The sequence below is a fragment of the Streptomyces monticola genome (assembly GCF_042665355.1).
Classification (GTDB): Bacteria; Actinomycetota; Actinomycetes; order Streptomycetales; family Streptomycetaceae; genus Streptomyces; species Streptomyces monticola.
On sequence record NZ_JBHTCF010000016.1, the window covers coordinates 170,228 to 212,676 of the forward strand.

Here is a 42,449-nt window from a genome sequence, read left to right on the forward strand (position 1 = left end):
CGCCGCGCTGCTCACCGCACCCGTCGTGCCGGTGGGGATGCGGGCCGCGCTGACCCGTGGCCTGCGCCGGGCCGCCGCGCCCTGGACGTCGACCACCCTGCTCAGCAACATCGGCCGGGTGCCGTACGCCCTGGACTTCGGGGACGCGGGCCGCGCACACGCCGTGTGGTTCTCGGCGCCCGCCAGGATTCCGCGCGGCCTGACCGTGACCACGGCGTCCACGGCGGGCCGGCTGCATCTCGCCCTGCGCTGGTCGCGGACGCTGCTCAGCCAGGGCGACGGGGCGCATCTGCGGGACCTGTTCGAGCACTACATGCACGCGACCGAGGGGGCCGGATGAGGCACGTGGTGGAGGAGGACGGGCACGCCACGGAGGGGGGCGGCACGTGACCAGTACGCTGCCCGCCGGCCTGCGCGACTTCTACGAGGACCCCGCCGTGCCGGTCGCCTCGGGGGACGCCCGCAGCCTGCGCCAGGCCCGGATGCTCGCCGACGCCCTGGGCCCCGCAGGCGCCACTCCCGCGGTGGTCCTCGACATCGGCTGCGGCGACGGCTCCGCGGCCCGTGCGGCGGCGCCGCTGCTCGCCGGGCACCGGGTGATCGGCGTCGACTGGTCACAGGACGCGCTGCGCCGGGCCCAGAGCCATATGTCGTACGTCGTACGCGGCGAACTCACCGACGGCGGACTGCCGTTGGCGGCCGGCAGCGCGGACGCCGTGCTCTTCAGCGAGGTCATCGAGCATCTCGTCGACCCGGACAGCGCCCTCGACGAGCTGCGCCGGATCCTGAGGCCGGGAGGTCATCTGATGCTCTCCACCCCCAATCTCGCCGCCTGGTACAACCGCGCCCTGCTGCTCGCCGGGGTGCAGCCGGTGTTCTCGGAGGTCAGCCTGCGCGGTATCCACGGCCGTCCGGGCAAGGAGGTCGTGGGGCATCTGCGGCTCTACACGGCACGTGCCCTGCGCGAGTTCCTGACGGCCTCCGGCTTCGAGGTGGTACGCGTGGCGGGGGCGCCCTTCCACGGCGTGCCGAAACCCCTGCGGCCCTTCGACAGACTCGCCTGCGCGCGGCCAAGTGCCGCGTCCATCCTCCTCGTCCACGCCCGCAGGACCTAGCCATGTGGTGGGGTGTGGCCTCGGCCCTCCTTGCGAACACGCTGTACAGCCTCGGCTTCGTCCTGGAGAAGCGGGCGCTCGGCAAGCTGCCCTCGCTGTCCACGCGGCGCCCGCTGACACTGCTTCGCCATGTCATCGGCAGCCCGCTGTGGCTCGGCGGCTCGCTCGCACTGCTCGCCGGGTTCGGGGCGCAGCTCGCGGTCTACCGGACGCTGCCGATCGCCGCCGCGCAGGGCATCTTCGTGTCCGGGCTCGTGCTGCTCGTGCTGCTCTCCTCGGTGCTGCTCGGCGAGCAGACCTCGGGCCGCGAACGCTATGCGCTGGCCGCGATCCTGGCCGCCCTGCTGATGGTCGTGCTCTCCCTCAAGGAGGGCGCGGACACGGTCAGCAGGCATGCGCCGCTCTCGCTTGTCCTGCTCGTCTGCGTGCCCTCGCTCGCCCTCGGGGTGTGGCTCTACGCGGCGGCCGAGCGCCGCGCCAAGCGGCAGCACCGGATGCCGTCCAACGGCGCCGAGTACGGCATCGCCGTGGGCCTGCTCTACGGCGTCAGCTCCCTGGCGATCAAGGGGGTGTCGAGCTATCTGACGGCCTCGGGGCTCGGCGGCGCGATCCGTGACCTGCTCACGTCCCCGTACCCCTATCTCCTGCTCTTCACCTTCCCCTTCGGCCTGATCATGTCGCAGGCGGCGCTGCAGCGTTCCCGTGCCTCCCTGATCGTGCCGGTGTGCACGACGGTGACATGTCTGTTCACGGCCGTGCTCGGCACGCTCGCGTTCGGCGAGGCGCTGCCCGACGACCCGGTGCGGCTCGCGCTGCGGCTCGCGGGCACGGTGCTCGCCGTGTCCGTACTGCTCGCGCTGCCCCGGCACGACGAACCGCCGAAGCCCGCCGACTCCGCTCCCTCCGCCCAACCCCCCGACTCTCCCAAGGAGTTGACCAGCTGATGAATCCCGACGACCCGCTCCTCAAGATCCTCGCCTGCCCGCTGGACAAAGGGCCGCTGCATCTGCTCGTACCGGAAGAAGCGCTCTACAACCCACGGCTTCGCCGCCGTTACCCGATCGTCGACGGCATTCCGCAGCTCCTTCCGTCCTCCGGCGAGCAGGTCGCGGACGAGGAGCACGAGCGGCTCCTGAAGCGGATCGACGCCGGTGGAGCCGGCGAGGGGCCTACCGGGCCCGCGGGCGGAGTGGGGCCCGGCGACGCCGACGCAGGGGGAGCCGACGCAGGGGGAGCCGTCGAGCCGTCATGACCGTCGCCGCCCGTATCGGACCCCTGCTGCCCTCCCGTCTGGTCGGCGCCCTCGCGCACGCCGTCTATCCGCGCTTCGAACCCGAGTTGGCGCGGCTCGCCGACTTCTGCCCCGCCGGCTGCGACACGGCGCTCGACGTCGGCGGCTGGTACGGGCCGTGGTCGCGGCGGCTCGCCGGGCGCGCCCGCCGGGTGATCGCCGTGGAACCGGTGCCGCATCTCGCCCGTGCCCTGGACGCGGCCACGCCCCACAACGTCCATGTCGTGCAGGCCGCGGCGAGCGACCGGTCCGGCACCGCCCGCCTGTGGCTGCCCTCCGGCGACCGCGGCGAGCGCGGGGTGTCCTCGCTCGTACGCCGGGACATCCACGCCAAGGCCCTGGAGGTGCCGTGTCTGACCCTGGACGCGCTCCGGCTGCGCAAGGGCGGCCGGGTCGACTTCATCAAGATCGACGTGGACGGCAATGAACTGCCCGTCCTGCGCGGCGCGGCCGAACTCCTCGGCCGGGACCGGCCGGCCCTGATCGTGGAGCTGGAGGCCCGGATCCAGCCGACGACCCCCGTCGTGAACCTGCTCACCTCCCACGGCTACCGCGGCTGGGTGCTGCCCGAGCAGGCCTGGGTACCGCTCGACGACTTCGACCTCGGCGCCCACCAGGCGTCCACCGCCCATGTCGTGCAGCGCGGTCTGCTCCGCCGCGTCCTGCCCTTCAAGGGCCCGCGCTATGTGAACTCGGTGCTGTTCCTCGCGGACGGAAAACGTCCGGGCGCGCGGGCCGTGCGCGACCATGGAGCGCATGCCCGATAGCCACGAGTCCGCTTCCGCGCCCGCGCGCTTCGGCCCGCTGGACTTCCAGCTGGTCCTGCTGCGCCGGATGGCCGACCACAACCCCGGCCTGGTCGAGGACGCCCGGCGTGAACTCGGCGTCACCATCGCCGGGATGCGCGAGGCGAACCGCCGCTGGCAGGCGATGACCCGCTCGCCCCGTACGCGCGGCGCCGCGGCCCGCTACCGCTCGGTCCTCGGCACGCCCGACACCGTCCGCCGCACCATCGGCGACCTGGAGTGCGAGGCCCTCCTGTGGCCGGTGCCGCTCTGGCCCGACCTGCGCTTCGAGGTGCTGCTCGCGCCGACGGGAGCGGTCTGGAACGAGTGGCTGATCCGCACTCCCGGCGCCCCGGGCCCGTCCTTGCGCACCCTCGCCGACCTCACCCCCTGGTCGTGCACGGTCGACGAGGCGGCCCGCGCCTTCCCGCCGGCCCGCCCCCTCGAAGGCACGGCCCCCACCCGCTGGCGCCTGGCCTTCTCGGCCCCTCAGGAGCAGGGCGGCGAACGGCACCGCTGCGTGGCCGAGTTCACCTGGGGCCTGCTGCAACGGGTGTCGTTCCCGGACGGTGAGCCGTGAGCGGGGCGCAGGGGCCGTACACACAGACGCTCGGGCCGTACGCACAGACGCTCGGGCCGTACCCATGGCGGAATGCGTGTCGCACCCACGGCGAAGTGCGGGCCGTACCCATAACGGGATGCGTGAGGTGACCTCGCACACCTAAGGTCCGGGCCCATGACCTCACTCACGGGAGCACTCACGGGACCCGCCGCAGCCGATGACGTCGACGAAGCCGTACAGCTCGCGGTCGCCGCACTCGCCCTGGCCCCGCCCGGCGGCTGGGACGCGAAGGCCGGTGACCTGGAGTGGACCTGCTGGGAGACGGCGGAACATCTGGCCGACGACCTCTTCGCGTACGCGGTCCAACTCGCCCCGCGCAGGCCCCCGTTGACGACCGACGTCCCCTTCGAGGCCCGCACGCGGCGTCCCGGCGCCCCGCTGAACTCCGTGCACGCGAGCCGCGAGACGGGACCGGAAGGGCTGCTCCAGGTTCTCGATGCGAGCGGCGGGCTGCTCGCATCGCTGGCCCGTACGGCGCCGCCCTCGGTCCGGGCCCACCATGTCTTCGGCGTCTCCGACCCGGCGGGCTTCGCGGAGATGGGGGTGGTCGAGACCCTCGTCCACACCCACGACCTGGCCATGGGCCTCGGGCTCCCCTGGACCCCGCCCGACCACCTTCCCGCCCGCGCCCTGGCCCGCCTCTTCCCCGAGGCCCCCGAGGACACTCCCCCGTGGCCCACGCTCCTGTGGGCCACGGGGCGAGCGGAGCTGCCGGGCCGCCCCCGCCTCACGCAGTGGCGGTGGCACGGCGAGCCCAGGGCGTAGGGGCGACCCTTCAACCGGCCGAGGGGACAACGGGGCAGCGCCCGGCCTCCCCGTCCGCTCACGAGCTCACGCGTTCACGAGCCCGCGCGCTCACGAGCTCACGAGCCCACGAAGGACCGCACCCCCTGCGACACCGCGTCGTCACCGAGCAGGTCGTTGTGCTTGAGGCAGCTCGCCGCGTTGTTCGTGGCCCCGTCGAGCCGCACGCTGCTGTCCGGGTTGATCACCTCGTCGCAGTTGGACCACCACGTGGCGTACGCGACCGTGCCGGGTGTCTCGTCCCCCTCTGCCAGCTTCTTCTGCACATACGATCCCGGCGTCATGTCCCGGCAGGCCTGCGACCAGGCCGCGCACGCATAGGCCGTGCTGGTGCCGTGGTTGGGCCCGGCGAGCGAGGCCCAGTGGGCGACCTTCGCGCCGCCGCCGCCGAACTTCACGTACCAGCGCGTGACGAGGCTGCCGAAGGAGTGCGCCACCACGTCGACCTTCGCCGCGCCGGTCTTCGCGCGGACCTCGTCGACGTACGCGGCGAACCGCCCGGACAGCGTCTCGTTCACCGACTGGCTGGTGTCGTAGCCCCAGGAGAACAGCTCGGCGTCGGTGTACCCGGCCGCCTTGAAGTCGGCGCGCAGGGCGCCCCAGACACCGGGGTCGGCGTTGTAGCCGTGCACGAAGACGACGGGGGTACGCGCGGTCTCGGCCGCCGACGCCCCCGCGGTGAGCGGGAGTTGGGCCAGCAGCGCGGCCGCGGTCAGCAGCAGCGGAGCGGATATCCGGCGGATGACGGGACGGAGCGCGGTACGGCTCTCGGAACGGTTCTCAGGACGGCTCTCAGGGTGGGTCACGAAGTGTGGGCGCGGCACCGGGTCCCCCTCGGGCTCCAAGGTTGTTACGCGTGAGTAGTACGCGTGGTCCCGAGCATCGTGAGGCCTGGGGGCGGCGATGAACAGATCCGTGCACGACTCGGTGCCGCACTTGAGCGACACACGAGGCGTACTGCCAGGCTTGGGTATGCCAGACGGCAACAGCCAACCCAGCTAGGAGATACGTCGCGTGAGCTCTCCCCATCCGGCGCTCTTCCCCGACCTCACCACGGGCGGCGACCGGCCCGCCCTGCGCTTCGGCGACCGGGGTCTGACCTACGCCGAACTCGCCGCCGCAGCCGGCTCCCTGGCCGCATCGCTCGGCTCCGCCCGCCGGGTCGCGGTATGGGCCACGCCCCGCCTGGAGACCGCGGTCGGCGTGCTCGCCGCACTGCTCGCCGGCGTGCCCGCGGTGCCCCTGAATCCCAAGACCGGCGCCCGCGAACTGGCCCATATCGTGGCCGACAGCGCTCCGTCCGCGGTACTCGCCGCACCCGGTGAGCAACTCCCGGACACACTAGGAGAGTTGCCGCGCACCGACATCGTGGTGGACACCGCCGCGGCCGTCGCCCTGCCGCCCGAGCCCGACCCCGCCACGCCCGCCTTCGTCGTCTACACCTCAGGGACCACGGGCCCGCCCAAGGGCGCCGTGCTGCCGCGGCGCGCGGTCGCCGCGACCCTGGACGCCCTGGAGGACGCCTGGCAGTGGACCGCCGACGACGTGCTCGTGCACGGCCTTCCGCTGTTCCATGTGCACGGCCTGATCCTCGGCGTCCTCGGCCCGCTGCGGCGCGGCGGCGAGGTGCGGCACCTGGGGCGGTTCACCACCGAGGGCGTGGCGCGTGAGCTGAGCGCGGGGGCCACGATGCTGTTCGGCGTGCCCACCATGTACCACCGCGTCGCCGAAGCCCTCGACGGCGACCCGGAGTTGACGAAGGCACTGTCCGGGGCGCGGCTTCTCGTCTCCGGGTCGGCCGCGCTGCCCGTGCACGACCACGAGCGGATCGCCACCGCGACGGGACGCCGGGTGATCGAGCGGTACGGCATGACGGAGACCCTCATGAACACCGCGGTACGCGCCGACGGCGAGCCGCGCGCGGGCACCGTCGGGGTGCCGCTGCGCGGGGTGGAGCTACGGATCGTGGACGAGGCGGGCGCGCCGACGGCCGACCGGGACGAGGTCGGCGAGATCCAGGTGCGCGGCCCGAATCTGTTCACCGAGTATCTGAACCGGCCCGACGCCACCGCCGCCGCGTTCACCGCGGACGGCTGGTTCCGCACCGGCGACATGGCCGTACGCGACGCCGACGGCGCCATCCGGATCGTCGGCCGCAAGGCCACCGACCTGATCAAGAGCGGTGGTTACAAGATCGGCGCCGGTGAGATCGAGAACGCGCTGCTCGACCATCCGGGGGTACGCGAGGCCGCCGTGACGGGCGAGCCGGACGACGACCTGGGCGAGCGCATCGTGGCCTGGATCGTGCCCACCGACCCACAACAGCCGCCGGGTCACGAGGAGTTGGCGGACCACGTGGCCGCTCAGCTCGCCCCGCACAAGCGCCCCCGCACTGTGCGCTATCTGACAGAGCTGCCCCGCAACGACATGGGGAAGATCATGAAGCGGGCCCTCCATGCCTGAGCCCCACTCCCCCGCCGGCACCGGCGCGGGCAGCCACACCGGCACCCGGATCAGCGCCCGCGCCGCCCTCGAAGCCGTCACCGACCCCGGCACCTTCGCCGAAGTGCCCGTTTCTGAGGGGGAGTTCAAGCCAGACGGGCCACTCGACTGGGACGGCTACGGCGCCTCGCGGGCGCGCGCCGAGGAACGCACCGGAGAGCGCGAGTCCGTGGTGTGCGGGACCGCCGAGGTCGACGGCACCCGTACCGTCCTCATGTCCTTCGAGTTCGGCTACCTCGGCGGCTCGCTCGGGCAGCGCACCGGCGACCGCATCGAGGCCGCGCACACCCATGCCCGCACCCACGGCCTCCCCGTTGTCTCGCTCATCGCGACGGGCGGCAGCCGGATGCAGGAGGGCATGCGCGCCCTCGGCCAACTCCAGCGCGTGGCACGGCAGTCCGCGCTCACCGGCGCGGCCGGGCTGCCGCAGATCGCCGTCCTGCGTGATCCGACGACCGGCGGCGGCTGGGCCACCCTCGGCGCCGGCGCCGATATGACCGTGGCGCTGGCCGGCAGCCAGGTGGGGTTCGCGGGCTCGCGGGTGCGGCCCGCGGACGCGGACCCGGCGGCGTACACGGCCGAGGCCCAGCTCGCGGCGGGCGCCGTCGACGCCGTCGTACGCCCCGACGAGCTGCGCCGTGATCTCGCGCTCCGCCTGAAGGCCCTGACCAGTCCGGCCGCCGGCCCCGCCGCACCGCCCGCAGCCCTCGGCCGGACGGACCCGCCGGACACCGGATGGGATGCCGTACTGCGGGCCCGTGCACCCGAACGGCCGCGCGCACAGGCCTACTTGGACGCGTACTTCACGGACCGTGCCGTCCTGCGGGGCGACCGCTGCGGCGGCGTGGACGACGGGATGCTGTGCGGGTTCGGGCTCCGCGACGGGCGGGCGATCGGGTACGCGGCGCAGTGCGGTACGGCCACGACCCCGGCCGGATACCGCACGGCGGCCCGCCTCGTGCGGCTCGCGGGCCGCCTCGGCATTCCCGTGCTCACCCTGGTCGACACGCCGGGTGCCGCGAACGGCGCGGCGGCCGAGCGGGCGGGGGCGGGAGCGGCCATCGCCGATCTCTTCGCGGCCGTCGCGTCCTCACCCGTGCCGGTCACCACGCTCGTCATCGGCGAGGGCGGCTCGGGCGGCGCGCTCGCCCTCGCCGCACCGGACAACACCTGGGCCACGCCGGACGGTTACTTCTCCGTCATCGCCCCCGAGCTGGCGGCCGCGATCCTCAAGCGGCCGCCGTCGGCGGTCCACGCGACCGCCGACCAGCTGCGGATCCGCCCCCAGGATCTGCTCGAACTGGGTGTGATCCAGGGAATCGTGACGCGGAGTCAGTGAATGGGCGACACGCGGCCGGTGATCGGCAAGAAGCGAACAGGGGAGCAGTTGTTCGCTGGAACAGGTGGTCGTAGCTCCTGAGATTGCATAAGCCCCAAGTGACCAACGATGCTTACGGTGCGCAAGCAACGGGCTGCAGACCGTAGTTGGCGCGAGTCCCTGTACGTGGTCCCACACGTACGCCTCATGCAATTCAAGGAGAACGCACCACCATGAACTTCCTCACCGACCTCCTCGCCGGCGTCGTCCACTTCGTTGGCTGGCTGGTCTGACGTACGACTCGGGCCCGCGTCCCTGACGTACGGCCGCAGCGGCGCCGTCTCCCCCCGTCCCACGGGGAGGCGGCGCTGCCGCGTTGTGGAGGGCAAACTCCGTCGGCAACAATGCAGTTGGCCGACACGACGGTGCCGGCGGGGGCAACTCGCATACGGGGACGGGAAAGACGGGGGAAGCATGAACGGTCTGGTCGAGTTCCGCGCGAACGACGACGAGGACGCACCGCTCGTTCTGATCGCCGCGGCCGACGACGACCTGGCGAAGGGCGCCCGCCTGGCCGCGCGCGGCAACGGCCCGGCACAGGCGACCCGTACCTTCGAGGACTCCCTCGCGGGCGCGCGCGCCGCCGCCGAGTCGGCGCTCCGGGTCTTCCGCGACGGTTCGCTCAAGCCGGACGGCGTGGAGATCGAGTTCGGTGTGAAGCTGACCGCCGAGGCGGGTGCCGTGATCGCCAAGACGTCGGTCGAAGGGCATCTGGTGGTCAAGCTGTCGTGGGCACCCGAGCACACCCCCCGCGCACCCGGCGTGCCGTCACCCGCCCCGTCCCCGGAGACCGGCACGAACGGATGAGCAGCGCGTCCTGGCACACCCGTATCGCCTGCGGCAACGAGGTGGGCGGCGGCTTCCTGGTGTCCGCGCGGCACGTGGTGACCTGCGCCCATGTCGTCGCACAGGACGATCCCGCGCGCGGCGTCCGCCCCACCGTCACCTTCGCCAACCGCCCCGACCTGGCCGCCTTCCACGCGACCGTCGTCGTGGGCGACGCCTGGGGCGGCGGCGTCACCGACCCCGGCGACCTCGCCGTGCTCGAACTGGCCGAACCCGCGCCGGTCGCGCCCGCCGAGTTCGCACCGCTCGAAGCGGCCTACGGCGCACAGCCGCCGAAGCTGCTCGTCCAGGGCTTCCCCGACGGCTACGACGACGAGGGCACCCTCGCCGAGTACCGGGCGACGGCCGACCTGCCGATCGCCGGCGAGTGGGTGCAGCTGGAGGCGCTGAGCGGCCACGGACAGCCGCTCGCACCCGGCTTCAGCGGCTCCGCCGTGGCGCTCGCCCACACCGGCCAGGTCGTCGGCATGGCCTCCGCTGTGGCGGGCGACCCCCGGGTGCGCAACGGCCGGATGCTGCCCGCGACGGCCATGGCCCGCTACTGGCCGCGCCTCGGCGACCTCATCCCCACACCCGGCTACGGCCGCGAGGACAAGGAACGCCTTCGCACCCTGATCGCGCGGGCGGAGGCGGCACGCGTCGAGTGCCGTCCCGAGCAGCTCTACAACGACGCCCTGGAGCGCCACGGCACCTGTCCGCCGGAGCGCCGGTTCAGCTCGCTGTGGGACGCGGCCTGGTATCTGCTCACCGAGGCGAAGGACACCGGCGCCCCGGCCAGGTACGCGGCCCGGCTCGCGGACTTCGTGGACGACGACACGGCGACCCGGCACGCGCTGCAGTCCTGGCCGCAGGGCCGTCCCTCGCCACCGCGGGGGCCTTCGCCGTCGCCTCGTACGACACCGGCACCGCCGCACCGGCCCGCACCGGCACCGACGGCCACAGCCACGGCAGCACCGGCCCCGGACCCAGGCCCGCACCCGCACCCGCACCCGCACCCGCACCCGCACCCAGCCTGCAAGGCCGCCCGCCAGTGGGAGTCCGTCCTCGTCGAGATCGACCACAGCGGCGCGGACCGGGGCCAGTTCCTCGTCACCGTCTCCCTCGGGCGTGGCCGCGACCGGCAGTTGGTGGGGGCGCGCACGCTGCCGCGCGCCAAGGTGCGTGCGTACGCCCTGGAGCGGATCGGCGAGGCCTACCGCCTCCTCGCCCCCGGCGCCGACGACCTGATCGCCTTCGCGCTGCCCAAGCAGTGGCTGAACACACCCGTGCACGAGTGGCAGCGCAGCAAGGACGACCCGACGCCGCTCGGCTCCTTCTCCCCGGTCGTCGTCATGGATCTGAGCCGCCGCAGGGACGCCATGCTGCAGCACGCGCTGCACCGCAGCTGGCAGGTGCTGGAGGAGCAGGCCGACCTGGTCCTGCACCGCATCGAGTGCGGCAGCGGCCGCGCGGCGAAGCCGCTCACCTACGAGCTGCGGCGCCGCGCCGGCCTGCTCGGCTTCGCGGCACCGCCCAAGGCGGCCCGCGCCAAGGAGCAGTTCAAGGCCGGCCTGAACGCCGCCGTGCCGGTCATCCTGTGGCCGCACACGGGCTGCAAGGGCGGCCACGAGGAGGACGAACCCTGCCCCGGCAGCACCTTCCTCGACCGGCTCGCCCACTACTTGACCGCCCGCGCCCCCGGTGAACTCCCGCACGAGATCTGGCAGTTGCGGCAGAACCCGGACCAGGAGTGGGCGCAGCATCTGACCCTGCTCTGGGAAGACCCCAGATGCCTGCCCGACCCGGCCGTCGGCTATCAGCACTCACCCATCAGCTAGCACGCGAGCAGCGCCCGGACCAGGAGAGCCCACCATGCCCCAGTGGCCCGTCTACACCGGCACCGCCGAGCCGCACGACGGCATCGACGCGCTACCCGCGCCACCGCCCTGGCGGGCCTTCGACGGCGGCCCCGTGCTGCCCCCGCCCGCCGACACCGACGACCGCTCCGCGACCTCACCCGACCGCGCGCACCGCGCCCGCACCTACCGGCCCACCGAGCAGTCGGTCCACCTGGTCAACGCCGCCCTGTACCTGCGCCGCCCGCTCCTGGTGACGGGCCCGCCCGGCAGCGGCAAGTCGTCCCTCGCGTACGCGGTCGCCCGCGAACTGCGCCTCGGCCCGGTTCTGCGCTGGAACGTCACCAGCCGCTCCACGCTCGCCGACGGCCTCTACCAGTACGACCCGCTGTCACGCCTGTACGCGGCGGGCCGCGCCGCCGCCCAGGACCTGCCGAGCGGCGGCGAACTCCAGGACCATCTGCGCCTCGGCCCGCTCGGCACGTCCCTGCTCCCCTACCGCCGTCCGCGCGTCCTGCTGATCGACGAGATCGACAAGAGCGACCTCGACCTGCCCAACGACCTCCTGAACATCCTCGAAGAGGGCCAGTACGAGATCCCCGAACTCCTGCGCGCGGCCCGCTCCGCACCGACCGCCGAGGTCATGGCGGACGGGACCGACGACCGGGTCACCATCGCGGGCGGCCGGGTGCGCTGCCGCGCCTTCCCGTTCGTGGTCCTCACCAGCAACGGCGAGCGCGAGTTCCCGCCAGCGTTCCTGCGCCGCTGCGTGCCGCTGCAGCTGCGCCAGCCCGACGAGGAGCAACTGGAGGCGATCGTACGGGCACACCTGGGCGAGCCCGACGCATACGCCCGCACCCTGATCACCCGCTTCCTGGAGCGGGCGAGTGGCGGCGAACTCGCCACCGACCAACTCCTGAACGCCATCTACCTGACGGGCGCGGCCGGGATCGAAGCGTCCTCGCGCGACGACCTGGCCGAGCAGCTGATGCCGTATCTGAGCCACCTGGGCCAGTCGGCCCAGGACCCCGACGCCTTCTGACCGCCCATGACCACCCTGCGTGCCGACCTCCATGCCATCTGAGCCCGCCGGTCGCCCCGGCCCCGTCACCCGCCTCGCCGACCTCCTGGCCGAGGCGCGCGTCGGGGTGCGCCCAGGCGGCCGGGAGCTGGCCGAACTGCTGTGGCTGGCAGGGCAGTTGGACCCGGACTCGCAGGAGGGCGCGCAGTCGGATGCGCAGGCGGGAGGGGAACCGTCCACGGCGCCCGAACCGCCCGCACGGCAGCCATCGGACCGGACCGGTGAACCCGCCGGGACCACCCCCGCCCCACAAGCGCCCGCACCCGGCCCGCAAACCCTCGAACGCCCCCCGCTCCCGCCGCCCGGCCCCCGCCCCCGCGTCCCCCTCCATCTCCCGGGACCGGCGGCGGACCGCGACGGCGGCCGTGGTCACACCCCGCTCATGGCCCCCGCCCCGCCGATGCTCTCGCACCCGCTCGCGCTCCAGCGCGCCCTGCGCCCGCTCAAGCGCACCGTGGACGCCCCTTCGGGCCTGGTCCTCGACGAGGAGGCCACGGCCCACCGCATCGCCACCGTCGACGGCGAGCCCCGATGGTGGCTGCCGGTGCTGCGCCCGACGCCGGAGCGCTGGCTGCGTCTGAATCTGGTGCACGACACGGGCCCGACGATGCCGGTCTGGCGCCCCCTGGTCCGTGAACTGCGCGACGCCCTCGCCCAGTCGGGCATCTTCCGCACGGTCGCGGTGCACCGCGCGGACCCGGACGGCCGGGTCCACCACGACGGCGCCCCCGCCCCCGTGGACGGCCGCACCGTCACCCTCGTACTCAGCGACTGCATGGGCCCGCAGTGGCGGCCGGGACCTGCGGGCGAGCGGTGGTACGCACAGCTGCGCCACTGGGCCACACGTATGCCGCTCGCCGTGGTCCAGCCGCTCCCGGAACGCCTGTGGCGCACCACGGCGCTCCCGACGACCCCCGGTCTCCTCTCGGCCCCGGGCCCGGCGGCCCCGGCCTCATCGCTCGCTTTCCAGCCGTACGACACCGAGTCGGGCGCCACGAAGGGCGCGTTCCCGCTGCCCGTCCTCGAGCCGACAGCACTCTGGCTCGGCCACTGGTCACAGCTGGTGGCGGATGCGGGCGGGCGTCAACTGCCGGGTTCGGTCGCCTTGTTGAGCCGGAACCCGGCCACGCGCCCCACTCCTGAGGCCGACCGTCTCGACCCGGAAGAGCTGGTACTCCGCTTCCGCGCCCTCGCCTCCCCCGAGGCCTTCCGTCTCGCGGGCCATCTGGCGGTCGGCCGCCCGGAGTTACCGGTGATGCGCCTCGTGCAGGCCGCGATCGAACCGACCCCGCAGCCCCAGCACCTGGCGGAGGTCATCCTCAGCGGGCTCCTGACGACCGCGCCGTCGGGCCGGCCCGGCGCGTACGACTTCCGTCCGGGCGTTCGCGAGCTGCTCCTGCGCACCCTGCCCCGCACGGCCCACAGCCGCATGGAGCAACTCCTCGCGCGGGTCGGCAAGTTGATCGACCGGCAGGCCGGAGTCAGAGCGGGCGAGTTCGCGGCGGTGGCCCCCGGGGGCGGCAGAGGCGGCCCGGCGCCCGAGGGCGAGGCGTTCGCGACGGTACGCGAGGAGAGCGTGCTGCGGCTCGGGGGCCGGGGCCGCGCCGCCGAGCCCGAATCCGGCCCGGAACCCCGGCCCCTGATCGCGGGCAGGTACCGCCTGGAGCGGGCCCTCGGGGAGCACGGCAAATACTGGCTCGCGCGGAACGAACGCGCCGGGGACCAGGTGGTGCTGCGCCTGCACGACCGCAACGCCCTCGGCCTGCCCGAAGAGTTGCCCGGATCGGTGCCCGAGCACCCGAATCTGGTGCGGGTGCTCGACGCCGGCACGCACGACGGCAAGCCGTTCCTGGTCATGGAGTACGTGGAGGGGCCGCCCCTGTCGACGTACCGCACCCACGCCCGGGAGACCGTCGAGTTCGGGCACCAGCTCCTCGACGCGCTGACCGTCCTGCACGAGGCGGGGATCGTGCACGGCAGGCTCGTGGCGGAGAACGTCATCGTCGCCCCCGACGGCACCCCGAAGATCAGTGGCCTCGCCCTCCACGAGCGCCCCGGCAGCAGCCGCGAGCGCGATCTGCGCGCGCTCGGCTCCCTCCTGTCCCGGCTCGCCGACCACCAGCGCTGGGACCACGGCACCGACATGCCGTCGGCCTTCCGGTCGATGGTGCGCGCGCTGAAGTCCGGCATGGTTCCGTACCAGCTGATCTTCACGCCGGGGCCCCCGTACCGCGTGCTCGGCCCCTTGGGGCTCGGCGGCGTCATGTGGCGCGCCCGCCATTACGAGACCGGCCAGGACGTGGCGATCCAGACCTTCCCCAGCGGCTTCGGGCAAGGGGACCCGGATGACGCCGACTTCGGGACGACGGCCCGCAGACTCGCCGCGTTCCAGCACGAGAACGTGGTACGCGTCCTCGACTGGGGCATGGCGCACGGCATGCCCTACCTGGTCACGGAGCAGGTGGCGACGGACATCTCCCTCAAGGAGCTGCTCGACTCGCACGGCGGGACCGGACTGCCCGACGACCTGTTCATGCCGATCGCCGCAGGCCTCGCGGCAGCGGTCCTGGCCCTGCACGCCGGGGGCCTGCGTCACGGTGATCTGACGGCCGCTCACATCCTGGTCGCTGAAGGCGGACGGCCGGTGGTGTGCGGTTTCGCCCTCGGCGCGAACCGGTCCACCTCCCGCAGGGACGACCTGCGCAGACTCGGCGGCCACGTCCAGGCAATGGTGACGGGACTCCGGCCCACGTACGAGCGGTTGAGCGCCCCCGAACTGGCCCCCGACCCCAGCGGCTGGCACCGTGAGCTGGCCGACGTCATCAACGACCTGCGGTTCGCGCGCGTGGGCCGGGCCGCACAGGCGGCCGAGCAGCTGACGCGGCTGAGTACGCGGACACCGGGCGCGCGGGAACCGGACAGCCGCGCCCCGAGGTTCTACCGCCTCTTCGGCCGCGTCCGCATCGAAGAGAGCGGCGCGACGAAGACGGTCGGTACGCCCGGCTCGGCCGAGGAATCCCTCCTGTGCGCCCTGCTGCTCAGCCCCGGCCAGATCGTCAGGTACGACGAACTCCGGGAAGACGCCCGCCTTCGTGAACGGTGGCAGGCCCACGCACGCGCGCTGGAAGAGGAGTTGGGCCGCGAGACCCTTGTCGCCGGGGACGACGGCGCCGTCCTGCACCTGCGCGACGGCGACACCACCGACATCCAGCGCATCGACGAACTCACCGACTCCGCCCGGCAGGCCCGCTACGTCGGCGACCTGCCCCTGAGCCGACTCCAGGTACAGCGGGCCCTCGACCTCATGCAGGAAGAACCCCTGCCGGGACAGCGCGACGCCGCCGCACGTGCCGCACAGCGCCACTTGCGCGAGCTGCTTCTGACCCTCCAGCTCACCCGCGCCGAACTCGACCTGGAACTCGGCCAGTTCCAGCTCGTCGTCGACGACCTGGAAGGCGTCCTGCTGCAGCACCCGGGCCATCCGGACGCGGTACGCCTTCGGATGCTGGCCCTGCGGGCCCTGAACCGGACGGCGGAAGCCCTCGACGTGTACGAGGACTACGAGAGCCGCCACCAGTCCCCCGCCGACGTCGACCCGGTCCTCGCCGAGCTGCACCGCGAACTGCGCGCGGCCCACGCGCCCACCCCCGCGCCCACCGGCGTCGACCTCCCAGGGACCCACCCCCTCACCCGCGCCGAAACCGTCATCCTCGGCTTCGACGGCCCACTCGTCCGCCTCTACGCGAACACCCCCGCCGCCACCGCCGCCCGGCAGCTCACCCAGCTCATCACCGAACTGCGGGACGTGGAGGAGTCATTGAGCGGGGTGCGGATCGAGCCCGTCCTCCTGGAGGGCACCGTGCATCCGCTCGACGTCCTGCGCACGTACGCCCGTCACCGCGTGGGCGAGGACCTGCGCAGACGGCTCGACGAGATCGAGATGAAGGCGGTGCGCGGGGCCCGCCCGAACCGGCAGGGCGAACACCTCCTGCACGCACTGACCGCGTCGGGGCGGCGCGTCGCCGTCGCCTCCGACACCTCGCACGACGTCATGGCGTTCTGGATGGGGCACCGTTCCCTCACCGTGCCGGGCGGCATCATCGGCCGCCCCGACGACCTGGGCCGGCTGATGCCCGACCCCGCCTCCCTGCTCCGCGCCCTCGCTCCCCCCGGCCTCCCCGCCCCCGAAGGAGCGATGATCGGCTCCTCCCTCGCGGAGTACGAGGCGGCCCGCCGCCTCGGCCTCGGCTTCATCGGCTACGCCTACAACCGCACGACCGGCGACCGCCTCCGCTCGGCGGGCTGCGGCCTCGTCGTGGACTCCCTCGACCAGCTCGTGGAGCTCATCCGCTCGGAGTGAGCACCTCCGCCCACGCTGGAGCCCCCCGGCGCCTGGAGCGCGTTTCTCACCTACGCCTCGGGCGACCGCGCGTCGTAACGGGCGAATCGCCGCCACTTCAGCGCGAGCAGCCCGACCGCCACGACGCACGCCAACCCGCCCCCGGTGATGGCCACTTGAGGCGAGCTGAGGTCGGCCACGGAGCCCGCGAGGAAGTCGCCGAGGCGGGGCCCGCCCGCGACGACGACGATGAACACCCCCTGCAGCCTGCCCCGCATCTCGTCCGGCGTCGCCGCCTGCAGCATCGTCGACCGGAACACCATGGAAATGGTGTCGGCGCAGCCCGCGAGCGCGAGGAAGCACATGCCGAGCCAGAGATTCCGGGTGAGCCCGAAGACCGCGATGGCCGTCCCCCACCCGGCCACCGACAGCAGGATCGCCAGACCGTGCCGCCGGATCCGGCCGAGCCAGCCGGAGAACACCCCGCCGAGCAGCGCGCCCACGGCGGGCGCGGCGACAAGCAGGCCCGTCGTCTTCGCGTCGCCCCCGAACCACAGCACCGCCACCGCCGGGAACAGCGCCCGGGGATGGGCGAGGACCATCGCGCACATGTCGGTGAAGAAGGTCATCCGCACATTGGGCCGGGTCGCGAGGAAGCGCAGGCCGTCCACGACGGATGCGCGCTTGGCGACGCCCTCGCCCCGGTCCGGCTTCATCGCCGGCAGCCGCCACATCGCGTACAGGGCGGCGCTGAAGGCCACGGCGTCGATCAGATACGCGGCCTGGTATCCCCAGAGCCCGACGATGAGGCCGCCGAGCATCGGCCCGAACATCGTGCCGGACGTGGTGGTCATGGAGTTCAGGGCGTTCGCCGCGGGCAGCTGCTCGGGCGGCAGGAGCCGCGGGATCATCGAGGTGCGGGCCGGGGAGTTGAGCGCCGCGCACACCGCCTGCAGGGACACGATCGTGTAGAGCAGCCACACCTTGTGGAACCCGGCGAGCGCGGACACCGCGAGCACCACGGACAGCACGCAGAGCCCGGTCGAGCTGGCGAGCCCGAGTTTGCGCCGGTCCACGGTGTCGGCGATGGCACCGCCGTACAGACCGAAGACCACGAGCGGTACGAGCGAGAAGAGGCCGACGAGCCCGACGGAGAAGCTGGAGTGCGTGATGTCGTAGACCTGCAGCGAGATCGCAAGCGCGGTCATCGCCTGGCCGAGCCAGGAGACGGTGTTGCCGATCCACAGACGCCGGTAGTCGACGGAGGTCCGCAGCGGAGTCAGATCCGCGAGAATCCGCCGCCGCGGCCTGCCTTCCGGTTCTCCCGGTATGTCACTTGGGCCACTGCCCTGAGAGGTCACGCTGGTCACAGCGGATGCTAACCCGCCACGCCGGGCGCCCCGACAGGGGCGCGGGGAACTGCGCGACAAACCACGACGCACCCGCACACAACAAACAACCACCCGGGACAAACACCCCATCAGGGGCGCGGGGAACTGCGCAACAAACCACCACGCACCCGCGCACAACAGACAACCACCCGGGACAAACACCCCATCAGGGGCGCGGGGAACTGCGCACCCCGCCGCACCACCACGCACCCGCACCCGCACCCGCACCCGCACCCGCACAAGACAGTCAACCCCGCGGAGCGCTCAGCATCGGCCCCGATAAGCGATCCGAGGCAACGGAGCCGGCTCCGGAGCCAGCGCCCGGTTGCGCAGATACGCCAACGCCGCATCCACCCGCGCCGAGCGCAGCGACTCATGGCAGGGCACCAGCATCCTCAGCTCCTCCCCCGCCGCCGCGTAGTCCCCGGTGCCGAGCCGCTGATGGGCCAGCTCGATCCGGATCAGCGCACGGGAGCGCTGCTCGACCGGCAGGCGCAGCGACAGTGAGAGTTCGAGCGCCGACACGGAACGGCGCAGGTCGCCCTCGGCGCGGTGCATACGGGCGCGCTGGTAGAGGAGGGCACCGAGCGAGTACGGGCCGTTCTCGTCGTCGTCGCCACGGTCGATCCAGTACTCCGCACCGTCCATGTCCTTGACCGCCCCGCTCCCGTCACCGGCCACCGCACGGGCGACACCGCGCTGGGTGAGGAGAAAGGCCCGCGTACCGGCACCGGCCCGGTCGAAGCCGCCGTCCACCGCGGCCTCCGCAAGGGCCAGGCACTCGGCGGTGCGCCCCAGTTCGAGCGCGAGGACGCTCATGTCGCGCAGCGCCATGGCCCGCAGCACCGGATCGCCCGCCTCACCGGCGAGCGCGCAGGACAGTTCGAGCGCGCGCTGGGCGGCACCGTGACCGAGGTCGTCGGCCCAGGCACGGCCGAGCATCCGGCACAGCCTGGCCGCCTCGTTGCGTCCGGTGCCCGGCAGTTCACCGACGATCAGCTCACGCGCCGCCCGGCCGCCGTTGAGTTCGAGGACCCTGAGCGCGGCCGGAAGGACGGATTCAGGTGTGCCGCGGGCGGGCCGGGGGCCCGGCACCCCGGGAAGCCCGGACCGCTCCCGGCCCCGCTCCCGCTCGCGCTCCGACGGCATCGCGGCCGACGGACCCGCGGCCCCGGCCCCACCCGTGCCCGTTCCAGGAGGAGGCGGCGGCACGCCGGGCGCCCGGTAGGCGAGTTCCCGCAGCCGCCGCAGCTGTCTCGGATCCCGGTGCTCACGGATCAGCTCGGCCAGCTCACGCCGTGCCCCGCCCCCCGCGCGCCCCCGTCCCTCGGTGCGCGACATCTCGGGTACGTATTCGGTGCCGAAGCCGTGCTGCCCCGGCAGGTCGTACGCCGCGGCGGGTCCCGGGTCGCCGTACACCACCTGCCGCGCGACGCAGGCCCCGTACTCCGCGGCCCCGTCGGCGTAGCCGCTGTAGCCGCCCGGACCCCGCCGGGCGGCGCCCCCTGCCGCCTCGGCGGAGCCCGCTCCCGCGCCCGCACCGGCCGGGACGAGACCCAGTTCCTCCGCGCTGACCAGACGGCCGAGCCGTTTGGCGAAGACCCGGACGAGGAGATCCCTCGCCGGGTGGCGCGGCCGGGTGCCGGCCAGCCAGTGCGAGACGTTGGACCGGTCGTACGTGACACTCAGGCCGGCCTGGCGGCCCGCCGCGTTCACGGCCCTGGCCAGCTCGGCCCCGCTCCACTGGGCCTCCTCAAGCCGTGCCCGCAGCAGGCCGTTGGGTGTTCTCCGCGCGCCCATACCCCTCCTCGCCCCTCCCGGTCGCACTGTGCAGTCCGTCGGAACCGTCGGTCCCGCCCCGCCACCCATGAAAGGCGGGACGGGACCGCTCCCCTTTTCCCCCCAGGAGCCACGTCCACCGCCCCCACGACAGTGACCGCGACCCCGGTCCGGTCGGTCACGGTCGCCAACCGGCGATCGTGACCGACGGTGCCTTCCTCGCACCGAGGGGGACATTTCCATCCGCACCGTGACCGGAACAACACAGCATGTGACCGACTTTCAACATCAACGGCCAAAAACCGGTGGGGTGTTCGAGCCCGCCCCAGCGGATTGGGGCTCGCCACCACACCGGTCACGTCCGCAAATGGCCGAAGAGCACCGCTCCACGCGAAGGCCCCGCCGTCGAACGCGCCCCGGAAGGACCCTCGCACCCCGGCGGCGAACACTTCCCACAGGCCCCCTCCGAGCCGGGCGCCTCCCCCGCCCCCGGTGCCGCGTCCGCACGGGTGGCCACGGACGGGCAGCACAAACCCGGCCCGAGGGGAGCGGCTGAGTCTCCGTCACAAACCACCCGTGCAGCGGAGCCCCGCCCGGCCCACCCCACCGAGCGCCGGACCCGGCAAGGCCCCACGATGCCAAGAGAAGCGCCGCCGCCCGGCGGCACTTCCCACGGTCTGCGCTCTCGGGAGGATCTGCCATGACCGTCAGCCTCGACCAGTTGCGCCGCTGCCACCTGGGCGTCGATCTGGGTGCCGCCCGCACCCGGGTCTTCGTGAAGGGCGCCGGTCTCGTCGTGGACGAGCCGAGCGTCGCCGCGGTCAACACCAAGACCGGCGCACTGATCGCCGTCGGCGAGTTCGCCGAGCGGATGACGGGACGTACGCCGGGATACATCCGGGTGGTACGGCCGGTCTCCGGCGGCACCGTCGTCGACATCGACATGGCCCAGCGGATGCTCAGCCATCTCCTGGACGAGAAGCTGCGCCGCACCCTGCGCCGCAAGCCACGCCTTCGCGCGGCCGCCTGTGTGCCGCACGACGCGGACCCGCTCGCACAGCGCGCGGCGACCGAGACGCTGATCGGGCTCGGCGCGCGCCGCGTCGAGCTCGTGGACACCCTGATCGCGGCGGCGGTCGGCTGCGGACTGCCGGTGGAGCGCCCCGAAGCCACCATGATCCTGGTCTGCGGCGCGGCGACCACGCAGGTCGCGGTGTTGTCGATGGGCGCGATCGTGACGGCCGAGCGGATCCCGGTGGGCGGCGACGCCATCGACCACGCGATCGTCCAGCATCTGCGCCACCAGCACGAGTTGATGCTGCCGAGCCAGTCGGTACGGCCCCTGCAGCTGGCGCTCAGCGGCAATGGCCTGACCCCGCAGGGCCCGGAGTCCACCGAGATCCACGGCCGCGACGTGGCCACCGGTCTGGCCCGCTCGGTGCAGGTGCAGACGGCCGCGGTACGGGACGCCATCCACACCCCGCTGACCGCCGTACTCGACGGCATCGGCAAGGTGCTCCGCACCTGCCCGCCGGATCTGGTCGCCGACCTCGCCGACCGCGGCATCATGATGGTCGGCGGCAGCGCGCGGCTCCCGGGCCTCGACCAGATGCTGCGTTCGGCCACGGGGATGCCGGTGCACATCGCGGAACGCCCCGACGTGTGTGCGGTACTCGGTCTCGGCGCGATGATCGAGGGCCGGATCGAGCCGATGCACCTGGACCCGCTCACCGACTGAGCACCGACTGAGCCCCCTCCGCCGTAGCGCTCCGTCGAGGCCGAAAGCGACGTACACCGTGTCCATGTCCCTGCAGCTCGTCGGCGCCGTCATGATCCTTGCGGCGTTCGTGCTCGCCCAGTCGGGCCGGGTCGCCTTCGGCTCCGCCCGCTATCTGTGGCCGAACTTCATCGGCTCCTCCCTCCTGGTCATCGACGCGACGGCCGGAAACCAGTGGGGATTCGCCCTGCTTGAGGGGGCCTGGGCGCTTTACTCCCTGCTCGGTTTGGTGGACTGGGCACGCGGCAGACCGGCGAGCGGTCAGGAAGCCGCGTGACCGGGAGGGTGCGGGCATGGCAGTGGACGACGATGGTGCGGAAGTCTCGGTGGAGCGGGAGCCCCTGCTGCTCGAAGCGGTTCTGAGCGTCGGCACGGACCTCGAACTCCGCGCCACCCTGCAGCATCTCGTGGACGCCGCGACCGAGTTGACGGACGCCGCGTACGGGGCGCTCGGCGTGATGGACCCCGACCGCGGCGGCGGGCGGCGGCTCACCGAGCTGTTCACGGCGGGCATGGACGAGGCGACCCGGGCCGGGATCGGACAGCTGCCCTGCGGCGACAAGGGGCTGCTCGGCGTTCTCATCCAGGACCCGAAGCCACTGCGCGTGGCCGATCTGACCGCCGACCCGCGGTCCTGCGGCATGCCGGCGGGCCACCCCCCGATGCACAGCTTCATCGGCGTCCCGGTCCTGGTGCGCGACGAGGTGTTCGGGAATCTGTATCTGACCGAGAAGCGCGGCGGCCCGTTCACCGCCGAGGACGAACGCCTGGTGCGGATCCTCGCCGCGCAGGCCGGTATCGCCATCGGCAACGCGCTGCTCTTCGAGAACGCCCGCCAGCGCGAACGCTGGATCGAGGGCGCCGCCGCGGTCACCACGGCGCTGCTCGACGGAACCCGCAGCGACGATCCGCTGATGGTCGTCGCCGAGCAGGCCCGCAAGCTCGCCGCGGCCAGCGCGGGGGTGATCCTGCAGCCCACCGACGAAGGCGGCATGGAGATCGTCGCAGCCTCCACCCAGGGAGACCCGGGCGCCCTGATCGGCACCACGATCTCCCCCGGCAGCCCGGTCCTCGAACAACTCCTGGGCGGACAGGCGGTGTTCGTGGACGACTCGGCGACGGACCCGCGGATGACCACGGCGGTACGAGAGCGCTTCGGGCCGAGCATGCTGCTTCCGCTGCAGAGCGGCGGCCGGCTGATCGGGACCCTGGCCCTGCCCCGCACCCGCGGCGCGCGCGCCTACACCCCGGTGGAGCGGCTGCTCGCCACCCAGTTCGCCTCGCAGGCGGCGCTCGCCCTGGTCCTCGCGGACGCCCGGCAGAGCCGCGAGAAGCTCGCCGTGTTCGAGGACCGCGACCGTATCGCCCGCGATCTGCACGACCTGGTCGTCCAGCGGCTCTTCGCCACCGGCATGATGCTGGAGTCGACCCAGAGCCGGGCGCGGATCCCGGAGGTGGGCACCGCGATCAGCCGAGCGGTGGACGAGCTGGAGTCCACCATCCAGGAGGTCCGTACCGCGATCTTCGCCCTGCAGCAGCCGCCCGCCGACGCCCCGACGAGCTTTCGCGGCAAGGTGCTCAAGGAGGCCGCGGGCGCGGCGGCGCTGCTCGGCTTCAAGCCGTCCACCCGGTTCACCGGCGCCGTCGAGAACCGCATCCCGGAACCGGTCGCCACCCAGCTGCTCACCGCCCTGCGCCGCGCCCTGGCCACCGCCTCACGCCGGCCGGGCGTCGCACAGATCCGGATCACGGTCGACGCGCAGATCCATCTGCCCGACGGACGCGAGGGAGTGCGCCTCACGGTCTACGACGACGGGGACACCCGCGGCGCCCACGGCACCGGCAGCGCAAGCGGCACCGACGGCACCCGCGGTACGACCGTCACGTCGCAATGGCCTCTGTAAGGCTCGCCACCGGCCGGAACACATCGAGCACCCGGGCCGCCCTCAGCACCCGCAGGACCAGCGGCCGGTCACAGACCACGGTGAGGCGGCCCTCGCGTTCAAGGACCCGGCTCCGGATGCGGGCCAGCAGACGTACGCCCGAGCCGTCGAAGAAGTCGACCCGCCGCAGATCGACGATGAGCGCGAGCCGGGGCCCGGCGGTCACGGCGTCGAGCAGCGGGCCGATGCGCAGCGCCGTCTCCAGATCGATCTCGCCGCGCAGTTCGGCGATGAGACGGGTCGCGGTGCGGTGGATGCGCAGCTGGGCGTCCGGTTCGGGCCCGAGGCCGCGCACCGCCTCGTCGTAGGCCCCCCGTTCCTCCCGGGCCGGGGCCGGCGTCCGCTGCGCGGGGACGGTGTCCGACGCCCGGCGGTGCGGGGCAGGCTGAGGATGAGGATGCTGATCCACGGCGGTGTCCCTCTCGGCGACGAATGGCTCCCCTGCCTCGGACGGTCACGGCAGAAAGTGCCCAACGGTCCGAGAGCCACCAGGGGCCGGGGTGGACAGCCCGCAGCGTACGAGCTGAGCCGGGGGGCGTGGGATCCAGAAACGTTTCCCACCCCCAACTCAGCACTCCTTCAGGCGTATTTACGAGCAGACGCTTGACACTCCGCTCACTGAAGAGTCGCTCGGCGTTCCACTCCGCGAGGGGCCGCCCGGCTCTCAAGGCGAAGCCCCGCGGCTAGGCTCGGACCGTGACGTCTGAAGAGCCCACGGCGGACGGATACGCCGCCGTCACGGTCGCTTCGTCGGCCGGCGGCATCCGCGGCCTCAGCACGCTTCTGGGCGCGCTCGGCCCCGCTCTGCCGGTGCCCGTTCTGGTCGTCCAGCACCTCGACCCCCAGCACCGCACGGCCATCGCCGAGATCCTCGGCCGCAGGACCCCGCTCGATGTGAAGCTGGCGGAGAACGACGAGCACGCCCGCCCCGGCACCGTCCATATCGCCCCGCCCGACCGTCATCTCCTCATCACCGCCGACGGCGTCCTGGCCCTCACCGACGCCGCGCGCGTGAACTTCGTACGCCCCTCGGCCGATCTGCTCTTCAGGTCGGCCGCCGAGGTGTACGGACCCCGGGTCATCGCCTGCGTCCTCACCGGCACGGGTCACGACGGAGCCGTCGGGGTGGACGCCGTGAAGTCGCGCGGGGGCACGGTGATCGTGCAGGATCCCAGGACGGCAGAATTCAGCGGTATGCCGGAAGCGGCGGTGGGTACGGGCGCAGTGGACCGCGTGCTGCCCCTGGACGAGATCGCCGCAGCGATCCGGGTACTCGTGGAGACCAAGAGGCAGTGAAGTGATGGCCGAGACGCAGGGTGCAGAGACCGACGACGAGCTGGAAGAGCTCCTCGGCTTCCTTCGGGACACCCGCGGATTCGACTTCACCGGGTACAAGCGCACCTCGCTCGGCCGCCGGATCCGCAAGCGTATGGCCGATGTGGACCTCGACTCGTACGCCGACTACCGCGACCGGCTCGAGACCAACGCCGATGAGTTCAGCACCCTGTTCAACACCATCCTGATCAATGTCACCTCGATCTTCCGCGACCCGGACGCCTGGAACTTCCTGCAGCGCGAGGTGCTCCCCGAGGTGCTCGCGCAGTCGGGCGGCGACGAGATCCGGGTGTGGAGCGCGGGCTGCTCGAGCGGCGAGGAGGCCTACTCCCTCGCGATCATGTTCGCCGAGGCCCTGGGCATCGACGAGACCATCGGGCGCGTCAAGATCTACGGCACGGACGTCGACGACGAGGCGCTGCGCGACGCCCGCGGCGGCCTCTACCCCGCGCGCACCCTCGAGCCCCTCTCGGCGCAGCTCCGCGACAAGTACTTCGAGCGCAACGGCGCCCGGTTCAGCTTCCGGCCCGATCTGCGCCGCCGGGTCATCTTCGGCCGCCACGACATCACCAGGGACGCCCCGATCTCCCGGCTCGACCTCCTGGTCTGCCGCAACACGCTGATGTACTTCAACGTGGAGGCGCAGACCCAGATCGTCGACCGCTTCCACTTCGCGCTGCGCGACGGCGGCTTTCTGTTCCTCGGCCGCGCCGAGATGCTCCTGAACGACTCCGACCGCTTCGAGGTGATCAGCAAACGGCAGCGCTTCTTCCGGCGCCGCCCGAGCGACACGGCCTCGCCCTTCCACTCCCCTCACATGAACATCAGGCCGGGCACGGGCCCCGAGAAGCCGACGGCGGCCCGCAGCCGCCAGCTGCGCGATCTGGTCCTGGACGCCATCCCGTCCCCGCTGATCTCCGTCGACAGCGACGGCACCGTCGTACTGATCAACACCAGTGCCCGCAACGAGTTCGGCCTGACTCCGAACGACGTGGGCCGCCCTTTCCAGGACCTGGAGATCTCCTACCGCCCCGTCGAACTGCGCTCCCTCATCGAGCAGGCCACCCACGAGCGCCGAACGCTGCGGGTCAACGGCGTGGAGCGGCGGGCCGGCGAGGACCGGCAGTACTTCGACATCCTCCTCGAGCCGCTGATGCGCGAGAACGGCCTGCCGTCGGCCACCCTCGTCACCTTCAACGACGTCACCGTCGCCACCCAGCTGAAGGCCGAGAACAAGCAGGTTCGCGAGGACCTCGAGACGGCGTACGAGGAACTCCAGTCCACCAACGAGGAGTTGGAGACCACCAACGAGGAACTCCAGTCCAGCATCGAGGAACTGGAGACCACCAACGAGGAACTCCAGTCCACCAGCGAAGAGCTGGAGACCACCAACGAGGAACTCCAGTCCAGCATCGAAGATCTGCAGAGCGTCAACCAGGAGATGCGGCGGCGCACCGAGGAGCTGGACGAGGCCAAGGCCTCGCTCGAAGGCGTCGTGGAGTCCATCGCCGCCGGAGTCGTCGTCCTGGACGCCGCCCTGAAGGTCAAGCGGTGGAACAGCGGTGCCGTCGACCTGTGGGGCCTGCGCACCGACGAGGTCGCCGACAAGGACTTCTTCGGGCTCGACTTCGGCCTGCCCGTCGACCGGCTGCGGCCCGTGGTGCAGGAGTGCGTCACCACGGGCAAGCGGGTCGGCCCGGCCAGCGTGCCCTCCGTGAACCGTCTCGGCCGCTCCTTCGACTGCCAGGTGGTGTGCAGCGCGTTCAAGGGCCACCACGGCGGAGTCGTCCTGCTGATGGAAGAGAACAGGACCGGCCTCAACAGCTGACGCCGGGCGTATTCTGCTGGCATGACCCTGGGGGGCAGCGCCTCGGAGAGCGCGGCGAGGGCATGGAGCCGCGCCGCGCGTGCACGCGCGCGGGCCGCCGACTGCGAAGAGGCCGCAGCCCGGCAGGAACTCCTCGCCGAACGGACCGGACGTGAGATCCACCGCGAGACGGCCGCCGGACTGCGCAGGATGGCCGGGTGCCATCGCTCGGCGGCACGCATCCATGAGTCCTTCGCCCGCCGGATGGTGGGCTGGTCGGAGAAGGACGGCGACCGCCCTCTTTTCATGACCGGCGTCGCCGAGGCCTGCGGCGCCCGCAGCGCCGCACTCACCCTGATAGGCGCCGACCAGAGCCAGCTCGCCGTCGCCGCCTCCGACCAGCCCTCGCGCGCCGCCCAGGAGCTGGAGTTCCTTCTGGGCGAGGGGCCCGCCATCGAGGCCACCCGCGTCCTGCGCCCGGTCTACGCCACCGGCGCCGCGGTCGGCAGACGCTGGCCCGAGTACGCCGCGGGCCTCGCCGCCCTGGGTCTCACCTCGGTGGCCGCGCTCCCCCTGCAGTCCACGGAGAGCTGTATCGGCGCCCTCGCGGTCTTCGACGCCCACCCTGGGCTGCTGACCTCCCCGGTCTTCATCGGTGTCGCCGACGCCCTGACCAGCACCGTCCTCCTCAGCCCCGACCCCGAGCCCGATCTGTACGGCGACACCGACCACCGCGCCGCGGTGCACCAGGCGGCCGGCATGGTCTCCGTACAGGCGCGCTGCTCCGTACCCGACGCCCTGGACCTGATCAAGGCCAGGGCGTTCGCCGACGGACAGTCGACGCAGGAGGTCGCGGCACGCGTCGTCGGCGGAGAGATCACACTCACGTGAGCCCGCCACCCACCACTCTCACCGACAACCCGCTGCGAAGGGAGCGGCCATGAGCACTGCGGAACAGCGCCTCGCCGATGCCTTACTCGACCTGGCCACCGACGGCCCCACCGACCGCCCCTTCGAAGTGCCGTCCCTCCTGGCCCTTTTGACGGCCCATGCCACCGGACTCCTCGCCGACTGCGCGGCCGGCGCCGTCGCCCCACCGCACCACGGCGAGGGCCTCCACGTGGCGGGCTCCCCGCCGGCCGTGCACCAGCTGGAACTGGACGCCGCGGGCCGCGGCGAGGGACCGGGACAAGACTGCCGCCGCTCCGGAACGCCGGTGCGCCCCACACCGCTCGACTCCCCCGTGGCCAAGCAGCACTGGCCGCACTACGCAGCCCGCGCCCGCCGCCTCGGCCACACCCACACTGCGGCCCTCCCGCTGCGCGGAGAAGCCGACAGGCACGGCGCCCTCGTCCTCCTCGCCCCGCGCCCCGAGCCCCTCTGCGCCAGGGCCCTGTCCCTCGCCGAGTCCCTGGCGCGCATGGCCGCCGTGACGCTCGGCCACGAACGCGCGGCCCACGCGGAGCGCACCCGGGTCGATCAGCTGCAGCACGCACTGACCAGCCGCATCCTCATCGAGCAGGCCAAGGGCGTGCTCGCCGCACGGCGCTCGGTGCCGGTGGACGAGGCCTTCGCCCTCATCCGCAGACAGGCCCGCGCCGAGCAGCGCCTCCTGACCGAGGTGGCGCGCGAGGTGATCGAGGGCCACAACGCCCTCACCACCGGCTGACCCACCACAGACGACAGGGCCGTCACGGTCTTCCGTGGCGGCCCTGATTCAGGCATACGCGCAGGTCGCATCGTTTCTGCAACCCTGGCGCCCGGTGGGGCGGGTGGGGCTCGAACCCACGGCCGACGGATTATGAGTTCTTCTCGGATCTTCCGATCGCTCCCGGATCTTGCTGCGACCGTCCCATAATCGCAGGTCAGAAGGCTGATGACGTCCGCCTTCGTCCGTAGCCTTCCTGATCCTTACGGGTCCTTCCGTCCACTGCGAGTCCACTACGGGCCGATCGTGCCCCCCCTTCACACACCGCAGACATGACGCGCTCAACCATTCGCGCAGGTCGCAGGCGTCGTGCAGGAGGGGATTTGAACTCTGTCGCAGCGGAGACTCTTACCGGCGCAGCGGGCTCCCGCCCTCTGTACCCGGGGGTAGAGCCGAGGCCGCGCGGGCGAGAGTCGACCGCTCCCGCGTGATCCACGAACCGGGGCACCGGTTCGTGCTCCTGGTCGAAGAACGAGCTTGTCGTCGTAGACGTGGAACGTCTCTCGCGGCCAATGGGTTCGCTCTGATGGCCAGCCGAGCTGGTATCCGCGCGAGTGAAAGTCACCCAACCCTCGGAGATCGACCTGTACCTGAAGGCGTTCGAGCAACTGCAGAGCGTGGCCGTCTACGGCGCCGAAGCCCGCACCTTGGTCGTGCACGCCGCCGAGACCCTGGGCTGAGGATGGCGCAGGGCCACCATTTCTCCTTCGTTCTCCGGCGCGGAATCCGCATGACTGACCGGCGCCGTCCGGGGAACCCGGCCGGCAGCGGCGCAGCCGACGGGTTCACGTGTGACTCGCCGTCCACCGGCAGGAGAAGTCAGATGCTGGCATTCGCGGCAGCCGTGCTCTTTGTCATCGCCTGGGTCATCCACGTCACCGAGACGTCGACTGAGGTGATCTTCAGTCCGACGAGCCTGATGCTCGTCGGACTCGCCCTGCTCGCCGTGCACTTGGGCGGTGTGGGGGCCGGGTGGTCTCCCCGGCGAGGCGGCGGGCGCCGGCGCTGAGCGGTGTAAGCCATTCCATTGTCTGTAGTCAGCGGCTTCGGACTCAGGGCTCGTCGTGCCCATGAGCTACGCGGCGCGCGGCCACCAACTGATGGTGGCCGTGCGTTCCCGTCTGGGTGTATGGAACTACTCGACCCGGCTCTCGCCGGCGTCCGGCTCGTCGTCGTCCGGCAGGTGTACGTCGTTGACGGCGATGTTCACCTCGACGACTTCCAGGCCCGTCATCCGTTCCACCGCGCCGATCACGTTCTCGCGGACCTCTGTGGCGATGTCGGTGATGCTGATCCCGTATTCCACGACGACCTGAAGGTCGATGGCGGTCTGCTTCTCGCCGACTTCGACCTTGACGCCGCGCCCCACGCTCGCGCGCCCGCCGGGAACCCGGTCGCGCATCGCACCGATGGTGCGGGTGAATCCGCCGCCCAGGGCGTGGATTCCGGGGACCTCCCGTGCGGCGATCCCGGCTATCTTCTCGACCACGCCGTCCGCGATGGTCGTCTTGCCGCGCAGTTCCGATGCGGCCGGCAGCACCGTACCCAAGCCGGTGCGGGGCCTACCGGGTTGGGCCTTCTGCAGGGTGGAACTGTTCGGCTCCGTCATGGGAAGCCACCTCCTCGGGCGGTGCACGGACCGGCGTACCCGGACGGTCGCCGACGGCCGCGTTTCGCCCTGCCCGTCCAAGTTCCTTGCTGGACAACGAATATGCGAGCACGGGGCCACATTCTCGATACCCAAGCGTGCACGGCTTCTGGCCGCTCCGTCGGGCCGGTCCGGGGACTATGCTGAGAGACGGACGTCCCAGACCCCGGCGGCTCGTTGTTGTTCCACACAGATGGCCGCGGGAGCGGATTCTTCGTCCCCTCACCCGGCACATGCCCCTGGAGGGGCTGGGCGGGTTCCTCTTCTGCCGGAACCGGCCTCCGCCCGCCTCCGCCGTACGTACACCCCACCGAGAGCACGCCAAGGGGCCAAAGAGCCCGGCTCCGCCATGCGGCTCTGTCCGGTGGGTCTTCCGAACCGAGGCGTCATGGCCCTACCGCAATTGAACGTCTACCGGCACGACCGGAACAACCGGGCCCTGATCACCCTGGCCGGTGAGATCGACCTGGAGTCCGTACCCCTGCTACGCGAGACGCTGGAGCGATGCCTGCGCGACGGCATCCGCACGATCGACGTCGACCTCACCCCGGTCACCTTCTGCGACTGCACCGGCCTCAACGCCTTCATCGAGGCGTCGCAGCAGACGGTCGAGGCGGGAGGATGCCTCCAACTGCATTATCCCTCGCCCTTGTTGGCGCGGATGGTCAGCCTCAGCCGCTCCGGTTTCCTGCTCCAGGGCCGTCCGCCTGCCCAGAGGTCTCCCGCTCTCCCCGCTGCCCTTCCTGTGGCCACCTCGGCCCCGCTGCCGACGGCGCGCTTCGAGCCGCAAAGCCTTGCCCCGGTCGCACCTACGGCATCGGGCGGTGTGCGGTGAAGGCCCGGCCCGGCCGAGGACTGTCCCGAAGGCCCAGCGGCGAGCCCTCCACCCAGGACGGGGTGCGGCTGCGCCGGGTGAACCGCTGGCTCGCCGAGGACATGCGTGAGGACCTCGCCGACCTGTACGAGAAGTCCTGCGCGACCGTTCCCAGCGAGTCCTACCGCAGGCGCAGCCGCCTCGACTTCCTGAGCCGCCTCAGCGACGACACCCGGCGTCCGGGGTTCGCCATGGTGATCGCCGAGACCCAGGGCATCGTGGGATGCGCCTGCGGATTCCCGGTCCGCAGTGACGGCTTCTGGTGGCGCGGCTTCGACGGCGGGCTGCCCCGCAGCGTCGAGCAACTCACCGAGTCCGGGCGGGTGTTCGCCATCACCCATCTCCTGATCCGTCCACGTACGCGGGAGAGCGACGTGGCCCGCAGTCTGCAGGAGCGGCTCCTTGCCGATCACCAGGCGTCGCTGGGCGTCACCCTGGTGACTCAGGATGATCGCCCTGCACTCGTTTCCTTGCGGTCCTGGGGATGGCGGGACCTGGGGGAGATCCGGCAATCTGCCGGTCCCGCGGTGTTCCGGGTGCTGGTGCTGCCCATCGGGGAACGAACAGTCCTGAGGTTGGAGGGACTTGCCCGCCATGCCTGGACCCGGTGGCCCGGGTGACGTCCAACGGGCGGTCCGTGCGGATCCAGCTTCTGGTCGCCGAGGAGGCGGCTCGGCGCGGTGGTCAGGTCGGTGTGGGTGATGTGTGCGCCGCGGCCGTGGCCACCCTGCCGGTGAGCGGAGCCGGAGTGTCGGCAATGTTCCGGGCCGGCGCCAGCCACCCCCTGTGCAGTACCGACGACATCAGCGGGCAGCTGGAAGAGCTGCAGCTCACGCTGGGCGAGGGCCCATGTGTGGATGCCTTCACCCGTCAGTCCGCCGTCCTGACGCCGGATCTGCGGTCGCATGAACTGCAGGACTGCTGGCCGGTGTTCGCCGATGCGGCCCTCGAGACCGGAGCACGCGCGGTCTTCGCCTTCCCTCTGCAGGTCGGCGCGATCAGGCCAGGAGTCCTAGACCTGTACGCCGACTTACCCGGCATGCTCGACGTGGAGGAACTGGCCGATGCCCTGGCCTTCGCCGACACCGCCACCCTCGTCCTGCTCGACACACAGATCGACGCGACAGGGGCACCGTCCGGCAACAGAGCAGCGGACGCAGACCCCGAGGAGCTGGGCGGATACCGGGCCGAGATCGACCAGGCCACCGGCATGCTCACGGTCCAACTCGGCGTCGGCATCGAGGAAGCCTTCATCCGGCTGCGCGCCTACGCCTTCGCCCACGGCCGCCGCCTCTCCGACGTGGCCTCCGACGTGGTGGCCCACCGGCTCCTCCTCAGTCCGGATACGTACCCGGACCCGGCGGATGGCCGGGACGATGTATGACGTCCCCGGGTTGTTCCACGGATGCACTGCGTTGCTCCTGCCGCCCCATTTCTGCGGCACTAAACTCAATAGAGGGTGTGTCCAATGAATGATCAGCTTCTTGCGGAGACTTTCGTCGAACTGGCCGACAACCTCGTCGCCGACTTCGATCTCATTGATTTCCTACGCCTGTTGACCGACCGCTGCGTCGGCATGCTCGACGTGACCGCCGCCGGCGTCCTCCTTGCCGACCACGACGGTGAACTGCGCGTCATGGCCGCCTCCGACGAGCAGGTACGCCTCCTGGAGCTCTTCCAGATCCAAAGCAACGAAGGCCCCTGCCTGGAGTGCTTCCACACCGGCGCACCGGTGGCCGTGGCGGACTTGAGCACGCAGACCGCGCGGTGGCCGCGCTTCACCGAGGCAGCCCACCTGTGCGGGTTCGGCGCGGTCCACGCCGTACCGATGCGCCTGCGGGACGAGGCCGTCGGCGCCCTGAACCTCTTCCGCGCCACGTCGGGCCCCTTCGACCCGCTCGGAGCTTCCATCGCCCAGGCCCTGGCCGATGTCGCCACGATCAGCCTGCTGCAGCAACGCTCCACCCAGCGCACCACCGTCCTCAACGAACAGCTTCAGACCGCGCTCAACAGCCGCGTGCTGATCGAGCAGGCCAAGGGCAAACTCGCCGAACGCCAGGGCATCGACATGGAACAGGCCTTCAGCGCGCTGCGCGGCTACGCCCGCGCCCACAACCGGCGCCTGTCCGATGTGGCCCGTGCCTTCATCAACGATGATGAGCCGCTGGCCGGCCTGGGTGCCTGACCCGCGCAGCTCGGGCGAATGCGTGAGGGAACGGTGTCGCGAGGACGAGGCGGGCGTCAGGCCCGGTTGACCCGTCCGGCGATCGCGTGGCCGATCAGGAGATAGACGAGTGCAGGCAGACCGTAGTTGACCACGGCGCGCCAGTTGTCGGACTCGATGGTGAACAGGCCGCGCGACCAGCCCGAGAGCCAGTTCGCCGCATCGCGCATCCAGTCCACCAAACCGTTGGCAGTGTTGGCGTCGAGCAAGAAGAGGGCGATCCAAAGGATCAGAATCAGTGCTGCGATGTCCGCGATGAGGAGGATGACCGTCCCCGCGGGATTTCCGCCGTAGCGTCTGGCCATACCCGACGACTCGCCTCAATAGGCTGGTTGAAACCTCAGGCGGTGCCGAATGACTGGCCGGTACAGGGGAATACGGACGACAGCGACGCGGACCTCGCCCATCCGGCATCCACCGCTTCGGCCTCGCATGCGCCCGGCACAGCGGAGAGCGTCTCGTTCTTCGCAGTGCGGCGAACCGAGGACGACTTGATCAGGCCCCGCTCGTAGGCTCGCTCAAGCTGACATCACGAAGCCTTCCCCAGCCCGTCGGTGTCAGCCATCACCTGGTCCCGCAGGCGCGCACAGGTCACGCTGATCAGGCGGGATACGTGCATCTGGGAGATGCCGAACCGCTCGGCGATGCTGCGCTGCGTCATCTCGCGGAAGAACGTCAGATAGAGGATCTGCCGCTCGCGCTCGGGCAGCGCCGTCAGCAGCGGCCGAAGTGCCTCACGGTCGACGATCCAGTCGAAGCCGGGCTCGACCTCGCCGAGGGTGTCGGCCAGGCTGCGGCCGTCGTGGAAGTAGACGGGCCCAGCATCCAGCGACAGCAGGGCGAAGCTCTCCAGGGCCCCTTGTCCGAGGCGCACCTCCGCCTCGGTCAGGCCCGTGCACGTGGCGATCTCCCGGACCGAGGGCCCTCGGGCGTCGAGCGAACAGCCCAGTTCCTGGCCGGCGGCCCTGACCTTCATACGTAACTCCTGTACGCGTCGCGGCACGTGTACTCCCCAGAGGCCGTCGCGGAAGTGCCGTTTCATCGCGCCGAGGATCGTCGGTACGGCAAAGCTCTGGAACGCGGCACCGCGACCCGGGTCGAAGCGGGTGACTGCCTTGACCAGGCCCAGGTGGGCGACCTGAACAAGGTCTTCGAAGGACTCCCCTCGATGCCGGTACCGCCGGGCGAGGCGTACGGCCATCGGCATCCAGGCACACACCACCTCCTGCCGCAGCGCGGACTTCTCCGGGCCGTCGGGCAGGGTGGCGATACGGGCGAACGCGGCGGCGGTGTCCGGGGCGTCGTCGTGGGGATGGGTGCTGCGTGCGCTCTGCGCGGGTGCGTATGTCATGGACGCGTGTCTCCCCGGTCGGTGGTGTCACTGACCGTGGGAGCGGGCAGACCGCGGCGCGCTGGGGAGCAGTGTCAGCTGCTCCCACGGGCGTGCCTCCGGTCCGAAGCACAGCGGGCAGGTTCCCGCATGAGGCACCCTCAAACAGACTGCCTGTCCTTTCCGCGGACCAGGTGGACTCGGATCAGATCCGCAGGAGTCGTTCGGCGAGGCTGCGGTATTCGCGCAGTGCGGTGCGCAGGTCCTCGGTCTCGGCATCACCGGCCGAGCCCTGCCAGGACTCGCGCAGCATGGCGTGGCGCTCGCCGAGGATCTGGCCGACCTTGGCGATGAGTTCGCCGAGCAGCGCGTCGGCTTCCTCGACCGCGGGCCGCGGTGCGTCCACGAAGCCGTTGACGGCGTGCTGGAGGCGCAGCTGCAGCTTGTCGCGCTCCCCTGGCGGGAGCGCCGTGCCGGGCTCCGGCACGGAGGTGGGCTGCCGGGGCTCGGACATCGACATGGGCTCCTGAGGATCGGGCCTGTGTGCAGGCTGCTGGGGATCGGTCATGGTGTGCTCCCTCGGCTGGTGTCGCGGCGCCGCAAGGTCCCCCAAGGGCGCCGTTCGGGGTCGTCGCTGTGGTGGGTGGCCGCGTCCGCGGGCCGCTCCCCGGCAAGGTCGTCGTAGCAGGCACGGGCGTTCACGAAGAGCTCGCGCAGCTCCTCCGTCCTGGTCCCGCCTCCGTCGGCGCGGTGGACGGCCGCGTGCAGCCTGCGGTAGCTCTCGACGTGCTGCGGGTGGTGCACCGAGAGCGCGGCGAGCTGTTCCCGGTACGGATCGGCCGGGAACCCGCGCTCCTGGGCGAGCCCGCCGAGGATCCCGTCGGCGTGGGCGGCCGCCTTGGCGGGGTCCTCGACGAACTCCTCCTGGGCGTAGGACCATTCGGCGGCGTACTGGTCGTACGCCTCGGCCGTCAGCGGGTGGATCTTCAGGGCGCCGTAACGGTGCACCCGCCCGTCGAGGTCCTTCTTGGCCGCTTTGGTGTCACCGTCGTACTGGGCCACGGTCCGCCCGTACTCCGGACCGAAGCGACGGCGCAGTCCGCCCGCGCCCTCGCCCGCGAGGAACCTGATGGCGAGCAGACCCGCGATGAGGATCACCACCACGAGCAGGGCGATGAGGAATCCGGTGGACATGGTGTGCCTTCCGGTGGAGGAGCCCGCACTTCGGGCTGTGCACGAACGGGTAGCCGTGGCCCGCGGCGGCAAACGGAACGGCCCGGCGGAGGTCTCGTACGGCACCCGCATGACTGGATGAGGGGCCTCCACAACGCTCCCCCGACCGGAGCAGGCGGGCGGCCGACTGCGTTTTCGTCACCGAGGCGGGTACCCGGCGGGCATGAGAGACCTCCGCGTACCCGGCACACGGCACGTCGAAGATGTCGTCTCGGCCCACCCCTGGCTGCCGTGGCTGGCCAGTGCAGCGGTCATGGCCTGTCCGGCAACCGCCGTGCCCGTCGTGCCGCCCTGCGCGGCACCGGTTCACTGGCCCTGGCGGCGGCCGCCGCTGCCATCGCCGCCAAGTCGCCATCGGGGCGACGGACTTCGGAGCAGTACGTCGGGAAAGCGCGCCCCTGCGGGCACACAGCCTCCTCCGCCGCTTTCGTGACCGCTGCGACGCTGGAGTCGCCCTGGCTGGGGGCCGCCCTCGCTCCCCTTGCCGCCGCAGCCTCGACGACGGCCTGCTCGACCTCCGCATCGTCGACGGAAGGCACCCCTTCGCCCGCACCCGGCTCATCACCGCGTTCCTCACCGGAACCCTCGCCCGCTCCCGCGTCTACCAGGCCACCACCGCGACCCGGCTGCGTATCGACGGACTGGGACAGACCGGGGACTACACCCGCGACGGGGAAGTCGGCCCAGCCGCCGACACACTCATCCTCGACAAGGCACCACGCGCGCTCACCGTGTACCTGCCGGCGCCTCAGTGACCTCGTGCCTTCGAGGCCGGGCCGCAGAGCCGGTCTGGATCTCTGCACCGGCTTCTTGCCGATCCACCAGTGGGCGGCGGTCTGTTCAACCCCAGTTGATGCATGTCTGTGCCCGATGCCGGTTCGGGGTGTTGTTCACAGGCGGCGCCAGCGCGCGGAGGCGAAGGAGAAGACGCCGAAGAGGATCAGTCCGATCGCGACGGCGACGAGCAGCCACGGCCCGACCGGGGTCTGGGTGAAGCTGCGGAGTGTGGCGTCCACGCCTTTGGCCTCGTCGGCGTCGAACTGGATGGCTGCGATCAGGATGAAGATGCCGGCCGCGGCGAACACGGTGCCGCGGGCCACGCCACCGCCGACGCCGAGGCCGGTGACGATCTGTTTCGTACGGGGGGGTCATGGCGGTGGTGTCGAGCTGGCGCAGGAACTTGCGCATGGCCGCCCGTGCCGCGAGCACTACGCCGATGCCGATCAGGAGGCATCCTCCTGCAGCGACCAGGACCTGGCCGTAGGCCAGCTTCAGCACAGAGGCCGTCCAGTCCTTCGACTTGGCGTTGCCGCTGGAGCCCTGGCTGCCGCCGGCGGCGTAGGTGGCGGTGGCCCAGCAGATGAAGCCGTAGAGCAGTGCCCGCCCGCCGTCGAGGAGTCGCGAGGGAGTCTTCCGGTCCGGGCCCCTGGTCAGGACCGCTCGGGAGGCTCGCCACAGGGTCATGGAGCCGAAGCCCACGACCAGCGCCCACAGCATGATCTTCCCGAAGGGCTGCTCCGCGATTTTCGCCAGTGCGCCCTGCCGGTCCGCCGACTTCCCGCCGCTGCCCAGGGCCATCTGGAGGGCGAGTGCGCCGATGAGGACGTATACGACGCCGCGCGCGGTGAAGCCCGCCCGTCCCGCGGTGGACAGCGTCTGGTTCTCCGCGGAGCGCCGGGTTGCGGCGGCTCCGGTCCGTCCCTTCCCGCGTGCTTGAGATGACGTCACGATGCTCTCCCCGAACGGTGGGTGCGCGATACGCGTCCGCCGCAGTCGAGTTCCCCGGGCCCGGAGTTCGATGCTCTCGGCGTCACCGTGGGAGCAGCGGCCTGTCGCGGCCTGGGTCTGCTGCTGGGGCGCGGGCCGCGGCCTGCGCGGCGCGCTTCCTGACGAACTGCGGCAGCAGCCCCCACAGCCCACCGCACACCAGTAGCGTCGCACTCCCCGCGATCGTTCCCTCGACCCGGCCGAGTACGACGTCGACGACGAGGAGCACGGAGCCGGTCATGGCCAGCATCAGCACGCTCATACCCGCCCCGGCCAGGCGCGAGGAGGTGCGTACGATCTCGGGCTTGGCTCCGCGCTGGAACAACGTGCGGTGCAGCGCGGCCGGCGTGCTGAACAGGGCCGCAGCGAGCACCGCGAGCAGCAGCGTGGTGATGTACACGGCGCGCTGCGGGGTGTCGAGGGTGGCGAAGCGGGGTGTGAAGGCCAGGGTCAGCAGGAAGGCGAACAGGATCTGGACCCCGGTCTGGATGATCCGCAGCTCCTGGAGCAGCTCGGCATAGTTGCGGTCGGCCTGTTCCAGCCTGGTCTCGTCGCGCGGCGTACGGGACGCCTTCTCGGCCATGCCCGGACGGGTTTCCCGTAAGCCACGGATCAGTCCCGCACCGGCGAGCGCCGCGTTGTGCCGGCATCAGGTATGTCTCGACGTCCGCTGCTTCACGGCATGCACCACGCGCGTGAGTTCCTCATGCAGCACACGGCCGGCCAGCGCCCCGCCGAGAACGACGACGCCCACGCCCACCAGCCAGGACTGGATGACCAGGACGGTGCCGAAAGGACCGTAGGTGACGGCGCTGGAGGCGATCAACGGCGAGAACACGAAACGGGAGAAGACCCGCAAGCCGAGAAGCCCGAGTGCCGTGGCCACTGCGCCGGGCAGCAGGGCACGCCAGGCGACGCGCCCGCCGAGCAGCATGTGCTGCGACCACCAGAAGAACAGGACCGTGCTCAGCATCGCGGCCAGTGTTCCGACCTCCGAGTGGCGCCACAGGGTGGTGGTGGCCGACAGGTAGAGGCAGCCGATGAGTACGGCGAGCCACAGCACCTGCCGCCACCTGGCGTACCAGCGGGCAGAGAGCAGCTCCCAGATCTTCTCGTAGCCGGTCTGCACGGCCGCCCCGAAGGAGAGACCGAAGACCGCCAGCGCGGCGAGACCGAACGCGGTCGTGGTCTGCAGCACCTGGCCGGGCGGAGAAAACAGCTGCCGGATGCGTTCCCGGGCGGCCGCCGACACCCCGAGCCCGTCACTCAGCCACTGCGCGAACCCCCGCCCACGCTCCGGATGGTCGCGGAAACGACGATCAGCAGGGGCACCAGGGTGAGGAATCCCAGCGCCGCGAATCCCAGGGCTCGTGGCCCCAGCTCGACATCGTTGCTGCGCCTCCATCCGCGCCCGGCGGGCGAATCACGGATTGCACGACGTAACCGGATGATCTGAGACGGACGATCCGCGGTATCGGGAGAATTCTTCGGCATGCATGTCGACTACCACTGCGGCGGGGCCGCCGACAGTCCTGCCTCCGGCACCGCTGGCGGTGTGGGTCTGCGCGCTGCGAGGCGGGCAAACCGACAGGGGCGTTCGACGGCCGGCGCGGACGTAGGCACCGGCGAGTTGGGACAACAGCTCCCGGTGCCGCCCTTGTGACGGTGGTCCGTCATGCTCGGTCGGCTGTGTGAAGGCGCCGCAGCGCCCGGCGCAGCTCCCGTCGCATCTGTTCGGGGAGCGGCTCGCCCTCAGCCGTGGCGACCAGGGCGGCGGCCACGTCCCGGAGTTTGACGTTGCAGTGCTGCGAGATGTCCACCAGCAGGCCCCAGGCCCGCTCACTGGAACACGGCGCCAGGACCATCACCATGCCGCGAGCCTGGTCGATCAGCACATGGCCGGCCAACGCCCGGCGCAGCGTGTCGTTCTCCGCCCGGAGCATGACGATGGCCGGTGCGAGACCCACATTCCCCCAGACCACGTCGGCCTTCAACGCCCATCGCTCTTCCCGTGTCCCGACCCTCCGGGGCATGACGCCTGCCTATCCCTGCTGTTGACGGTCGCGACGGTCCTGGCGCATCCAGCGCCCACGGCGCTGGCGCCGGTACCGGCGGTCCAATCGCTCCTCGTGATCGCGATCGTCCCGGTACTGCCCGTACTCGGAACCACCGCCACGGTGCCGGCTTCCCGCGCCGCCCATGCCGTAGTAGAGGTAGCCGAAGATCAGCGCGGCCGCAGCCAGCCACCACAGGGCATTGAGGAAGCCCAAGGCGAACAGGGCCATGATGAGGATGGCGAGCAAGAGGATCACGGCGGGTCTCCCGGAGCGAGGGGGTCCCTGCTCAATGGGGTCTCCCCCTGCTCGGCCAAAGCCGAGAGCCTGGGGGAAGAAGGCGAGAGCTTGGGGAATGGTCATCGCTGCCGGGGGCCGGGGCTTCACTCCTCAGCGTAGTCCTGGCCATAGGTTCCGGATAGCTTGCGACGTCACCGCGTACGCCCGGGCGCAGATGGCCACTTGACACCTGTCCAGCCAGAACAGCAGCGGCTAACCTCCACGGTGCCGCCCCGGCCCCCGGCAGCGACGAGCAGAAATCGCGCTCCCCACGGGGGCGCACCCTGCGCACCGGCCCCGGAACCCCACCGCGTCCCGCACGTGCCTCCCCGCCGTCGCCACGCCGTCCGGCCCAGCCTCCATGCGCCCCGTGCGGGCAGCGATCCGCTGCCCGCCCCATCGCACGCTTCTCGACAGCAGGCGATACGCATGTACGCGCTTGTCCTTCTCGTGCCCTTCGTCCTACTCGGCACTGTGATGGGCCTGTCCTGGTGGGAGGACAAGGTTCTGCCGCTAACCGCGCCGGACGAAGCCCCCGCCGAGGCTCCGTCTGTCCCGGCGGCCCCGGCCGCCCATCCCGAACTCCTGGCAGACACCGGTTCGTTGACAGGAGATGCTCCCGGGCGTTGACTGACAGCACGGCGCAAGGCCATGCCGCTCCGGACCGTTCGGACGCAGCGCATTCCACCTTCCCACTTCGCCCGGACCCCGCGGATACCAGGAACCTCTCCGCGCGATCTGGAGGCCCGGCGATGCTCTTCTGGATTCTTCTCCTTCTGGTGATTCTGGTGATCTTCGGATTCGGCTTCACCATGCAAGTCCTCTGGTACGTCGCTGCCGTGCTGCTGATCCTGTGGATCATCGGCTACGTCAGGCGCGGCCGCGGCAGCGGTGGCCGCAGCCGTCGAGGACGCGGGTTCAGCCGCAGTCGCGGATAGCCCGGCACCACGCTCCGCCACTCCCGCAGGACCTGACACCGCCATCGTGCGCGGGAGCCATCCCGACGGACCAACCCGAGGACGGCCATGAGCATCGGACGAACGATCAGGAACACGACACAGGCCATGAAAGGCAAGTTCACGAGCAAGTCCGGACGGGCCACCCGCAACAGGCGAATGCAGCGGGAAGGCAGGACCGACCAAGTCTCCGGCAACCTGAAGCAGTCGGCCCAGAAGGCGAAGGACGCCTTCCGACGCTGATCCACAACGCCCCGGGTGGTGGCCACGGCACGTGGGCACCGCTCGGCCGGCAGCAATAGGGCACAACTCAAAAGAGGTTGATGGAAATGCAGCGGCACAACATTCAAGGCCCGAACTTTAGAAGGCAGCCATGCTCGTCGTCATGATCATCGCTTTGGTCGTCGTCATCGCGGCCGCCCTCTTCTTCATCGAACGCGCGCGCACGCGCACTCCCGGCGGCGGCAGGCGCAACCTGCAGCGGCGCTTCGGACCCGAATACCAGCGCACCGTCGTCCGCCACAACGACGATGTGAAGGCGGCCGAGCGGGAACTCGGCGAGCGCGTAAAGCAGCACGGCTCCCTCCAGGAGCAGCCCCTGCCGCCCGAGGTCCGCGAACACTACGCAGCCCAATGGGCAGTCATCCAGGAACAGTTCGTCGAATCGCCGCACAAGGCGGTCACCGAGGCCGACACCCTCCTCGTACGGCTGGCCCAGGACCGGGGCTACCCCGACGGCGAGCAGTTCGAAGAGCAGTTGGCCGCCCTCTCCGTCCACCACGCCCACTACGTCCACGGCTACCGCACCCTGCACACGGCCGCCCGCGGCCAGGTCGGTACCGAGGAGATGCGTGAGGCCATGATCGCGGCCCGGAGCCTCTTCGAAGCACTCGTCACCGAACAACCCTCCAGCGCCGACCAGCGCGATCAGGAGTCCTCGGACGGCCGCGGCCACACCTCGTGGACGCCCTACCGACGCCACGCCAAGGGAAGCGGCACATCATGACGTACGACCCCGAGCGCGCACAGCAACCCGCAACTGCCGGCAGCCCCGAACCCGCTCAGCGGCACACCCCGCAGGCACCTCACGCCGAATCTGCCCGCGCACCGCACGAGTCCGGCATCAACGCCGGTGCCCCTGGCAGGAACCAGGCCACGATGCTGATCCCGCAGGGCGACCGGGACAAGCTCACCATGCGCCTTCAGCACGCCCTCAGCACCTTCGTCGAGAACCCGCGCCAAGCGGTGCAGGAGGCCGACAGCACCTTCGACGAAGCCGCCACCCAACTGGCCGACGCCCTCACGGAGCGGCGCCGCACCCTCCGCGCAGGCTGGCAGGACCAGGACACCGAAGCACAGACCGAAGAACTCCGCCTCGCACTACGGCAGTACCAAGAAGCCACGGAACGCCTGCTGCACGTGTGACCGCCGACCGCCCCGTGGGCGGGACACGGCACAGAAATACAGCCGCCCGCGTTCCGCTCCGAGGAGAGATCGCCTCGGAGCGGAACGCGGGCGGCGAAGGCCAGGTTCAGGTTCAGTGGGCCGGCAGGGTGAAGCGCAGGATGCGTCCCCAGGTGGAGGCGTACTGCCGCCACAGCGGGCCGGTGACGTACGGGATGTCGTACTTCTCGCAGAGTTCTCGCACCCGGGGCGCGATCTGGGCGTAGCGGTTGCTGGGCAGGTCGGGGAAGGCATGGTGCTCGATCTGGTGGCCGAGGTTGCCGCTGAGGATGTGGAAGAGCC

General features: G+C 71.5%; 42 protein-coding genes and 4 pseudogenes (1 of these 46 cut by a window edge). 30 read left to right on the top strand and 16 right to left on the bottom strand.

What is annotated here, in order from left to right; genetic code table 11:
- The 7 genes and pseudogenes from ACFQVC_RS30880 to ACFQVC_RS30910 form a co-directional block, all read left to right on the top strand.
- A protein-coding gene (locus ACFQVC_RS30880) for a condensation protein (protein WP_381836747.1) crosses the window boundary here: on the top strand, positions 1–340 show its final stretch. It extends 968 nt beyond the left edge of the window; 340 of the gene's 1,308 nt are visible here — the last part of the coding sequence; its start codon lies off the left edge, out of view; its stop codon occupies positions 338–340.
- A 46-nt stretch (positions 341–386) separates the two neighbouring features.
- The gene (locus ACFQVC_RS30885; RefSeq protein ID WP_381836748.1) at positions 387–1,115 is read left to right on the top strand and encodes a class I SAM-dependent methyltransferase; all 729 of its coding nucleotides are present in this window, start codon (positions 387–389) and stop codon (positions 1,113–1,115) included.
- Between the two features lie 14 nt (positions 1,116–1,129).
- Positions 1,130–2,059 carry a hypothetical protein gene (locus ACFQVC_RS30890; RefSeq protein WP_381836853.1) on the top strand — a complete coding sequence of 310 codons (930 nt, stop codon included), beginning with the start codon at positions 1,130–1,132 and terminating at the stop codon, positions 2,057–2,059.
- A pseudogene (locus ACFQVC_RS30895) lies at positions 2,059–2,259 on the top strand (Trm112 family protein); the annotation flags it as partial. The gene ACFQVC_RS30890 and the pseudogene ACFQVC_RS30895, both read left to right, overlap by 1 nt.
- Positions 2,260–2,363: 104 nt before the next feature.
- Positions 2,364–3,173 (top strand): FkbM family methyltransferase, encoded by an 810-nt coding sequence (locus ACFQVC_RS30900; protein ID WP_381836750.1) that lies wholly within the window; start codon positions 2,364–2,366, stop codon positions 3,171–3,173.
- The gene (locus ACFQVC_RS30905; protein WP_381836751.1) at positions 3,163–3,771 is read left to right on the top strand and encodes a hypothetical protein; all 609 of its coding nucleotides are present in this window, start codon (positions 3,163–3,165) and stop codon (positions 3,769–3,771) included. The genes ACFQVC_RS30900 and ACFQVC_RS30905 overlap by 11 nt, the downstream gene beginning before the upstream one ends.
- A gap of 156 nt (positions 3,772–3,927) precedes the next feature.
- Positions 3,928–4,578, top strand: a complete 651-nt coding sequence (locus ACFQVC_RS30910; RefSeq protein WP_381836753.1) for a hypothetical protein — start codon at positions 3,928–3,930, stop codon at positions 4,576–4,578.
- 98 nt (positions 4,579–4,676) lie between these two features.
- Here ACFQVC_RS30910 and ACFQVC_RS30915 read toward each other — a convergent pair whose 3' ends face one another.
- Positions 4,677–5,360 (bottom strand): esterase/lipase family protein, encoded by a 684-nt coding sequence (locus tag ACFQVC_RS30915; RefSeq protein ID WP_417851991.1) that lies wholly within the window; start codon positions 5,358–5,360, stop codon positions 4,677–4,679.
- Between the two features lie 271 nt (positions 5,361–5,631).
- Here ACFQVC_RS30915 and ACFQVC_RS30920 point away from each other — a divergent pair, with 271 nt between their 5' ends.
- The 6 genes from ACFQVC_RS30920 to ACFQVC_RS30945 all read left to right on the top strand — a co-directional run bounded on the left by ACFQVC_RS30920 (position 5,632) and on the right by ACFQVC_RS30945 (position 16,619).
- Positions 5,632–7,080 carry an acyl-CoA synthetase gene (locus ACFQVC_RS30920; RefSeq protein WP_381836757.1) on the top strand — a complete coding sequence of 483 codons (1,449 nt, stop codon included), beginning with the start codon at positions 5,632–5,634 and terminating at the stop codon, positions 7,078–7,080.
- On the top strand, positions 7,073–8,458 hold the full coding sequence (locus tag ACFQVC_RS30925; protein WP_381836759.1) for a carboxyl transferase domain-containing protein: 1,386 nt from the start codon (positions 7,073–7,075) through the stop codon (positions 8,456–8,458). Before ACFQVC_RS30920 ends, ACFQVC_RS30925 begins: the two co-directional genes overlap by 8 nt.
- A gap of 453 nt (positions 8,459–8,911) precedes the next feature.
- Positions 8,912–9,304, top strand: coding sequence for a CU044_2847 family protein (locus tag ACFQVC_RS30930; protein WP_381836761.1), 393 nt, complete (start codon positions 8,912–8,914; stop codon positions 9,302–9,304).
- Positions 9,301–11,160 carry a VMAP-C domain-containing protein gene (locus ACFQVC_RS30935; RefSeq protein ID WP_381836763.1) on the top strand — a complete coding sequence of 620 codons (1,860 nt, stop codon included), beginning with the start codon at positions 9,301–9,303 and terminating at the stop codon, positions 11,158–11,160. The genes ACFQVC_RS30930 and ACFQVC_RS30935 overlap by 4 nt, the downstream gene beginning before the upstream one ends.
- A 34-nt stretch (positions 11,161–11,194) precedes the next feature.
- Positions 11,195–12,220 (top strand): AAA family ATPase, encoded by a 1,026-nt coding sequence (locus tag ACFQVC_RS30940; RefSeq protein WP_381836765.1) that lies wholly within the window; start codon positions 11,195–11,197, stop codon positions 12,218–12,220.
- A 31-nt stretch (positions 12,221–12,251) separates the two neighbouring features.
- Entirely contained in the window at positions 12,252–16,619 is a 4,368-nt protein-coding gene (locus tag ACFQVC_RS30945; protein WP_381836767.1) for an SAV_2336 N-terminal domain-related protein, read from the top strand.
- Between the two features lie 50 nt (positions 16,620–16,669).
- Here ACFQVC_RS30945 and ACFQVC_RS30950 read toward each other — a convergent pair whose 3' ends face one another.
- Together ACFQVC_RS30950 and ACFQVC_RS30955 are read right to left on the bottom strand one after the other, a co-directional pair.
- On the bottom strand, positions 16,670–17,959 hold the full coding sequence (locus ACFQVC_RS30950; RefSeq protein ID WP_381836769.1) for an MFS transporter: 1,290 nt from the start codon (positions 17,957–17,959) through the stop codon (positions 16,670–16,672).
- Between the two features lie 294 nt (positions 17,960–18,253).
- Positions 18,254–19,789, bottom strand: coding sequence for a hypothetical protein (locus ACFQVC_RS30955; protein ID WP_381836771.1), 1,536 nt, complete (start codon positions 19,787–19,789; stop codon positions 18,254–18,256).
- Between the two features lie 679 nt (positions 19,790–20,468).
- Between ACFQVC_RS30955 and mreB the strand changes: the two genes are divergently transcribed.
- The 3 genes from mreB (at position 20,469) to ACFQVC_RS30970 (ending at position 23,449) form a co-directional block, all read left to right on the top strand.
- Positions 20,469–21,506: a rod shape-determining protein gene (gene mreB, locus ACFQVC_RS30960; protein ID WP_381836773.1), complete on the top strand. Its 1,038-nt coding sequence runs from the start codon at positions 20,469–20,471 to the stop codon at positions 21,504–21,506.
- Positions 21,507–21,570: 64 nt separating this feature from the next.
- A complete protein-coding gene (locus tag ACFQVC_RS30965; protein ID WP_381836775.1) occupies positions 21,571–21,822 on the top strand; it encodes a CBU_0592 family membrane protein in 252 nt (83 codons plus the stop codon).
- A 16-nt stretch (positions 21,823–21,838) separates the two neighbouring features.
- Entirely contained in the window at positions 21,839–23,449 is a 1,611-nt protein-coding gene (locus tag ACFQVC_RS30970; RefSeq protein ID WP_381836777.1) for a GAF domain-containing protein, read from the top strand.
- Here ACFQVC_RS30970 and ACFQVC_RS30975 read toward each other — a convergent pair.
- A complete protein-coding gene (locus ACFQVC_RS30975; RefSeq protein ID WP_381836779.1) occupies positions 23,427–23,897 on the bottom strand; it encodes an STAS domain-containing protein in 471 nt (156 codons plus the stop codon). The genes ACFQVC_RS30970 and ACFQVC_RS30975 overlap by 23 nt on opposite strands.
- Before the next feature lie 287 nt (positions 23,898–24,184).
- On the opposite strand from ACFQVC_RS30975, the gene ACFQVC_RS30980 reads away from it, so the two are divergent.
- The 6 genes and pseudogenes from ACFQVC_RS30980 to ACFQVC_RS31005 all read left to right on the top strand — a co-directional run bounded on the left by ACFQVC_RS30980 (position 24,185) and on the right by ACFQVC_RS31005 (position 29,347).
- A complete protein-coding gene (locus ACFQVC_RS30980) occupies positions 24,185–24,784 on the top strand; it encodes a chemotaxis protein CheB (RefSeq protein WP_381836781.1) in 600 nt (199 codons plus the stop codon).
- 4 nt (positions 24,785–24,788) lie between these two features.
- Positions 24,789–26,651, top strand: a complete 1,863-nt coding sequence (locus ACFQVC_RS30985) for a CheR family methyltransferase (RefSeq protein WP_381836783.1) — start codon at positions 24,789–24,791, stop codon at positions 26,649–26,651.
- 21 nt (positions 26,652–26,672) lie between these two features.
- Entirely contained in the window at positions 26,673–27,521 is an 849-nt protein-coding gene (locus tag ACFQVC_RS30990) for an ANTAR domain-containing protein (RefSeq protein ID WP_381836785.1), read from the top strand.
- Positions 27,522–27,570: 49 nt separating this feature from the next.
- Positions 27,571–28,299: an ANTAR domain-containing protein gene (locus ACFQVC_RS30995; RefSeq protein WP_381836787.1), complete on the top strand. Its 729-nt coding sequence runs from the start codon at positions 27,571–27,573 to the stop codon at positions 28,297–28,299.
- A gap of 430 nt (positions 28,300–28,729) precedes the next feature.
- Positions 28,730–29,018 (top strand): annotated as a pseudogene (locus ACFQVC_RS31000) (transcriptional regulator); the annotation flags it as partial.
- 143 nt (positions 29,019–29,161) lie between these two features.
- Positions 29,162–29,347: a hypothetical protein gene (locus ACFQVC_RS31005; protein WP_381836789.1), complete on the top strand. Its 186-nt coding sequence runs from the start codon at positions 29,162–29,164 to the stop codon at positions 29,345–29,347.
- 126 nt (positions 29,348–29,473) lie between these two features.
- Here the strand turns inward: ACFQVC_RS31005 and ACFQVC_RS31010 are convergent, their stop codons facing one another.
- Complete coding sequence (locus ACFQVC_RS31010) at positions 29,474–29,947, bottom strand: Asp23/Gls24 family envelope stress response protein (protein WP_381836791.1); 474 nt, start codon at positions 29,945–29,947, stop codon at positions 29,474–29,476.
- 427 nt (positions 29,948–30,374) lie between these two features.
- On the opposite strand from ACFQVC_RS31010, the gene ACFQVC_RS31015 reads away from it, so the two are divergent.
- The 4 genes from ACFQVC_RS31015 to ACFQVC_RS31030 all read left to right on the top strand — a co-directional run bounded on the left by ACFQVC_RS31015 (position 30,375) and on the right by ACFQVC_RS31030 (position 33,045).
- Positions 30,375–30,821 carry an STAS domain-containing protein gene (locus ACFQVC_RS31015; RefSeq protein ID WP_381836793.1) on the top strand — a complete coding sequence of 149 codons (447 nt, stop codon included), beginning with the start codon at positions 30,375–30,377 and terminating at the stop codon, positions 30,819–30,821.
- Positions 30,818–31,480: a hypothetical protein gene (locus ACFQVC_RS31020; protein WP_381836795.1), complete on the top strand. Its 663-nt coding sequence runs from the start codon at positions 30,818–30,820 to the stop codon at positions 31,478–31,480. Before ACFQVC_RS31015 ends, ACFQVC_RS31020 begins: the two co-directional genes overlap by 4 nt.
- 17 nt (positions 31,481–31,497) lie before the next feature.
- Entirely contained in the window at positions 31,498–32,244 is a 747-nt protein-coding gene (locus ACFQVC_RS31025; RefSeq protein WP_381836797.1) for a GAF and ANTAR domain-containing protein, read from the top strand.
- Between the two features lie 84 nt (positions 32,245–32,328).
- Entirely contained in the window at positions 32,329–33,045 is a 717-nt protein-coding gene (locus ACFQVC_RS31030; protein ID WP_381836799.1) for an ANTAR domain-containing protein, read from the top strand.
- A gap of 56 nt (positions 33,046–33,101) precedes the next feature.
- On the opposite strand, the gene ACFQVC_RS31035 is transcribed toward ACFQVC_RS31030, so the two are convergent.
- The 10 genes and pseudogenes from ACFQVC_RS31035 to ACFQVC_RS31080 form a co-directional block, all read right to left on the bottom strand.
- Complete coding sequence (locus ACFQVC_RS31035; RefSeq protein WP_381836801.1) at positions 33,102–33,389, bottom strand: hypothetical protein; 288 nt, start codon at positions 33,387–33,389, stop codon at positions 33,102–33,104.
- Between the two features lie 224 nt (positions 33,390–33,613).
- The gene (locus ACFQVC_RS31040) at positions 33,614–34,435 is read right to left on the bottom strand and encodes a SigB/SigF/SigG family RNA polymerase sigma factor (protein WP_381836803.1); all 822 of its coding nucleotides are present in this window, start codon (positions 34,433–34,435) and stop codon (positions 33,614–33,616) included.
- Positions 34,436–34,619: 184 nt separating this feature from the next.
- On the bottom strand, positions 34,620–34,982 hold the full coding sequence (locus ACFQVC_RS31045) for a PB1 domain-containing protein (RefSeq protein WP_381836804.1): 363 nt from the start codon (positions 34,980–34,982) through the stop codon (positions 34,620–34,622).
- Positions 34,979–35,608, bottom strand: a complete 630-nt coding sequence (locus ACFQVC_RS31050; protein ID WP_381836806.1) for a hypothetical protein — start codon at positions 35,606–35,608, stop codon at positions 34,979–34,981. Before ACFQVC_RS31050 ends, ACFQVC_RS31045 begins: the two co-directional genes overlap by 4 nt.
- 929 nt (positions 35,609–36,537) lie before the next feature.
- Positions 36,538–36,747: a DUF1206 domain-containing protein gene (locus ACFQVC_RS31055; protein ID WP_381836808.1), complete on the bottom strand. Its 210-nt coding sequence runs from the start codon at positions 36,745–36,747 to the stop codon at positions 36,538–36,540.
- 142 nt (positions 36,748–36,889) lie between these two features.
- Positions 36,890–37,225, bottom strand: a pseudogene (locus ACFQVC_RS31060) (DUF1206 domain-containing protein); the annotation flags it as partial.
- Between the two features lie 232 nt (positions 37,226–37,457).
- Positions 37,458–37,997: a DUF6328 family protein gene (locus ACFQVC_RS31065; RefSeq protein ID WP_381836809.1), complete on the bottom strand. Its 540-nt coding sequence runs from the start codon at positions 37,995–37,997 to the stop codon at positions 37,458–37,460.
- Positions 37,998–38,063: 66 nt separating this feature from the next.
- Positions 38,064–38,908 (bottom strand): annotated as a pseudogene (locus ACFQVC_RS31070) (YhjD/YihY/BrkB family envelope integrity protein).
- 179 nt (positions 38,909–39,087) lie between these two features.
- Positions 39,088–39,447, bottom strand: coding sequence for an ANTAR domain-containing protein (locus ACFQVC_RS31075; RefSeq protein ID WP_381836811.1), 360 nt, complete (start codon positions 39,445–39,447; stop codon positions 39,088–39,090).
- Positions 39,448–39,456: 9 nt separating this feature from the next.
- Positions 39,457–39,726 carry a hypothetical protein gene (locus tag ACFQVC_RS31080; RefSeq protein WP_381836813.1) on the bottom strand — a complete coding sequence of 90 codons (270 nt, stop codon included), beginning with the start codon at positions 39,724–39,726 and terminating at the stop codon, positions 39,457–39,459.
- Positions 39,727–40,499: 773 nt separating this feature from the next.
- Here ACFQVC_RS31080 and ACFQVC_RS31085 point away from each other — a divergent pair.
- From ACFQVC_RS31085 to ACFQVC_RS31100, 4 genes are all read left to right on the top strand, one after another.
- Complete coding sequence (locus tag ACFQVC_RS31085) at positions 40,500–40,685, top strand: hydrophobic protein (protein ID WP_381836815.1); 186 nt, start codon at positions 40,500–40,502, stop codon at positions 40,683–40,685.
- Between the two features lie 87 nt (positions 40,686–40,772).
- Positions 40,773–40,946, top strand: coding sequence for a CsbD family protein (locus ACFQVC_RS31090; protein ID WP_381836817.1), 174 nt, complete (start codon positions 40,773–40,775; stop codon positions 40,944–40,946).
- Positions 40,947–41,088: 142 nt separating this feature from the next.
- Positions 41,089–41,709 (top strand): hypothetical protein, encoded by a 621-nt coding sequence (locus ACFQVC_RS31095; protein WP_381836819.1) that lies wholly within the window; start codon positions 41,089–41,091, stop codon positions 41,707–41,709.
- Positions 41,706–42,128: a hypothetical protein gene (locus ACFQVC_RS31100; RefSeq protein WP_381836821.1), complete on the top strand. Its 423-nt coding sequence runs from the start codon at positions 41,706–41,708 to the stop codon at positions 42,126–42,128. Before ACFQVC_RS31095 ends, ACFQVC_RS31100 begins: the two co-directional genes overlap by 4 nt.
- A gap of 112 nt (positions 42,129–42,240) precedes the next feature.
- On the opposite strand, the gene ACFQVC_RS31105 is transcribed toward ACFQVC_RS31100, so the two are convergent.
- Positions 42,241–42,449: fatty acid desaturase family protein (locus tag ACFQVC_RS31105; protein ID WP_381836823.1), on the bottom strand; the 209-nt coding region annotated here is incomplete at its 5' end.

Excerpts from the sequence above, each read along its gene's own strand:
- ACFQVC_RS30965 (WP_381836775.1), top strand. The coding sequence starts at position 21,571 with ATGTCCCTGCAGCTCGTCGGCGCCGTCATGATCCTTGCGGCGTTCGTG.
- ACFQVC_RS30995 (WP_381836787.1), top strand. The coding sequence starts at position 27,571 with ATGAGCACTGCGGAACAGCGCCTCGCCGATGCCTTACTCGACCTGGCC.
- mreB (WP_381836773.1), top strand. The coding sequence starts at position 20,469 with ATGACCGTCAGCCTCGACCAGTTGCGCCGCTGCCACCTGGGCGTCGAT.
- ACFQVC_RS30910 (WP_381836753.1), top strand. The coding sequence starts at position 3,928 with ATGACCTCACTCACGGGAGCACTCACGGGACCCGCCGCAGCCGATGAC.
- ACFQVC_RS31010 (WP_381836791.1), bottom strand. The coding sequence starts at position 29,947 with ATGACGGAGCCGAACAGTTCCACCCTGCAGAAGGCCCAACCCGGTAGG.
- ACFQVC_RS31045 (WP_381836804.1), bottom strand. The coding sequence starts at position 34,982 with ATGACCGATCCCCAGCAGCCTGCACACAGGCCCGATCCTCAGGAGCCC.
- ACFQVC_RS31030 (WP_381836799.1), top strand. The coding sequence starts at position 32,329 with ATGAATGATCAGCTTCTTGCGGAGACTTTCGTCGAACTGGCCGACAAC.
- ACFQVC_RS31090 (WP_381836817.1), top strand. The coding sequence starts at position 40,773 with ATGAGCATCGGACGAACGATCAGGAACACGACACAGGCCATGAAAGGC.
- ACFQVC_RS31095 (WP_381836819.1), top strand. The coding sequence starts at position 41,089 with ATGATCATCGCTTTGGTCGTCGTCATCGCGGCCGCCCTCTTCTTCATC.
- ACFQVC_RS31100 (WP_381836821.1), top strand. The coding sequence starts at position 41,706 with ATGACGTACGACCCCGAGCGCGCACAGCAACCCGCAACTGCCGGCAGC.
- ACFQVC_RS31050 (WP_381836806.1), bottom strand. The coding sequence starts at position 35,608 with ATGTCCACCGGATTCCTCATCGCCCTGCTCGTGGTGGTGATCCTCATC.
- ACFQVC_RS30930 (WP_381836761.1), top strand. The coding sequence starts at position 8,912 with ATGAACGGTCTGGTCGAGTTCCGCGCGAACGACGACGAGGACGCACCG.
- ACFQVC_RS30905 (WP_381836751.1), top strand. The coding sequence starts at position 3,163 with ATGCCCGATAGCCACGAGTCCGCTTCCGCGCCCGCGCGCTTCGGCCCG.
- ACFQVC_RS31005 (WP_381836789.1), top strand. The coding sequence starts at position 29,162 with ATGCTGGCATTCGCGGCAGCCGTGCTCTTTGTCATCGCCTGGGTCATC.
- ACFQVC_RS30970 (WP_381836777.1), top strand. The coding sequence starts at position 21,839 with ATGGCAGTGGACGACGATGGTGCGGAAGTCTCGGTGGAGCGGGAGCCC.
- ACFQVC_RS30925 (WP_381836759.1), top strand. The coding sequence starts at position 7,073 with ATGCCTGAGCCCCACTCCCCCGCCGGCACCGGCGCGGGCAGCCACACC.
- ACFQVC_RS31075 (WP_381836811.1), bottom strand. The coding sequence starts at position 39,447 with ATGCCCCGGAGGGTCGGGACACGGGAAGAGCGATGGGCGTTGAAGGCC.
- ACFQVC_RS30945 (WP_381836767.1), top strand. The coding sequence starts at position 12,252 with ATGCCATCTGAGCCCGCCGGTCGCCCCGGCCCCGTCACCCGCCTCGCC.
- ACFQVC_RS30955 (WP_381836771.1), bottom strand. The coding sequence starts at position 19,789 with ATGGGCGCGCGGAGAACACCCAACGGCCTGCTGCGGGCACGGCTTGAG.
- ACFQVC_RS30935 (WP_381836763.1), top strand. The coding sequence starts at position 9,301 with ATGAGCAGCGCGTCCTGGCACACCCGTATCGCCTGCGGCAACGAGGTG.
- ACFQVC_RS30900 (WP_381836750.1), top strand. The coding sequence starts at position 2,364 with ATGACCGTCGCCGCCCGTATCGGACCCCTGCTGCCCTCCCGTCTGGTC.
- ACFQVC_RS31035 (WP_381836801.1), bottom strand. The coding sequence starts at position 33,389 with ATGGCCAGACGCTACGGCGGAAATCCCGCGGGGACGGTCATCCTCCTC.
- ACFQVC_RS31065 (WP_381836809.1), bottom strand. The coding sequence starts at position 37,997 with ATGGCCGAGAAGGCGTCCCGTACGCCGCGCGACGAGACCAGGCTGGAA.
- ACFQVC_RS30940 (WP_381836765.1), top strand. The coding sequence starts at position 11,195 with ATGCCCCAGTGGCCCGTCTACACCGGCACCGCCGAGCCGCACGACGGC.
- ACFQVC_RS31040 (WP_381836803.1), bottom strand. The coding sequence starts at position 34,435 with ATGACATACGCACCCGCGCAGAGCGCACGCAGCACCCATCCCCACGAC.
- ACFQVC_RS31085 (WP_381836815.1), top strand. The coding sequence starts at position 40,500 with ATGCTCTTCTGGATTCTTCTCCTTCTGGTGATTCTGGTGATCTTCGGA.
- ACFQVC_RS30990 (WP_381836785.1), top strand. The coding sequence starts at position 26,673 with ATGACCCTGGGGGGCAGCGCCTCGGAGAGCGCGGCGAGGGCATGGAGC.
- ACFQVC_RS31015 (WP_381836793.1), top strand. The coding sequence starts at position 30,375 with ATGGCCCTACCGCAATTGAACGTCTACCGGCACGACCGGAACAACCGG.
- ACFQVC_RS30985 (WP_381836783.1), top strand. The coding sequence starts at position 24,789 with ATGGCCGAGACGCAGGGTGCAGAGACCGACGACGAGCTGGAAGAGCTC.